Source organism: Pseudomonas capsici, from assembly GCF_017165765.1.
Classification (GTDB): domain Bacteria; phylum Pseudomonadota; class Gammaproteobacteria; order Pseudomonadales; family Pseudomonadaceae; genus Aquipseudomonas; species Aquipseudomonas capsici.
Genome location: NZ_JAFGZD010000014.1, coordinates 55,203 through 109,983, shown reverse-complemented (window position 1 = coordinate 109,983; position 54,781 = coordinate 55,203). Strand labels below are relative to the sequence as shown.

The 54,781-nt window shown below is 58.2% G+C and carries 57 protein-coding genes, 1 pseudogene and 1 riboswitch (2 of these 59 only partly in view); of the genes and pseudogenes, 30 read left to right on the top strand and 28 right to left on the bottom strand.

Annotated elements, in window-relative coordinates; translation table 11 throughout:
• Positions 1–880 carry the 5' portion of a tetratricopeptide repeat protein gene (locus tag JSY17_RS17970; RefSeq protein ID WP_162880418.1) on the bottom strand. Its footprint begins 848 nt before the window's first position, so the window shows 880 of its 1,728 coding nt (coding positions 1–880); the start codon lies at positions 878–880; its stop codon lies beyond the left edge, outside the window.
• A 226-nt stretch (positions 881–1,106) separates the two neighbouring features.
• On the opposite strand from JSY17_RS17970, the gene hemA reads away from it, so the two are divergent.
• From hemA to JSY17_RS17940, 6 genes are all read left to right on the top strand, one after another.
• The gene (gene hemA, locus JSY17_RS17965; protein WP_117166944.1) at positions 1,107–2,384 is read left to right on the top strand and encodes a glutamyl-tRNA reductase; all 1,278 of its coding nucleotides are present in this window, start codon (positions 1,107–1,109) and stop codon (positions 2,382–2,384) included.
• Positions 2,381–3,463 carry a peptide chain release factor 1 gene (prfA, locus tag JSY17_RS17960; protein WP_117182252.1) on the top strand — a complete coding sequence of 361 codons (1,083 nt, stop codon included), beginning with the start codon at positions 2,381–2,383 and terminating at the stop codon, positions 3,461–3,463. Before hemA ends, prfA begins: the two co-directional genes overlap by 4 nt.
• The gene (gene prmC / locus JSY17_RS17955; protein ID WP_117182254.1) at positions 3,464–4,300 is read left to right on the top strand and encodes a peptide chain release factor N(5)-glutamine methyltransferase; all 837 of its coding nucleotides are present in this window, start codon (positions 3,464–3,466) and stop codon (positions 4,298–4,300) included.
• Positions 4,294–5,046, top strand: a complete 753-nt coding sequence (locus tag JSY17_RS17950) for a molybdopterin-synthase adenylyltransferase MoeB (RefSeq protein WP_206402605.1) — start codon at positions 4,294–4,296, stop codon at positions 5,044–5,046. The genes prmC and JSY17_RS17950 overlap by 7 nt, the downstream gene beginning before the upstream one ends.
• On the top strand, positions 5,043–5,858 hold the full coding sequence (murI, locus tag JSY17_RS17945) for a glutamate racemase (RefSeq protein WP_117182255.1): 816 nt from the start codon (positions 5,043–5,045) through the stop codon (positions 5,856–5,858). The genes JSY17_RS17950 and murI overlap by 4 nt, the downstream gene beginning before the upstream one ends.
• Positions 5,859–5,974: 116 nt before the next feature.
• Complete coding sequence (locus tag JSY17_RS17940; RefSeq protein WP_206402580.1) at positions 5,975–6,493, top strand: acyloxyacyl hydrolase; 519 nt, start codon at positions 5,975–5,977, stop codon at positions 6,491–6,493.
• Between the two features lie 112 nt (positions 6,494–6,605).
• On the opposite strand, the gene JSY17_RS17935 is transcribed toward JSY17_RS17940, so the two are convergent.
• From JSY17_RS17935 to JSY17_RS17880, 12 genes are all read right to left on the bottom strand, one after another.
• Entirely contained in the window at positions 6,606–6,905 is a 300-nt protein-coding gene (locus JSY17_RS17935) for a YkgJ family cysteine cluster protein (protein WP_404823378.1), read from the bottom strand.
• Positions 6,906–6,916: 11 nt separating this feature from the next.
• Positions 6,917–7,432 carry a DUF2878 domain-containing protein gene (locus JSY17_RS17930; RefSeq protein ID WP_206402579.1) on the bottom strand — a complete coding sequence of 172 codons (516 nt, stop codon included), beginning with the start codon at positions 7,430–7,432 and terminating at the stop codon, positions 6,917–6,919.
• Positions 7,425–8,696, bottom strand: a complete 1,272-nt coding sequence (locus JSY17_RS17925; protein ID WP_117186886.1) for an SAM-dependent methyltransferase — start codon at positions 8,694–8,696, stop codon at positions 7,425–7,427. Before JSY17_RS17925 ends, JSY17_RS17930 begins: the two co-directional genes overlap by 8 nt.
• The gene (locus JSY17_RS17920) at positions 8,680–9,483 is read right to left on the bottom strand and encodes a DUF1365 domain-containing protein (RefSeq protein ID WP_122372613.1); all 804 of its coding nucleotides are present in this window, start codon (positions 9,481–9,483) and stop codon (positions 8,680–8,682) included. Before JSY17_RS17920 ends, JSY17_RS17925 begins: the two co-directional genes overlap by 17 nt.
• Positions 9,480–10,727: an NAD(P)/FAD-dependent oxidoreductase gene (locus JSY17_RS17915; protein ID WP_206402578.1), complete on the bottom strand. Its 1,248-nt coding sequence runs from the start codon at positions 10,725–10,727 to the stop codon at positions 9,480–9,482. Before JSY17_RS17915 ends, JSY17_RS17920 begins: the two co-directional genes overlap by 4 nt.
• Entirely contained in the window at positions 10,724–11,512 is a 789-nt protein-coding gene (locus tag JSY17_RS17910) for an SDR family NAD(P)-dependent oxidoreductase (protein ID WP_206402577.1), read from the bottom strand. The genes JSY17_RS17915 and JSY17_RS17910 overlap by 4 nt, the downstream gene beginning before the upstream one ends.
• Entirely contained in the window at positions 11,509–11,931 is a 423-nt protein-coding gene (locus JSY17_RS17905; RefSeq protein WP_117166956.1) for a nuclear transport factor 2 family protein, read from the bottom strand. Before JSY17_RS17905 ends, JSY17_RS17910 begins: the two co-directional genes overlap by 4 nt.
• On the bottom strand, positions 11,924–13,372 hold the full coding sequence (phrB, locus tag JSY17_RS17900; RefSeq protein WP_117186890.1) for a deoxyribodipyrimidine photo-lyase: 1,449 nt from the start codon (positions 13,370–13,372) through the stop codon (positions 11,924–11,926). Before phrB ends, JSY17_RS17905 begins: the two co-directional genes overlap by 8 nt.
• Positions 13,373–13,382: 10 nt before the next feature.
• Entirely contained in the window at positions 13,383–14,291 is a 909-nt protein-coding gene (locus tag JSY17_RS17895) for a MerR family transcriptional regulator (RefSeq protein ID WP_117186891.1), read from the bottom strand.
• A 3-nt stretch (positions 14,292–14,294) separates the two neighbouring features.
• The gene (locus JSY17_RS17890) at positions 14,295–15,257 is read right to left on the bottom strand and encodes a YbgA family protein (RefSeq protein ID WP_117182273.1); all 963 of its coding nucleotides are present in this window, start codon (positions 15,255–15,257) and stop codon (positions 14,295–14,297) included.
• Positions 15,258–15,390: 133 nt separating this feature from the next.
• On the bottom strand, positions 15,391–15,606 hold the full coding sequence (locus JSY17_RS17885) for a TIGR02450 family Trp-rich protein (protein ID WP_025258617.1): 216 nt from the start codon (positions 15,604–15,606) through the stop codon (positions 15,391–15,393).
• A complete protein-coding gene (locus JSY17_RS17880; RefSeq protein WP_206402576.1) occupies positions 15,603–16,589 on the bottom strand; it encodes an NAD(P)/FAD-dependent oxidoreductase in 987 nt (328 codons plus the stop codon). The genes JSY17_RS17885 and JSY17_RS17880 overlap by 4 nt, the downstream gene beginning before the upstream one ends.
• 302 nt (positions 16,590–16,891) lie before the next feature.
• Here JSY17_RS17880 and JSY17_RS17875 point away from each other — a divergent pair, with 302 nt between their 5' ends.
• Both JSY17_RS17875 and hemH read left to right on the top strand, forming a co-directional pair.
• Complete coding sequence (locus JSY17_RS17875; RefSeq protein ID WP_117186893.1) at positions 16,892–17,794, top strand: TIGR01777 family oxidoreductase; 903 nt, start codon at positions 16,892–16,894, stop codon at positions 17,792–17,794.
• Between the two features lie 22 nt (positions 17,795–17,816).
• Positions 17,817–18,842 carry a ferrochelatase gene (gene hemH / locus JSY17_RS17870; RefSeq protein ID WP_117166963.1) on the top strand — a complete coding sequence of 342 codons (1,026 nt, stop codon included), beginning with the start codon at positions 17,817–17,819 and terminating at the stop codon, positions 18,840–18,842.
• Positions 18,843–18,902: 60 nt separating this feature from the next.
• On the opposite strand, the gene JSY17_RS17865 is transcribed toward hemH, so the two are convergent.
• Both JSY17_RS17865 and upp read right to left on the bottom strand, forming a co-directional pair.
• On the bottom strand, positions 18,903–20,168 hold the full coding sequence (locus tag JSY17_RS17865; protein WP_122372607.1) for a uracil-xanthine permease family protein: 1,266 nt from the start codon (positions 20,166–20,168) through the stop codon (positions 18,903–18,905).
• Between the two features lie 4 nt (positions 20,169–20,172).
• Positions 20,173–20,811 (bottom strand): uracil phosphoribosyltransferase, encoded by a 639-nt coding sequence (gene upp, locus JSY17_RS17860; RefSeq protein WP_025258622.1) that lies wholly within the window; start codon positions 20,809–20,811, stop codon positions 20,173–20,175.
• A 209-nt stretch (positions 20,812–21,020) separates the two neighbouring features.
• Between upp and JSY17_RS17855 the strand changes: the two genes are divergently transcribed.
• From JSY17_RS17855 to JSY17_RS17845, 3 genes are all read left to right on the top strand, one after another.
• Entirely contained in the window at positions 21,021–21,578 is a 558-nt protein-coding gene (locus tag JSY17_RS17855; protein WP_117167032.1) for a hypoxanthine-guanine phosphoribosyltransferase, read from the top strand.
• 84 nt (positions 21,579–21,662) lie between these two features.
• Complete coding sequence (locus JSY17_RS17850; RefSeq protein WP_206402575.1) at positions 21,663–22,154, top strand: hypothetical protein; 492 nt, start codon at positions 21,663–21,665, stop codon at positions 22,152–22,154.
• 66 nt (positions 22,155–22,220) lie between these two features.
• Positions 22,221–22,508 (top strand): PA4642 family protein, encoded by a 288-nt coding sequence (locus JSY17_RS17845; RefSeq protein WP_117182281.1) that lies wholly within the window; start codon positions 22,221–22,223, stop codon positions 22,506–22,508.
• A gap of 152 nt (positions 22,509–22,660) precedes the next feature.
• Here the strand turns inward: JSY17_RS17845 and JSY17_RS17840 are convergent, their stop codons facing one another.
• Both JSY17_RS17840 and JSY17_RS17835 read right to left on the bottom strand, forming a co-directional pair.
• Positions 22,661–23,491, bottom strand: a complete 831-nt coding sequence (locus tag JSY17_RS17840) for an amino acid ABC transporter permease (protein ID WP_117166967.1) — start codon at positions 23,489–23,491, stop codon at positions 22,661–22,663.
• On the bottom strand, positions 23,488–24,309 hold the full coding sequence (locus JSY17_RS17835) for an ABC transporter substrate-binding protein (RefSeq protein ID WP_206402574.1): 822 nt from the start codon (positions 24,307–24,309) through the stop codon (positions 23,488–23,490). Before JSY17_RS17835 ends, JSY17_RS17840 begins: the two co-directional genes overlap by 4 nt.
• Before the next feature lie 110 nt (positions 24,310–24,419).
• Here JSY17_RS17835 and JSY17_RS17830 point away from each other — a divergent pair, with 110 nt between their 5' ends.
• Entirely contained in the window at positions 24,420–25,316 is an 897-nt protein-coding gene (locus JSY17_RS17830; protein ID WP_206402573.1) for a homocysteine S-methyltransferase family protein, read from the top strand.
• A 72-nt stretch (positions 25,317–25,388) separates the two neighbouring features.
• On the opposite strand, the gene mqo is transcribed toward JSY17_RS17830, so the two are convergent.
• A complete protein-coding gene (mqo, locus tag JSY17_RS17825; RefSeq protein WP_122372603.1) occupies positions 25,389–26,900 on the bottom strand; it encodes a malate dehydrogenase (quinone) in 1,512 nt (503 codons plus the stop codon).
• A 963-nt stretch (positions 26,901–27,863) separates the two neighbouring features.
• Between mqo and JSY17_RS17820 the strand changes: the two genes are divergently transcribed.
• From JSY17_RS17820 to JSY17_RS17800, 5 genes are all read left to right on the top strand, one after another.
• Positions 27,864–29,018: a polymorphic toxin type 44 domain-containing protein gene (locus tag JSY17_RS17820; protein WP_206402571.1), complete on the top strand. Its 1,155-nt coding sequence runs from the start codon at positions 27,864–27,866 to the stop codon at positions 29,016–29,018.
• A complete protein-coding gene (locus tag JSY17_RS17815; protein ID WP_206402569.1) occupies positions 29,008–29,418 on the top strand; it encodes a hypothetical protein in 411 nt (136 codons plus the stop codon). Before JSY17_RS17820 ends, JSY17_RS17815 begins: the two co-directional genes overlap by 11 nt.
• A gap of 69 nt (positions 29,419–29,487) precedes the next feature.
• Entirely contained in the window at positions 29,488–29,904 is a 417-nt protein-coding gene (locus tag JSY17_RS17810) for a hypothetical protein (RefSeq protein ID WP_117182289.1), read from the top strand.
• Between the two features lie 396 nt (positions 29,905–30,300).
• On the top strand, positions 30,301–30,975 hold the full coding sequence (locus tag JSY17_RS17805; protein ID WP_117186897.1) for a hypothetical protein: 675 nt from the start codon (positions 30,301–30,303) through the stop codon (positions 30,973–30,975).
• Entirely contained in the window at positions 30,969–31,361 is a 393-nt protein-coding gene (locus tag JSY17_RS17800) for a hypothetical protein (RefSeq protein ID WP_117182293.1), read from the top strand. Before JSY17_RS17805 ends, JSY17_RS17800 begins: the two co-directional genes overlap by 7 nt.
• Positions 31,362–31,716: 355 nt before the next feature.
• Here the strand turns inward: JSY17_RS17800 and JSY17_RS17795 are convergent, their stop codons facing one another.
• Entirely contained in the window at positions 31,717–31,950 is a 234-nt protein-coding gene (locus JSY17_RS17795; protein WP_117166972.1) for a hypothetical protein, read from the bottom strand.
• A 162-nt stretch (positions 31,951–32,112) separates the two neighbouring features.
• On the opposite strand from JSY17_RS17795, the gene JSY17_RS17790 reads away from it, so the two are divergent.
• Positions 32,113–32,697, top strand: a complete 585-nt coding sequence (locus tag JSY17_RS17790; protein WP_117182297.1) for a YajG family lipoprotein — start codon at positions 32,113–32,115, stop codon at positions 32,695–32,697.
• A gap of 69 nt (positions 32,698–32,766) precedes the next feature.
• Here the strand turns inward: JSY17_RS17790 and JSY17_RS17785 are convergent, their stop codons facing one another.
• Together JSY17_RS17785 and JSY17_RS17780 are read right to left on the bottom strand one after the other, a co-directional pair.
• The gene (locus JSY17_RS17785) at positions 32,767–32,973 is read right to left on the bottom strand and encodes a hypothetical protein (protein WP_200999341.1); all 207 of its coding nucleotides are present in this window, start codon (positions 32,971–32,973) and stop codon (positions 32,767–32,769) included.
• Between the two features lie 124 nt (positions 32,974–33,097).
• Complete coding sequence (locus JSY17_RS17780) at positions 33,098–34,264, bottom strand: 1-acyl-sn-glycerol-3-phosphate acyltransferase (RefSeq protein WP_117182299.1); 1,167 nt, start codon at positions 34,262–34,264, stop codon at positions 33,098–33,100.
• Positions 34,265–34,366: 102 nt separating this feature from the next.
• Here JSY17_RS17780 and JSY17_RS17775 point away from each other — a divergent pair, with 102 nt between their 5' ends.
• From JSY17_RS17775 to JSY17_RS17760, 4 genes are all read left to right on the top strand, one after another.
• The gene (locus JSY17_RS17775) at positions 34,367–34,549 is read left to right on the top strand and encodes a CPXCG motif-containing cysteine-rich protein (RefSeq protein ID WP_117182301.1); all 183 of its coding nucleotides are present in this window, start codon (positions 34,367–34,369) and stop codon (positions 34,547–34,549) included.
• Positions 34,549–34,809: a putative signal transducing protein gene (locus tag JSY17_RS17770; RefSeq protein WP_117167034.1), complete on the top strand. Its 261-nt coding sequence runs from the start codon at positions 34,549–34,551 to the stop codon at positions 34,807–34,809. The genes JSY17_RS17775 and JSY17_RS17770 overlap by 1 nt, the downstream gene beginning before the upstream one ends.
• A 29-nt stretch (positions 34,810–34,838) precedes the next feature.
• The gene (locus JSY17_RS17765; protein WP_206402567.1) at positions 34,839–35,465 is read left to right on the top strand and encodes an SOS response-associated peptidase; all 627 of its coding nucleotides are present in this window, start codon (positions 34,839–34,841) and stop codon (positions 35,463–35,465) included.
• A 206-nt stretch (positions 35,466–35,671) separates the two neighbouring features.
• Complete coding sequence (locus JSY17_RS17760) at positions 35,672–36,490, top strand: M48 family metallopeptidase (RefSeq protein ID WP_117166977.1); 819 nt, start codon at positions 35,672–35,674, stop codon at positions 36,488–36,490.
• A 56-nt stretch (positions 36,491–36,546) separates the two neighbouring features.
• Here JSY17_RS17760 and JSY17_RS17755 read toward each other — a convergent pair whose 3' ends face one another.
• The 3 genes from JSY17_RS17755 to JSY17_RS17745 all read right to left on the bottom strand — a co-directional run bounded on the left by JSY17_RS17755 (position 36,547) and on the right by JSY17_RS17745 (position 39,371).
• Entirely contained in the window at positions 36,547–37,131 is a 585-nt protein-coding gene (locus JSY17_RS17755; protein WP_117182307.1) for a TMEM165/GDT1 family protein, read from the bottom strand.
• A 69-nt stretch (positions 37,132–37,200) separates the two neighbouring features.
• A riboswitch (yybP-ykoY riboswitch) is annotated at positions 37,201–37,339 on the bottom strand.
• 39 nt (positions 37,340–37,378) lie between these two features.
• Positions 37,379–38,377 (bottom strand): class I SAM-dependent methyltransferase, encoded by a 999-nt coding sequence (locus JSY17_RS17750; protein WP_206402565.1) that lies wholly within the window; start codon positions 38,375–38,377, stop codon positions 37,379–37,381.
• Between the two features lie 28 nt (positions 38,378–38,405).
• Positions 38,406–39,371 carry a 2-hydroxyacid dehydrogenase gene (locus JSY17_RS17745; protein ID WP_206402563.1) on the bottom strand — a complete coding sequence of 322 codons (966 nt, stop codon included), beginning with the start codon at positions 39,369–39,371 and terminating at the stop codon, positions 38,406–38,408.
• 83 nt (positions 39,372–39,454) lie between these two features.
• Here JSY17_RS17745 and JSY17_RS17740 point away from each other — a divergent pair, with 83 nt between their 5' ends.
• From JSY17_RS17740 to JSY17_RS17715, 6 genes are all read left to right on the top strand, one after another.
• Positions 39,455–40,084: a LysE family translocator gene (locus JSY17_RS17740; RefSeq protein ID WP_117186901.1), complete on the top strand. Its 630-nt coding sequence runs from the start codon at positions 39,455–39,457 to the stop codon at positions 40,082–40,084.
• Positions 40,085–40,201: 117 nt separating this feature from the next.
• Positions 40,202–41,884 (top strand): fatty acid--CoA ligase, encoded by a 1,683-nt coding sequence (locus JSY17_RS17735; RefSeq protein WP_206402561.1) that lies wholly within the window; start codon positions 40,202–40,204, stop codon positions 41,882–41,884.
• Positions 41,885–42,249: 365 nt separating this feature from the next.
• Complete coding sequence (locus JSY17_RS17730; protein ID WP_117182315.1) at positions 42,250–44,187, top strand: DUF1302 domain-containing protein; 1,938 nt, start codon at positions 42,250–42,252, stop codon at positions 44,185–44,187.
• A gap of 27 nt (positions 44,188–44,214) precedes the next feature.
• Positions 44,215–45,579 (top strand): DUF1329 domain-containing protein, encoded by a 1,365-nt coding sequence (locus JSY17_RS17725; RefSeq protein ID WP_162880420.1) that lies wholly within the window; start codon positions 44,215–44,217, stop codon positions 45,577–45,579.
• A 273-nt stretch (positions 45,580–45,852) separates the two neighbouring features.
• The gene (locus tag JSY17_RS17720; RefSeq protein WP_206402559.1) at positions 45,853–48,585 is read left to right on the top strand and encodes a LuxR C-terminal-related transcriptional regulator; all 2,733 of its coding nucleotides are present in this window, start codon (positions 45,853–45,855) and stop codon (positions 48,583–48,585) included.
• A 171-nt stretch (positions 48,586–48,756) separates the two neighbouring features.
• A complete protein-coding gene (locus JSY17_RS17715) occupies positions 48,757–49,461 on the top strand; it encodes an OmpA family protein (protein WP_117182321.1) in 705 nt (234 codons plus the stop codon).
• A gap of 47 nt (positions 49,462–49,508) precedes the next feature.
• Here JSY17_RS17715 and JSY17_RS17710 read toward each other — a convergent pair whose 3' ends face one another.
• From JSY17_RS17710 to JSY17_RS17700, 3 genes and pseudogenes are all read right to left on the bottom strand, one after another.
• Positions 49,509–50,405: an acyltransferase gene (locus JSY17_RS17710; protein WP_200980633.1), complete on the bottom strand. Its 897-nt coding sequence runs from the start codon at positions 50,403–50,405 to the stop codon at positions 49,509–49,511.
• A gap of 82 nt (positions 50,406–50,487) precedes the next feature.
• Entirely contained in the window at positions 50,488–52,578 is a 2,091-nt protein-coding gene (gene pta, locus JSY17_RS17705; RefSeq protein ID WP_206402557.1) for a phosphate acetyltransferase, read from the bottom strand.
• Positions 52,579–52,643: 65 nt separating this feature from the next.
• Positions 52,644–52,976, bottom strand: a pseudogene (locus tag JSY17_RS17700) (DUF3565 domain-containing protein).
• Between JSY17_RS17700 and JSY17_RS17695 the strand changes: the two are divergent.
• Together JSY17_RS17695 and JSY17_RS17690 are read left to right on the top strand one after the other, a co-directional pair.
• Positions 52,975–53,460, top strand: coding sequence for an FKBP-type peptidyl-prolyl cis-trans isomerase (locus tag JSY17_RS17695; RefSeq protein ID WP_206402555.1), 486 nt, complete (start codon positions 52,975–52,977; stop codon positions 53,458–53,460). The pseudogene JSY17_RS17700 and the gene JSY17_RS17695 sit on opposite strands and share 2 nt — an antisense overlap.
• 125 nt (positions 53,461–53,585) lie before the next feature.
• Positions 53,586–54,068, top strand: coding sequence for a glutathione peroxidase (locus JSY17_RS17690; protein WP_117182327.1), 483 nt, complete (start codon positions 53,586–53,588; stop codon positions 54,066–54,068).
• 138 nt (positions 54,069–54,206) lie between these two features.
• Here the strand turns inward: JSY17_RS17690 and JSY17_RS17685 are convergent, their stop codons facing one another.
• Positions 54,207–54,781, bottom strand: the end of a protein-coding gene (locus JSY17_RS17685; RefSeq protein WP_117186907.1) for a glycosyltransferase family 4 protein. It continues 610 nt past the right edge of the window; only the last 575 of its 1,185 coding nucleotides appear in the window; its start codon lies beyond the right edge, outside the window — the gene reads right to left on this strand; the stop codon is at positions 54,207–54,209.

Here is a 54,781-nt window from a genome sequence, read left to right as displayed (position 1 = left end):
GGGAGAAACGCAGCTCGTCGTCATCCGGATATTGCTGCAGAAGGCTGGAGAACTGCACCTTGGCGTCTTCCATGCGGTTCTGTTCGACCAGCATGCGGGCGTAGGTCAGGCGCAGACGTTTGTCTTCCGGGTATTTCTTGAGGCTTTTTTCCAGGATCGGCAGCGCTTCCTTGCCACGCCCCATGCCTTGCAACAGGCGGGTACGCAGCAGGATCGGCGCGATTTCGCCGTCCTTGGGCGGATTGTCTTCAAGCAGGCGCAGGGAACGCTCGGAGTCGCCGTTCTGCTGAAGCAGCAGCGCCTTGCCGAAAATCAGCTGGCCATTGTTCGGGTATTTGCCCAGCAGCCGGTCGAAACTCTTGAGCAGACCGTTGCGGGTATCGGTGTCGGTCTCCGCGGCGGAGAGCGCGAGGAAGTCGAAATGCGTATCGCCCTGACCCTGCAAGACCTTCTCCATGTACATCATGGAATCGTCATAGCGCCCGGAGCGTGCCAGTTGAATCGCGGCGGCTCTTTGCGCTTCCAGGTTGGTCGGGTCGTTGCGTGCCCAGATCATGGCGGTATCCAGAGCGGCCTGATCGGCCCCCAGATACTCGGCGATGCGATAGGCCCGTTCGGAAACGCCCGGGTCCTGGGTCTTGACCGCCTGGGTGACGTAATTGTCGAGTGCAATGTCGAAACGATTGCGCTGGCCTGCCAGTTCGGCACTGAGCAGGCTGACCAGGGTGTCCTGAGTGAACGAGCCATAGACCAGCGGCTTTGTTTCAGGCGCGGGAGGTGTGTCTTTCTGTGCAGTCACAGGTTGCTGTGAGACGGGGGCCATGGACTGGCAACCGCCGAGAAAGACAAGGGCGAGGAACAACGCGGAGGATCTAGTCATATATGAGAAAGGCGGCTTACCTGCGGTTTGGAGCATCATGACACAAGGCTGTCGGCAAAACCCACCACCGGTGGAAAAACTACTGCAACAGCGATTCTGGCGGCGTCGCCGACCTCGAAAGGGGCCTGCGACGAGCGATTCTAGTGGGACAATAATATGCAGTGGTTGTTCTGAGCTTATCGAAGTAGGACAATTGCTGGCTTCACGTCACCACCAGCGACCCTGAATGGCCTTCCTTGCACTTGGTATTAACCATAAGACTGCCTCGGTAGACGTTCGCGAGCGCGTGGCATTTACGCCAGAACAGCTGGTCGAGGCCTTGCAGCAGCTTTGCCGTCTTACCAGCAGTCGCGAAGCCGCGATTCTCTCGACGTGTAACCGTAGCGAGCTGTATATAGAGCACGACCAGCTCGCAGCTGACAGCATTCTGGCGTGGCTGGCGGACTATCACCACCTGAGCCTCGATGAACTGCGCGCCAGCGCCTATATCCATGAAGACGATGCTGCCGTGCGTCATATGATGCGCGTGGCTTCGGGTCTGGACTCTCTGGTACTCGGAGAGCCGCAGATCCTCGGGCAGATGAAATCCGCCTATGCCGTGGCCCGAGAGGCCGGAACCGTTGGTCCGCTGCTCGGGCGTCTGTTTCAGGCGACCTTCAGTGCCGCCAAGCAGGTGCGCACCGACACGGCCATTGGCGAAAACCCGGTATCGGTGGCGTTTGCCGCCGTCAGCCTGGCGAAACAGATTTTCAGCGATCTGCAGCGCAGCCAGGCGCTGTTGATCGGCGCGGGCGAAACCATCACGCTGGTTGCCCGGCACCTGCGCGACCTGGGCGTCAAGCGTATCGTGGTCGCCAACCGGACCCTGGAGCGTGCCAGTATCCTGGCTGCCGAGTTCGGGGCCCATGCGGTACTGCTTTCGGATATTCCGGCAGAACTGGTGAACAGCGATATCGTGATCAGTTCCACCGCCAGCCAGTTGCCGATTCTGGGCAAGGGCGCGGTGGAAAGCGCCTTGAAGCTGCGCAAGCACAAGCCGATTTTCATGGTGGATATCGCTGTTCCCCGCGATATCGAGCCTGAAGTCGGCGAACTGGACGACGTTTACCTCTATAGCGTCGACGATCTGCATGAAGTGGTCGCCGAAAACCTCAAGAGCCGCCAGGGTGCGGCCCTGGCAGCCGAACAACTGGTCAATATCGGCGCCGAAGATTTCATGTCCCGCTTGCGCGAGCTGGCGGCAGTGGATGTATTGCGTGCCTATCGTCAGCAAAGCGAGCGGCTGCGCGACGAAGAGCTGAGCAAGGCGCAGCGCATGCTGGCCAACGGCAGCAATGCCGAAGAGGTCTTGATTCAACTGGCCCGTGGCCTGACCAACAAACTGCTGCACGCTCCCAGCGTTCAGCTTAAAAAGCTGTCTGCCGAGGGCCGCGTCGATGCGCTGGCCATGGCTCAGGAACTTTTTGCCCTCGGTGAGGGCTCGACGGATAAACCTTCGCAATGAAAGCTTCACTGCTCAATAAGCTGGATGTGCTCAGCGACCGTTTTGAAGAATTGACCGCGCTGCTTGGCGATGCGGAAGTTATCAGCGACCAGACCAGATTTCGCGCCTATTCCCGTGAGTACGCCGAAGTAGAGCCGGTCATCGAGGCTTACAGGCAGCGCATCAAGATTCTGGCCGATCTGGACGGTGCCCAGGCGCTGCTCAAGGACAGCGATCCGGACATGCGGGAAATGGCGGTCGAGGAAGTCCGTGAAGGCAAGCAGCAACTGGCGGATCTGGAGGCGCAACTGCAACGCATGTTGCTGCCCAAGGACCCCAACGATGGCCGTAACGTGTTTCTGGAGATTCGTGCCGGCACCGGTGGTGACGAGGCGGCGATTTTCTCCGGCGACCTGTTCCGCATGTACTCGCGCTATGCCGAGCGTCGTGGCTGGCGTGTGGAAATCCTTTCGGAAAACGAAGGCGAGCATGGCGGCTATAAAGAAGTCATCGCCCGTGTCGAAGGTGAAAACGTCTACGGCAAGCTGAAGTTCGAGTCCGGCGCCCACCGCGTGCAGCGTGTGCCAGAGACCGAGTCGCAAGGTCGTATCCATACCTCGGCCTGCACCGTGGCGGTGCTGCCCGAGCCTGACGAGCAGCAGGCAATCGAAATCAATCCGGCAGACCTGCGCGTCGACACCTATCGTGCGTCTGGTGCCGGTGGTCAGCATGTCAACAAGACCGATTCGGCCATCCGCATTACCCACTTGCCAACGGGTATTGTCGTCGAGTGCCAGGAAGAACGTTCGCAACACAAGAACAGAGCCCGGGCAATGTCCTGGTTGTCTGCCAAACTGAATGATCAGCAGACCAGTGCCGCTGCCAATGCCATCGCCAGCGAGCGCAAGCTGCTGGTGGGGTCCGGTGATCGTTCGGAGCGTATTCGCACCTATAACTTCCCTCAAGGGCGAGTGACGGATCACCGTGTCAATCTGACGTTGTATTCGCTGGACGAAGTTCTGGCCGGTGGCGTCGATGCAGTGATAGAGCCGCTACTCGCTGAATATCAGGCCGATCAACTTGCGGCACTGGGTGAGTAAATGACCATCATCGCCAGCTTGTTAAGAAGCGCTGAACTTCCAGACTCACCAACCGCGCGCCTGGACGCCGAGTTGCTGCTGGCCGCTGCCCTGGGCAAGCCGCGCAGCTTCCTGCATACCTGGCCCGAGCGCATTGTCAGCAGCGAGGCGGCGCTGACATTCGCGGGTTACCTGCAACGCAGGCGTACCGGTGAGCCCGTGGCCTATATCCTGGGCCAGCAGGGTTTCTGGAAGCTCGATCTTGAAGTCGCGCCGCACACACTGATTCCTCGTCCCGAGACCGAGATGCTGGTCGAGGCGGCGCTGGAACTGATACCGGCGTTCGCACCGGCTCAGGTTCTGGATCTGGGCACCGGCAGCGGGGCGATTGCCCTGGCGCTGGCCAACGAGCGTCATCTGTGGAAGGTGACGGCCGTTGATCGTGTGCTCGAAGCCGTGGCCCTGGCCGAACGCAACCGCCAGCGCCTGCAACTGGACAACGCCGTAGTGCTCAACAGCCATTGGTTCAGTGCGCTGGAACAGAACCGGCAGTTCGACCTGATCATCAGCAATCCGCCTTATATCGCCGCTGCCGATCCGCATCTGGCCGCCGGTGATGTCCGGTTCGAGCCGAGCAGCGCACTGGTCGCGGGTGCCGATGGTCTGGATGACTTGCGAGCCATTGTCCAGCAGGCGCCGGCGTATCTGCGCAGTGGCGGCTGGTTGCTGCTTGAGCATGGCTATGATCAGGGATCCGCGGTACGCAACCTGCTCACCGCCAACGGTTTCGACCGGGTGCAGACCCGACGCGATCTGGGCGAGCACGAGCGCATCACCTTTGGATGTCTGCTGTGCTGACCGATCAGGAACTGCTGCGCTACAGTCGGCAGATTCTGCTGCAACATGTCGATATCGAGGGACAGATACGGCTCAAGAGCAGCCGTGCGCTGATCGTCGGTCTGGGCGGCCTGGGTTCTCCGGTGGCGCTGTATCTCGCTGCCGCGGGGGTTGGTGAGCTGCATCTGGCCGATTTCGACAGCGTTGACCTCACCAACCTGCAGCGTCAGGTCATTCATGACAGCCAGAGCATCGGTCAGGCCAAGGTGGACTCCGCCATGGCCCGCCTGACGGCGATCAATCCCGAGGTGACACTGGTCGCCCATCGTACCGTGCTGGATGCCGATTCCCTGAGTGCCGCCGTGCAAGGCGTGGATCTGGTGCTCGATTGTTCGGACAACTTCTCGACCCGTGAGGCTGTGAATGCCGCCTGCGTGGCCGTCGGCAAGCCTCTGGTCAGCGGCGCGGCGATCCGCCTTGAAGGGCAGTTGTCGGTATTCGACCCGCGCCGTGCCGAGAGTCCTTGTTATCACTGCCTGTACGGTCACGGCAGCGAAGCCGAACTGACGTGCAGCGAGGCTGGCGTCATCGGCCCTCTGGTGGGGTTGGTGGGCAGCCTGCAGGCCCTTGAGGCCTTGAAGCTGCTGGCGGGGTTTGGCGAGCCGCTGGTAGGGCGCCTGTTGCTGATCGACGCCTTGAGCACCCGTTTCCGGGAGTTGAAAGTCAAACGCGACCCGGCCTGCAGTGTATGCGGTGCTGCTCAATGATCGACACTCCAGCCTCATACAGCCGTAATGCGCCGGTGGGTGTCTTCGATTCCGGTGTCGGCGGGCTGTCGGTTCTCACCGAAATCCGCCAGTTGCTGCCCAACGAATCTCTGCTGTATGTCGCCGATGGCGGGAATATTCCCTACGGCGAAAAGACCCCGGAATTCATTATTCAGCGCTGTCTTGCGATTGCCGGTTTTCTTCGCGAGCAAGGGGCCAAGGCGCTGGTGCTGGCCTGCAACACCGCGACTGTGGCAGGTGTCGCGCAGATACGTCAGCGTTACCCCGACTGGCCTATTGTCGGCATGGAGCCTGCGGTCAAGCCGGCCGCTGCCGCAACTCGCAGCGGAGTGGTGGGGGTTCTGGCCACAACCGGCACCCTGCAGAGCGCCAAATTCGCCGCTTTGCTCGACCGCTTCGCCAGCGATGTACGAGTGATTACCCAGCCTTGTCCGGGGCTGGTGGAGCTGATCGAAACCGGCGATCTGCTCAGCCCGGCTATCCGTCAGTTGCTCTGGAGCTATGTCGAGCCCTTGCTGCTTGAAGGCTGTGACACCATCATTCTGGGCTGTACTCACTATCCGTTTATCAAGCCGCTGCTGCGTCAGATGATTCCTGATTCCATCAGCCTGATCGATACCGGCGCGGCTGTGGCGCGTCAACTTCAGCGTTTGCTGGCCCAATCCGATCTGTTGTCCACCGGTCCTGTGTGCGAAACTTCCTACTGGACGAGTGGCAATCCAAATGATTTCAAAAAAATTCTTCCCGCCCTATGGCAAAGCGCTGGCAGTGTGCGAAGCTTAGGTTTGTAAAAAAATCGTGAAAAAGCTTTTTGGGGGCTGAACCAACGCCTTGCTGCTGCTTTCTATACTGCGTCTCCCAAGTTTCCAGCACTTTCCAATAACTACCATATGAAATGGATGTTTCTATGAAGCGACTTTTATGTGCGGCCGTTTTTTCGGCTGTTCTCGCAGGGCAAAGCTCAGTGGTACTGGCCGATGGGGTCGAGTTTTCGGTAGGCCATACCAGCCAATCGACCATGACTTATCGTCTGGGCGTACAGTTTGATTGGGATAAAAGCTGGTTGAAAAGCGATGTAGGCCGTCTGACTGGCTACTGGGACGGTGCCTACACCTACTGGGATGGCGATAAACGCTCCAGCAACAACAGCCTGTCGTTCTCGCCAGTGTTTGTTTATGAGTTCGCGGGCCAGAGCGTGAAGCCTTACATCGAGGCGGGGATCGGGGTTTCGGTGTTCTCCAACACCCAGGTCGAAGACAACAAGCTGGGCTCGGCCTTCAACTTTGAAGACCGTATCGGCTTTGGTCTGCGTTTCGCAGGCGGTCATGAAGTCGGCATTCGTGCCACTCACTATTCCAACGCCGGTATCAAACAGCCGAACGACGGGATAGAAAGCTACGCCCTGCATTACAAGATGCCGTTCTGATAGCGAACGACCAGGCGGGAGAGAATTGATTCGCGAAGAGGCCGGTGCATTCGATACCTATCTATCGTTTGTAATGCCGTCTCGCGAATGAATTCGCTCCTACCCGTTGCACTCAAAGATAAGCCGTAGCAATCCCCAGCCGTTCACTCAGGCACTCTTCAGAACCTTCTTCGAATTCGCGGCAAATCAGCGGGCGTTTTTCGTAGATGGTGCACAGCATGGTGTTGCGATCCAGCGCCGCGCACCAGCCGTCATCCAGGCGTAGCATGACTTCGCCGCCCCATTCATCGGTATCGATATAACGCTCGGGCACGCCTGTGTCGGTGATGAGCATCACTTCCAGTTGGCAGCAGCAGGCTGCGCAGGTCGAGCAGGTGACTTTCGGTTCGTCTGGAATATGTGTCAGTTGGATGAGCGAGGCTTTCAGTGGCTGGCTCCGGTGTGTCTGTCAATGAGCGGATGGGCCGCCAGTCCCTGAAGCAAAGGAAAGAAGACGGCCCAGACCGCGCCCAGTATCAGGAGGCTTGGCCACAATCCGATTGGAAATTGGGCTTGCGCCAGTTGTGAGCCCGCGTAGTAAGACATCGGGCCGCCAATGGCGCCGAGCAGGCTGGCACGCCACCAGGGGCTGGCAGTCCAGGCCAGGCAATGATTGAGTGTGGTCGCCAGCACCGCCCAGAGTAATACCAGCCATAAGGGAATCAGTGGGCTATTGGTGCCGAAATCGAATACCCCGAGATTCATCAGGGTGCTGTCGAGCAGCGTCCCCAGCACAGTGACGGCCAGCAGTAATCTGCCCTCACGCGCCCAGGAGCTGGTCCACAGCAGATGTATGGCCAGTACACCGGCTGCAATCAAAAGCCAGTAACTGTTGCCGCCCAGCACGCAGGTGAACCAGCCGATCTGGAACAGCACCGCATTGGCGACGGTTTTAAGCATCGAAGAGTCCCAGCACCGGTGCGCGCAGGGCTTCGGGTTTGGCCAGCAGCAATTGTGCGGTGCCGATGGTTCGCTCCAGGAAACCACCTTCGCAATAGCACAGATAGAACTCCCACAGACGCAGGAAGTATTCGTCGTAGCCCAGATCCAGCAAGGTGCTGTGGGCCTGTTTGAAGTTTTCGTGCCACAGGTGCAGGGTGCGGGCGTAATGCAGGCCGAAGTCTTCCATGTGCAGCAGGTTCATGTCGGTGTCGCCGCCGACGATTTCCAGCATCTTGTGGACCGACGGCAAGGCACCGCCCGGGAAGATATAACGCTGGATGAAGTCCACATTCTTTCTGGCCTGTTCATAACGCTGCTCGCGAATGGTGATGGCCTGCAAGAGCATCAGACCGTTGCTCTTGAGCAGGTGCGAGCATTGTTTGAAATACGTCGGCAGAAACCTGTGGCCCACTGCTTCGATCATCTCGATGGACACCAGCTTGTCGTACTGACCGGTGAGGTCGCGGTAATCCTTGAGCAGCAGGGTCACGCGGTCCTGCAGGCCCAGTTGCAGCAGACGCTGTTCGGTGTAGGCGAACTGCTCTTTCGACAGTGTGGTCGTCGTGACCCGGCAACCGTAATGCTGAGCGGCATAAATCGCCATGCTGCCCCAGCCCGTGCCGATTTCCAGCAGATGATCCTCGGGTTTGAGGGCCAGCTTCTGGCAGATGCGTTCCAGCTTGTTCAACTGGGCCTGTTCGAGGCTGTCGTTCTCGCTCAGGAATTGAGCGGCGGAATACATCATCGTCGGGTCGAGAAACTGCTCGAACAATTTATTGCCCAGGTCGTAATGCGCCGCGATGTTTTTCTGCGAACCTTTGCGGGTGTTGCGGTTGAGCCAGTGCAGGCCCTGGACCATGGGGCGTGTCAGGCGTGCAATGCCGCCTTCCATGGCATCGAGCACATCGAGGTTGCTGACGAACACCCGCACCACTGAGGTCAGATCCGGCGTGGTCCAGTAGCCATGGATAAAGGCTTCGCCCGCGCCGATGGAACCGCCGCTGGCAACCAGTCCCCAGACCGCAGAGTCGCGGACATGAATTTCTGCCTGAATCGGCGACCCGGCCTTGCCGAATACATGGCGTTCCGAGCCTTCATTGACCACCAACTGGCCGTTGCGCAGTTGTGCAAGCTGGCGCAATACGCCACGGCGCAGGAAATTGGTGGTCAGATTATGGGTACCCAGATTGGCAGAAAAACCACTACTACTGATGTTTTTCATTACGTCGATCCTTGGGTTGCGGGATGCCAGTACGGTATTCACCGTCAGCAGTCTGATGATTGAAAATCGGGATGCGCTTGAGCAGCAGGCGTACGGCCTGCCAATAGATCGCAAGACAGGTTTTGGCAGTCATCCATGGATAGGCAAGCAGATAGCGATGCAGCGTCTGGCGGCTGAGAGGCTGGCGATTGAGGTTGAGCGTGGCATCGAACACCTTCAGCTCACCTTGCCAGTCGGCCATGTGCACGCCGATTCTTTCGGCGGGCTGGCTGAAGCTCATGCGGTATTCCAGGTCGCGGGGCAGAAACGGTGAGACATGGAACGCCTTGGCCACGGCGAAGTGCTGATGGCCTTCGCCATTGGCGGGCAGGACGTAGTGATAGCGCTCGCCCCAGGGAGTATTGGTGACCTCACACAGGATGGCGGCCAGTGTTCCGTCGACCTCATGGCAATAGAAAAAGCTCACAGGGTTGAACGACAAACCCCAACTGCGGGCTTGAGTGAGCAGACAGACCCGGCCCAGCGGCATATGGCCCAGCGCTATCCCGACGCGCTCGCGTACCGCTTCGATCAGCGGCACGCCACGCCCGGTCAGTTCCGGCAGATAGTCATGTTCCCTGAATGAAAACGGCGAAAAACGCTTGCCCCCGGCCAGCGGTGACAAGTTGAGCACAGCGTCCTGCTCGTCCAGATCCAGATAGAGCAGGCCGATCCGATAATTGAATTCGTGGGCCCTTGGCGCAAAGCGCCGATGGGTGATCCAGCCGCTGTAAAGGGCGCTGTTCACAGCGATTCACCCAGGGCTTCGGCTACACGCAGGCCGCTGACCACACCGTCTTCGTGGAAACCGTTGGCCCAGTAGGCGCCGCAGTACAGGGTATTTTCGACGCCGTTGATTTCCTGCCAGCGAGCCTGGGCCGCAATGGCATCAAGGCTGTATTGCGGATGGGCGTAGCGGTAGCGGCCAAGAATTTTCGTCGGGTCGATGGCGTCGGTCTGGTTCAGGCTGACGCAGAACGTGGTGTCGCTCTGGATACCTTGCAGAATGTTCATGTCGTAGGTGACCGCCGCCAGTTGCTGTTCGCCACCGCCAAGGCGGTAGTTCCAGCTGGCCCAGGCCAAGGCGCGCTTGGGCAACAGCTTGGTGTCGGTGTGCAGGACCACATCGTTCTCGGCATAACGCAGGGCGCCGAGGATGTCCTGTTCGGTTTGCGAAGGCTGGGCCAGCAGTTGCAGGGCCTGATCGCTGTGACAGGCGAAGATCACCTTGTCGAAGCGTTCGCTGCCCGCCGCGCTGTGCAGCGTGACGCCCTCGCTGTCGCGTTCGACCCGGTGCACAGGGCATGAAAGGCGAATGCGGTCTTTGAACGATGCCGTCAGCGGCTCGACATAACTTCTGGAGCCGCCCTCGATCACGCACCACTGTGGGCGATGAGTGACAGAAAGCAGCCCGTGATTCTTGAAGAAGCGCACGAAGAATTGCAGAGGGAAACCCAGCATGTCCGCCAGTGACATCGACCAGATGGCTGCGCCCATGGGGACGATGTAGTGATCGATGAAGCGCTGGCCGTAACGGCCGTTTTTCAGGTACTCGCCCAGCGTCGTGTCTGCCGCGATGCGCTGGTTTTCCAGGTCGGCCACGGACTGGCGATTGAAACGCAGGATATCGCTCAGCATGCCCCAGAACTTTGGCGACAACAGGTTGCTGCGCTGGGCGAACAGGCTGTTGAGATTATTGCCGTTGTATTCCACCCCGGTGCGCGGGTCATGCACCGAAAAGCTCATTTCAGCTGGCTTGAATGACACGCCCAACTGGCCGAGCAACTTGATGAAATTCGGGTAGGTCCAGTCATTGAAGACAATAAAGCCGGTATCGATGGCGTAGGCACGGCCAGCGACTTGCACATCCACGGTATGGGTGTGGCCGCCGATCCAGTCGGATGCTTCGAACACGGTGATCTCATGGGAGCGGTTGAGTACGTAGGCGCTGGTCAGGCCCGAGATACCGCTGCCGATGATGGCGATCTTCATTGAGCGTCCTTATTCGAGGTTGGGGGGCGTGCCATGCGTTTGCATAGGGCAAACCTTGCACGTGCCGGTAACAGGGCCAGCAGGCGCAGGCTGAGAATGAACGGGCCGGGGAACGATATTTCCAGAGGGCGTCTGGGCTGCTCCATTCTTTTGGCGATGTAACGGGCTGCCTTTTCCACCGGCCAGCGCATGGGCATCGGGAAATCGTTTTTTGCGGTCAGTGGCGTTTCCACAAAACCCGGGCTGATCACGGTGACGTCGATATCTTCACTGGCCAGATCCAGGCGCAGTGACTCCAGCATATAGCGCATGCCGGCTTTCGATGCGCCATAGGCTTCGGCGCGTGGCAGGGCCAGATAGGTCACTGCGCTGGCCACGCCGGCCAGATGGGGTTTTACCCCTTTGCGCAACAAGGGCAGTGCTTCCTGAATGCAGAAGCTGGTGGCCAGAAGATTGGTGCGAATTACCCGCTCCACCAGCGTGGCATCGAAATGTCCGGCTTCAAGGTACTCGCAGGTCCCCGCATTGAGGATGACGCTGTCCAGAGCTCCCCACTCCTGCTCGATACGGTCGCCCATGTTCTTGACTTGCGCGCCATCGGTTATATCGCCGATGAGCAGCAGGACCTGACCGGGATAGCGGTCCGACAAATCCTGCAAGGGCGCTTCGGTTCTGGCAGTCAGGGCCAGTTGGTGCCTCGCGTCGAGCAACTCTTTTGCCAGGGCGAGGCCTATACCGCTGCTGGCCCCGGTCAACCAGATGCGACGAGCATAAGATGTATTCATGCCAACCTCTTCTTCAGCCAGGCAATCAAGCCTCCCATGATGGGGAGGTGTTCATAGAGCAATGCGCCGGCATCGAAGTAATCCCGATGCCGGTAAACCTTTTCGTGCCAATGCAGATGTGAACAGCCTTCGACCTTGATGACCCGACCCCTTTTCAGACGCGGGTGTGAATAACTCATGGTCCAGACCAGATAACCTTCGCCGGGCCTGACTTCATCGAAGCGATGGAAGTCGAAATGCAGGTCACTGACATTGCTGTACAGCTGGGCGAAGTAGTCCTGCATGGCTGGCAGACCCTGGATATGGTGCAGCGGGTCTGTGAACGACACGTTGTCGCTGTACAGGTCAGCCACTCGCTCAAGGTTGTCCTTGTTCAGCGCTGCGAAGTCATGGGCGAAGCGTTGCAGGAATTCACTCATGGAGCGCATCCGCAGCAGGCTGGCGATGGGGCAGGGCCTTGAACGCGGCCAGTGCCCGTTCGCGGCTTTTGCCCAGGTCGACAATCGGGGACGGATAGTTGGCGACACCGAACAGCCCGCCGACAAGCGCCGGGTTATGAACCTCTTTCTTGTTGAGGCTGGCCAGTTCCGGCAACCAGTGCTTGATGAAGCGTCCTTCCGGATCGAATTTTTCCGATTGCGACAATGGATTGAAGATGCGGAAGTAAGGAGCCGAATCGGTGCCTGTGGATGAGCTCCACTGCCAGCCGCCGTTATTGGCTGCAAGATCTCCGTCGATCAGGTGGCGCATGAAAAAGCGCTCGCCCTCGCGCCAGTCGATCAACAGGTTCTTGGTCAGGAACATTGCAACGACCATCCTTAGTCGGTTATGCATCCAGCCTGTTTCCAGCAACTGGCGCATGGCAGCATCGATGATGGGCAAACCGGTGCGGGCTTCCTGCCACGCGGCCAGTTCGGTTGGAGCATTACGCCATTTAACGGCTTCGGTTTCCGGGCGAAACGCGCGATGCCTCGAAACGCGAGGGTAGCCCACCAGAATGTGTTTGTAGAACTCCCGCCACAACAGCTCGTTGATCCAGGTCACGATCCCGATGTTGCCGGTCTCGAACTCCCCGTTATTGCTCGTCAGTGCGGCATGCAGGCATTGACGAGGCGAAATCACACCCGCTGCGAGATACGCCGATAACTGGCTGGTACCGGGCTTTGCAGGAAAGTCCCGCTCGCTCTGGTAATAGCGGATCTGATCGTCACTGAAGGTGGACAGGCGCTGACGTGCTTCATGTTCGCCGGCAGGCCAGAGTTCGCGCAGCGCTTTGGACGGCGTGGCAAAACCTTCGACCTGATCGGGTACCGCATCGCTTTTGATCGACAGCGGCTGCTGAGCCTTTGGCAGACGGACGAGGCGTGGCATCGCTTCGTGCAGACGAGCGTAGCAGACTTTGCGGAACTGGCTGTAGACCTGAAAGTAGCCACCGGTTCTGGTCAGAATGCTGCCGGGTTTGAACAGCAGTTGATCCAGATAGCTGTTGAAATGCACTCCGGATTTTTCCAGCGTCCGGTGCACGGCCTGATCGCGGCGGCTTTCATGGATGCCGTATTCTTCATTGCTGTGCACGCCTTGGATAGCGTGCTCCGCGCAGAGCTTCGCCAGCACTTCGGGGGCTTTGTCCCAGGTGTCGGCCTTGCGGATCAGCAAGGGAACATTCAGCTCACCCAGGGCTTTTTCCAGCTCGACCAGATTGCGCAGCCAGAAATCCACCTTGCAGGCGGCATCGTCATGGTTCTGCCATTGAGTCGGGCTGACCAGATACACCGCAAGCGTCGGACCCCGCTCCATGGCAGCAGCCAGGGCGGTATTGTCGTGAACGCGCAAATCGCTACGCAGCCAAAACAGTTGCATGTGAAATCCTTTAGATGAGTCCGAGCCTGTTCAATTCGATCTGTGCACTGAGCGGATCTTGAGCAAGGGTCAATCCGGCGACCTCGTTCGCACATACGAGCAAATCGGCATTGTGGATCTGTACCGTTGGTCCACTCAGAACGATCGGGCAGGAAATGTTGCTTAGTAACCGGGGTAACTGAGCGGGATTCAGCGATTTGCTGGAATAAAGCAGCACGCCGCGTGGTTGCAGATATTCGGTAGCCAGCGCCAGTTCGCCTGCGGGCAGCGGCCAGTCGAAGACTTCCACCGGGCAGTCGGCGCTGCTGACCAGCCAGGCCACGAGCCACAGATGCGGCTCCAGTGGCAGGTCGGACTGATTCACCAGCAGCAACGGTTTGCCATTGAGCTGCCGGTTGTTGTGATAGATGCGTGCGCCGAGCTTGCTGCGCAGCCACGAATAGAAGAACGCCCGTTCCATCTGCGCGCCGAACTTGCCCTGCCAGCGTTTTTCCAGCTCGGCCAGCAGTGGCAGCAATAATTGCTCACACAAAGTCCGGGGTGGATACAGCGACATGGCCTGATTGAACACATCGTCGACCCGGCGTTCGGCCAGTTCACCGATGGCTTGCAACAGTGTCTGGCGCAGGGCATCCCAGTCGTTGCCGGGGGTGAAGCTTTCCGGTTGTTGCTCATCGATCAGGGCCTTGACCTGGCTGACGGACACTCCACGGTTGAGCCAGGTCAGAATCGTCATTACCCGCTGCACATGTTCGTGGGTGTACAGCCGGTGTCCCTTGGCGGTGCGATGGGGCACGATCAAGCCATAGCGTCGCTCCCAGGCGCGCAGGGTGACGGCGTTGACTCCGGTCTGGCGTGCAACCTCACGGATCGGCAGCCAGTGATCCGGCTGGTGCACTTCCTGGTTTGTATCGTTCATGGTTCAGATCGCATTTCGCAGGCTCAGGTTTTCCGGATGCGGCTGCATGTAAACCTGCAGCGCGATATACGGATCGGGATGTTGGCGAAAGTGGTGCTTGAGCAGGGTCAGCGGCACGATCAGGGGCACGATGCCCTGATGGTATTGAGTGATCAGGCGCTGGATTTCCTGCTTGTCCTCGGTATCGAGGTGGTTTTTGAGGTAGCCGCTCAGGTGCTGCAGCACATTGGTATGAGTGCGGCGGGTGGCGCATTTTTTCAGTGCCGCCATCAGTTGGCTGAAATAGCGTGGGGCAATCTCGTTGGGATCGCTGCGGCCCATGCTGCCCAGCATGTTGCCCAGCACCTTGTATTGCTGAGGGTTGCTGGCCATGAGCTGATATTTGTAGCGCGAATGGAATTCGCTCAAGGCCCGGCGGGTCACGCCCTCCTTGAGCAGCTTTTGCCAGGCGGCGTAGGCGAATACCCGGGTCACGAAGTTTTCCAGCAGCACCGCGTCGTTGAGCCTGCCGTCTTCTTCGACCGGTAGGTCGGGGTTACTGGCACAGAAGGCCTGGGCATAGATACCGCGTCCGCCGCCATCCACCGGGGCACCATTCTCGCGATAGACCTTGACCCGCTCCAGGCCGCAGGACGGTGACTTCTGCATGAAAATGTAGCCACAGATATCATCCATCTCGTTGGCCATGTGCAGCCCGTAGTCGGCCAGGGCCCGGGTAACGTTCAGATCGCTGTTGACGGTACCGACTGCCTGGGGATTTACCGGGTCGCCCACCAGCCTTATCGGCTCGCGTGGAATGCCCATGCCGATGGCGACTTCCGGGCAGGCCGGAACGAAATCGAAATATGTCCCCAGCGCCTGGGTGCACAGGCGGGATTCTTTATGGCCGCCATTGAAGCGTACCTCTGCACCCAGCAGGCAGGCGCTGATTCCCAGTTTTGGTTTATCGATCACAGGCGCTGACATCACAAACCTCTACGCAAGACTTGTACAGATCAGTAAGTCTGTACAACTTGTCTCATCATAGGTTTGTAGCTGTACAAGTCAAATTCTTTGTACAAGAATTCGCGGGCGGCATCGGCTCAGAAAACGGGCCTGCTCACTTCCAGCCCATCCGCCACACCTCGGAATTCTGTAGGACCTGCCACGGCAGACGTTCGCTGCGGTGAGTCATCACGGCCTGCAGTTCAATCTCCAGCACCGTGCCTTCTTCGTCCTTGAACAGTTCGGTCACCAGAAAGTGTTTTTCGCGGTTGAGCGGTACTGCTGCGGTCCATTTCGACAGCAGCAGTTTGCGGGGATTGATGGTATTCACTTGAGGTGTTCGAGCAGACGACGCGCGGCTTCCTGGCCGCTGAGCCATGCGCCTTCGACGCGGCCGGACAGGCACCAGTCGCCACAGACGTAAATGCCCAGATCGGCATCGGATAGTGCGCCCCATTCGTGGGAGCCGGCTGGCCGTGCATACAGCCAGCGGTGCGCCTGGCTGAAGACAGGAGCCGGCATCGGGCAGTTGATCAGCTCGGCAAATGCGCCATGCAGATGCTCGATGACCTGTTCCTTGGGCATGTCCAGATGCTGCCTGCTCCAATTGCTGGAGGCATGCAGAACCCAGGTGTCCAGAGTGTCGTCACGTTGCGGTTTGCTGCGATTGCGGGCCAGCCAGTCCAGCGGGCTGTCCTGAACGAAACAGCCTTGCATCGGGGTTTGCAGCGGGGCGGAGAAGGCCAGGGCAACCGCCCAGGTCGGGTCCATTTTCACACCGGTCACCACGCTGGCCAGTTTCGGTGCCGCCGCCAGCATAGTCGCTGCCTGAGGTGCCGGTATGGCGATGACCACATGGCTGAAAGGGCCGTGGTTATTGCCTTCGGCGTCTTGCAGGTTCCAGTGCTCTTCACCGCGGAAGACTTCGGTGATGCGGCACGAGAATGTCACCGGCAGGTCGCCCAGAAGGGCCCGGGTAATGGCGCTCATGCCCGGGGTGCCGACCCAGCGTACCTGCTCGTCAGGAGACGGGCTGAGTCTGCCGCCATGGAAGTTGTACAGCGAAGGAGTCCATTCGGCCACATGGCCTTTGGCTTGCCACTGATTGACGGCCGCCACGAAACGGCGATCGCGGGCAGTGAAATACTGCGCGCCCATGTCCAGAGAGCCTGCCTCACTTCGCTTGCTGGACATTCTTCCGCCGCTGCCGCGGCTTTTGTCGAAAAGATGTACGTCGTGCCCGGCAGCCTTGAGTGCCTGGGCAGCAGAGAGTCCGGCGATACCGGTACCGATGATTGCGATAGGTACAGTCATAGGGGCCTCGTTACCTTGTCTGCACAGACTACGCCGTAGTTAAAACCTGTACAATCTCCGTTTTTGGTATAACTTGCAGTCGTTCTCGATTTTACTGCTTATAGTCAACTGCAACCCTTGCGCTTCACGACGGTCAGTCTGTTGCCTGTAGACAATGGGCCAACTACCCGGCTGGGTAGTAAAGCTCCGATTCATTCAGGTGTGGCCTATGGTTCAGCAAAGGTTTGTGCTTTTGCGGATAAGCCAGACCCGTAAAAAATAGACTACTCAATTGCCACGAACGCCACGCGAGGTAACCTGCCATGCACATATTGCTGACCGGCGGTACAGGTTTGATCGGACGAGCGCTCTGCCGACTCTGGTCTGCGCAAGGTCATCAATTGACGGTCTGGAGTCGTCGGCCTGCTGAAGTGGCTGAACTCTGTGGCCCGTCGGTGCGTGGCATCGCCCGTCTGGAAGAACTGAACGAGCACTCCATCGATGCCGTCATCAACCTCGCGGGTGCCCCGATAGCCGACCGACCCTGGACGCGCAAGCGCCGGTTACTGCTGTGGAGCAGCCGTATCGGCCTGACCGAGCAGCTGCTGGCCTGGCTGGAGGGGCGGCAGCAAAAGCCCGAAGTGCTGATTTCCGGTTCTGCGGTCGGCTGGTATGGCGATTCGGCTGAGCACGAACTTGATGAAAGCTCACGACCGATCAAGGAAGACTTTGCCAGCCAGCTTTGCAGCGCATGGGAGGAAACCGCTCAGCGTGCCGAAGCCTTGGGCATTCGTGTGGTGCTGATACGTACCGGTCTTGTGGTGTCGAATCAGGGCGGTTTTGTGCAGCGCTTATTGTTGCCTTTCAAACTGGGGCTGGGTGGCCCGATCGGCAATGGTCGGCAATGGATGCCCTGGATTCATATCGACGATCAAATCGCGGCGATTGATTTTCTGTTGAACCGTCGCGATGCCCGAGGTCCTTATAATCTCTGCGCGCCCTCGCCGGTGCGTAATCGTGAGTTTGCCAGGACGCTGGCGGGTGTCCTGCGTCGGCCCGCCTTCATGCCTTTGCCGGGGCTGGTATTGCGTGTGGCGCTGGGTGAGTTGTCCGTGTTGCTGCTGGGTGGCCAGCGTGCCAGACCGGCACGTTTGCTGGAAGCAGGTTTTACCTTCCGATTTACTGATCTGCGCGCTGCCCTGAGTGAATTTTCGGGCCGCCACTGAAGCCATTGAAATAGGATGTTGCATGACCGATCACGCGCTGTTGCTGGTCAATCTGGGTTCGCCTGCTTCCACGGCAGTGCCGGACGTCCGCCGGTATCTCAATCAGTTTCTGATGGACCCTTACGTCATCGATTTGCCGTGGCCGGTTCGCAGGCTGCTGGTCTCGCTGATCCTGATCAAGCGTCCCGAACAGTCGGCGCATGCCTATGCGTCCATCTGGTGGGATGAAGGCTCGCCGCTGGTGGTGCTGAGCAAGCGCTTGCAGGAAGCCATGAAGAAGGAGTGGACGCAGGGGCCGGTTGAACTTGCGATGCGTTATGGCGAGCCCTCCATCGAAACGGTGCTGACGCGTCTGGCAGGGCAGGGCATCAGAAAGGTGACGCTTGCTCCGCTTTATCCACAGTTCGCCGACAGCACCGTGACCACGGTGATAGAGGAGGCCAGGCGTGTGGTGCGGGCCAAAGCGCTGACTATGGAGTTTTCGCTGCTCAAACCTTTCTACGATCAGGACGAGTACCTCGATGCCCTGGTGGAAAACGTTCGCCCGCATTTGCAACAGCCTCACGATCACCTGCTGTTGAGTTTTCATGGCCTGCCGGAAAGGCACCTGACCAAGCTCGACCCGACCGGCAATCACTGTTTCAAGAATGAAAACTGCTGCATGACCGCACCGCCGGAGGTTGTCGCCACCTGCTATCGCGCGCAATGCATACGCTCGGCAGCAGCCTTTGCCCAGCGCATGGGCATTCCTGACGGCAAATGGTCGGTGTCGTTCCAGTCGCGTCTTGGGCGTGCCAAGTGGATCGAACCCTATACGGAAGCGCGTCTTGATGAACTGGCAGCCCAGGGCGTGAAGAAGCTGCTGGTGATGTGCCCGGCCTTCGTGGCCGACTGCATCGAGACGCTGGAAGAGATCGGGGATCGTGGAGCGGAGCAGTTCAAGGAGGCGGGCGGCGAGGAACTGGTGCTGGTGCCTTGCCTGAATGACGACCCGAACTGGGCCAGGGCCTTGAACCGGTTGTGTGAAAAAGCCCAGCCGATGCAGTGAGCCCGTGTGGCAGCGAATTCATTCGCGAAAGTATCGCGAATGAATCCGCCTACCGGCGTTTTATGGCAGTTGCTTGTTCTTCCAGCTGTCATTGCCCGGCAGGATCAGGTTCAGGGCGATGGCGGTAATGGCGCACAGGGCGATGCCCTTGAGGCCGAAGTCATCGGGGCCGTTGCCGGTGCCGATCAGCACGCCGCCGATACCGAACACCAGGGTCACCGAAACAATCACCAGGTTACGGGCTTCGGCCAGATCGACCTTGTGCCGAATCAGGGTGTTCATCCCCACCGCAGCAATCGAGCCGAACAGCAGGCACAGAATCCCGCCCATGACCGGTACGGGAATGCTCTGCAGCAGCGCACCGAACTTGCCGATAAAGGCCAGGACAATGGCGAAGACCGAAGCCCAGGTCATGATGGCCGGGTTGTAGTTCTTGGTCAGCATTACCGCGCCCGTTACTTCGGCGTAGGTGGTGTTGGGCGGGCCACCGAACAGGCCGGCTGCGGTGGTCGCGATACCGTCACCGAACAGGGTGCGATGCAGGCCCGGTTTTTTCAGGTAGTCGCGCCCGGTCACGCTGCCGACTGCGATCACGCCACCGATATGCTCGATGGCCGGAGCCAGTGCCACCGGGACAATGAACAGGATGGCCTGCCAGTTGAACTCCGGTGCCGTGAAGTGCGGCAGGGCCAGCCAGGGTGCTGCGGCAATTTTCGCGGTGTCTACCACGCCAAAGTAGAACGACAGCGCAAAGCCCACCAGCACGCCGGAAATGATCGGCACCAGCCGGAAAATGCCTTTGCCGAACACGGCCACGATCAGGGTGGTCAGCAGGGCTGGCATCGAGATCATCATGGCGGTCTTGTAAGGTATCAGCTCGGCACCGTCACCTGACTTGCCCATCGCCATGTTGGCGGCAATCGGCGCCATGGCCAGACCGATGGAGATGACCACCGGACCGATAACCACCGGCGGCAGCAGGCGGTCGATAAAGCCTGTGCCCTTGATCTTCACGGCCAGGCCCAGGAAGGTGTAGACGAAGCCCGCTGCCATCACGCCGCCCATGGTCGCGGCCAGGCCGAACTGGCCCTTGGCGAGAATGATCGGTGTAATGAAGGCAAAGCTCGATGCCAGGAAGACCGGCACCTGACGACCCGTAACCATCTGGAACAGCAGCGTGCCCAGCCCCGCAGTGAACAGCGCCACGTTGGGATCCAGGCCGGTAATGAGCGGCATCAGCACCAGGGCACCAAAGGCCACGAACAGCATTTGCGCGCCGGAAAGTACCGTGCGCCACAGTGGATCGTTGAATTCGGACTGCTTCATCGAATTACGCGTCCTTTTGCTTGGTGCCGAAAATCTTGTCACCGGCATCACCCAGACCCGGGATGATGTAGCCATGCTCGTTCAGGTGCTGATCGATGGAGGCGGTGTAGATGATCACGTCCGGGTGGGATTTCTCCACGGCAGCGATACCTTCTGGAGCGGCCACCAGCACCATGGCGCGGATTTCCTTGCAGCCGGCTTTCTTGAGCAGGTCGATGGTTGCGATCATCGAGCCGCCGGTGGCCAGCATCGGGTCGATGATCATCGCCAGACGCTCGTCGATTTCCGGGACCAGTTTTTCCAGGTAGGTGTGGGCTTCCAGGGTTTCTTCGTTGCGGGCCAGGCCCACGGCACTGACCTTGGCACCCGGAATCAGGCTCAGCACGCCGTCGAGCATGCCGATGCCGGCGCGCAGGATCGGCACGACGGTGATTTTCTTGCCTGCGATCTTCTCGACCTGTACGGTTCCGCACCAGCCTTCGATGTCGTAGCTTTCCAGCGGCAGGTCCGAGGTGGCTTCATAAGTAAGCAGTGCGCCGACTTCCTGTGCCAGCTCACGGAAATTCTTGGTGCTGATGTCAGCGCGGCGCATCAGACCGAGCTTGTGGCGGATCAGCGGATGACGGATTTCACGAATGGGCATAAGAAAAGGCTCCAGCAGGGGGCAAAAAAACGGCCTAGATTAATCTATTCAGCTGTCACTGTCTTAAGGCGCATGCAGTATCGTCAAACAAGGGTATAAATCCTTGCCTTTGAGCACCACTCGCAACGTTAGTCCATAATCGCTTGCCCTGAATGAACGGGATGCGTACCTTTGCCCGCTTTTCTCAAACTGCCCATCTGGAGAGCTTCATGTCCGCTGATCTCGAGCATATCCGTCAAATCATGCGCGAGGCCGATTGCCTCTACACCGAGGCTGAAGTCGATGCTGCCATCGCTCGCGTCGGAGCGCAGATCAACGCTGAACTGGCCGACCGCAATCCTGTCGTTTTCTGTGTGATGAATGGCGGCCTGATCTTCTCGGGCAAACTGCTGACCCATCTGAAATTCCCGCTGGAAGCGTCTTACCTGCACGCGACCCGCTATCGCAACGAAACCACCGGCGGCGACCTGTTCTGGAAGGCCAAGCCGGAAGTCTCGTTCATCGACCGTGACGTGCTGATCATCGACGACATTCTCGACGAAGGTCATACCCTGGGCGCCATCATCGACTTCTGTCGCCATGCCGGCGCTCGTGCGGTGCACACGGCGGTATTGATCGACAAGGACCACGACCGCAAGGCCCGTCCTGACCTCAAGGCCGATTTCGTTGGCCTGCCATGCGTGGACCGTTATATCTTCGGTTACGGCATGGACTATAAGGGTTACTGGCGTAATGCTGCCGGGATCTATGCGGTCAAGGGCATGTAATTGATCGTCGCGCCGGGAATGCCTCCAGGGGCATTCCTGCGCTGTGGCACAGGAATGATTGCGGGTTTCTCAGGGAAGTTCCGAATGAAATTATCGATTTCCGGCGTCATTGCGTTGATGGCGTTCAGCGGTCTGGTATCGCTTGCACCGGCTTACGCTGAGCCCATGCATGGCCAGTACCTGCCTCCCGACGATCTGAACCTGCGCGCCGGTGCGCCCGAACAGCAGCAGTTGTTGCAGATAACCGAATATTCGGTGGTGATTGGCAACCAGCGCCAGTCCAGCCAGCAGCCGATCCCCATTACCTCGCCGACGCTGCTGCGCCTCAAGGGCAAGCCGCTGAACAAGGGCGCGACCATTTCCAAAGTGATCATTCACTTCGACGCCGAAAGCAAGAGCCTGAAAAAGCCGACCTACGATGAGCCGTCCCGGACCCTGACGCTCTATTACCCGGTCAACCAGTACCGGGCCGTGGTGGACCTGTTGCGCAATGAAAAGGTGTATTGCCAGTTTCTTGTCTATGCCAACGGCCATGTCTGGGCCGACCTGCATACTGCGGTGCTACGCACGCGTTGAGCAGCGCGCACGCACAAGGGTAAACTGCCCGCCCGTGAAAGTGTATGCGACCAGCTGGAGCCCGCAATGCGTAAAGATAAGAAGCAGGTGATTGGGGACGAGATCGGCGACGAGCAGATCAGACTGTTCCTCGACTTCGAGCCGTACGATGCCACCTCGCCGTCGCTGCACAAACTGATCAAGGCCTACCGTGGTCTGCGGATCGATGACTTCGAACGTTTCCTGGTGTTCTTCAAGGAAGCCGGTTACGACCTGGATGGCAAGGATGAGCAAGGCAACGATTTCGTCGCCCTGATCAAGGATCAGCGCAATGCCGAGGATTACATCGAGTTGATCGAGAAGGCCCGCGCCTGACATGAGTTCGCTGTAGGGGGCAGTTCAGACTGTGGAGGCAGCTTGCTGGCGACTTCACCGTTGTCGCCAGCAAGCTGCCTCCCACATGCAACACTTAATGCAGACAGAGCCAATTCATTCGCGAAAAACAATGCCGCCTTCGCGAATAAATCCTACTTTCTGGCCTGATAAGCCTTCCCGTAGTGGCGTTCCAGCCGCGCCTGCAACAATTCCAGCCCGATGGACATGATCCAGTAAAGCACTGCCGCCGTGGTCAGCATCTCGATATAGCGATAGCTGGAGCGGCCATAGGACTGGGCCAGGAACATCACTTCCCAGACCCCCATCACCGAAATCAGCGAAGAATCCTTGAGCATCGAGATGAACTGGTTGGTGGTGGGCGGGATGATGGTGCGCATGGCCTGGGGCAGGGTGACGCGCCAGAAGATCTGTGCGGGACGCAAGGCCAGTGCCAGTGCCGCTTCACGCTGACCGGCTGCGACGCCGATGATGCCTGCCCGGAATATCTCGCTCAGGTAGGCACCGTAGTTCAGGGACAGGGCGATGATGCCGGCCAGGATTGCACCGGGCACGACGCCTATCTGAGGCAGGCCCAGATAAATCAGCATGATCTGGATCAGCAGCGGCGTGCCGCGGAAGAACGAGGCATAGAAGCTCGCAATACCAAAGGCCACCGCACTGCTGGACAGCCGCGCCAGAGCCACGACAAAACCCAGCAGCACCGATACGACAATCGAGCACAGGCACACGAACAGGGTCAGCGCCGCGCCCTGCAGAAAGCCGTTGGGCGACAGGCTCAGGCCGACCAGATTCGGCAGTTTGTCGAGAATGATCGAAAACTTCAGGTCGAAGCTCAGAAAGAATCCGGCAAACAGGACAAACATCGCCGCCCAGGTCAGATAGAGCCTTGTACGGAAACCGAAGACACGCTTGAGCAGGCTCTGTGCCTGCTCGGGTGGACGTTGAGGCTGGAAGGAAGTCATTTGCTGATATCAGCGCCGATCCACTTCTGCGACAGCTTGCTCAGAGTGCCGTCCTGCTTGAGTTCGGCAAAGATCTGACGAATTCTGGCATCCCATTCGGCATCGCCTTTTTCGATGGCGACGAAGTTGGGTTCTTCATACAGCGAGGCGCCAGCGAGCTTGAAGCGCTTGTCCTGATCCAGGCGCGGCTGGGCCGTGACCAGGTTGGTGAGGATGGCATCCAGGCGTACACCGGCACCCAGGCCCAGATCCTGGAACGCAACGTTGTCGTTGTCATAAGGAGCAATCTGAACGTTCTCGAACGGGTATTCCAGAGGCTTGTCTTCAGCGCCTTCGATCACCAGGTTCTTGTTCAGATAGCTTTCGTAGCTGGAAGCGCTGGTCAGGCCGACCTTCTTGTTGCTCAGGTCCTTGGCCGAATGGATACGATCATCTTTGGCGTTGACCACGATCACCGCAGGCGAAGCGTAGTATTCGACGGGGAAATCGAAGACTTCAGCGCGGGATTTGCTTGGGGTCATGGAGCAGACACAGATGTCGTAGCGACCGCTCCAGCGGCCGGCGGCGATCACGTCCCATGAAGGCGTTTCAAGACGCAGCTTCACACCCAGTTTGTCTGCGACCGCTTTGGCGACGTCGACATCGAAGCCGTCCAGCTGGTTTTTATCATTCAGGAAAGAGAAGGGCGGGTAACTTTCCATCAGGACGTTTACCAGTTCCTGGTTCTTCTGTACGCGGTCCAGTGTGGCACCGGCGAAGGTCTGAGTCGATGCAGCCAGAGTGACCAGGCCAATGCCCAGCAGAGCGCTAAGTTTCAAAGCTATCCCCTGAAAAAATGATTGTAGTTTGGATAAGGCGCTGTATTAAATACGTTATACCAAGCTCATTCCTAATGAGTTTTTTTCATAAAGATATAAGTAGATGGCATATGACTCAGCGCTCGACTGTAATTCTTGACGGCGGCATGGGCCGCGAGCTTCAGCGCCGAGGCGCTCCTTTCCGCCAACCCGAATGGTCGGCCCTTGCCCTGAGCGAGGCCCCCGAAGCGGTGCGTGCCGTGCATACCGCCTATATCGACAGCGGCGCTCAGGTAATCACCAGCAACAGCTACGCGGTCGTGCCTTTCCATATTGGCGAGGAGCGTTTCGCTCGCGAAGGTCAGGCTCTGGCCGATCTGGCCGGGCGACTGGCGCGCGAGTCGGCGGATGCCTCGGGCGGACGTGCCCAGGTAGCCGGTTCCCTGCCGCCATTGTTCGGTTCCTATCGCCCGGACCTCTACAAACCGGAGCTGGCGGCTGAAGTCCTGAAACCATTGGTGGCCGGTCTGGCTCCACATGTGGACTTGTGGCTGGCCGAGACTCAAAGCTGCATCATCGAGGCCCGGACCATCCGTGCCGGCCTGCCTGCCGATGGCAAACCCTTCTGGCTGTCGTTCACGCTCCAGGACGAAGACGTTGACGAAGTTGCACGCCTGCGTTCCGGCGAACCGGTTGCCGATGCGGCCCGTGCCGCTGCCGAACTGGGTGCTGCTGCGCTGCTGTTCAACTGCAGTCAGCCTGAAGTGATCGGTGCCGCTATCGACGCTGCTCGCGAAGTGTTCGAGTCATTGAATGTCGAGATCGCCATCGGCGCTTATGCCAATGCCTTCCCGCCGCAACCCAAGGATGCCAAGGCCAACGATGGTCTGGATGAATTGCGCGCAGACCTTGATCCTCAAGGTTATCAGCAGTGGGCGGCGGACTGGGTCAAGCGTGGAGCCACGCATATCGGCGGTTGCTGTGGCATTGGCCCGGAACACATTGCAGTCCTGGCCAAGAGCCTTTAAAGACGAGTCGTTGTTCTGAAAAGAAAAAACCCGTGGCTGCAAGGCTCACGGGTTTTTTTATACCTCAGGCAATCAGGCGATGCTGCTTTGTTCCTGGCTTGTCTGTTCGACCAGCTCCAGGCTCTCGTCGCTCTGGCGGCTGACGCGCTGGTACAACTGCGCATCGCTTTCCAGGGCTTTTTCCCGAGCCGGGAATATTTCGTTGAGCTTGGTTGCCCACTCGTTGCGAGCCTTGTCCGGGAAGCAGCGCTCGATCAGTTCCAGCATGATCGAAACCGTCACCGATGCGCCCGGAGAAGCGCCGAGCAATGCCGCCAGAGAGCCGTCCCGTGCAGATACCAGTTCGGTACCGAACTGCAGAATGCCGCCTTTCTTGGCGTCTTTCTTGATGATCTGCACTCGCTGACCGGCGACTTCCAGACGCCAGTCTTCGGCCTTGGCCTGCGGGTAGAAGCGACGCAGGGACTCCAGGCGTTGCTCCATCGACTGCATCACTTCGCTGACCAGGTACTTGGTCAGGTCCATGTTGTCGCGAGCGACGGCCAGCATCGGCTTGATGTTGGCCAGGCGTACCGACAGCGGCAGGTCAAGGAACGAACCGTGCTTGAGGAACTTGGTGGTGAAGCCGGCGTATGGTCCGAACAGCAGGGATTTCTTGCCATCGACCACGCGGGTATCCAGGTGCGGAACCGACATGGGCGGCGAGCCCACGGCGGCCTGGCTGTAGACCTTGGCCTGATGCTGTCTGACCACTTCCGGATTGTCGCAACGCAGCCACTGGCCACTGACCGGGAAACCACCGAAGCCCTTGCTCTCTTCGATGCCCGACATCTGCAGCAGCGGCAGGGCCGCGCCACCGGCACCGAGGAATACGAATTTTGCGTCGATCTGGCGAGTGCTGCCGCTGTTCACGTCCTTGATGGTGACGGTCCAGCCGTTGCCGTTACGGGTCAGGTCGGTGACGCGCTTGCAGTATTTGACCTGGGCGTCGGGAGCGTTGCCCAGGTGGGTAAGCAACTGGTTGGTCAGCGCGCCGAAGTTGACGTCCGTACCGTTCATTACCCGAGTGGCGGCGATAGGTTCGTCGGCCGGACGGCCAGGCATCATCAGTGGCATCCACTCGGCCAGCTTGGCCTTGTCCTCGGTGTACTCCATCGAAGAGAAGGCGTGATGCTTGTGCATCGCTTCAAAACGGGTCTTGAGGAAGGAAATTCCGCTCTCGCCCTGAACGAAGCTCAGGTGTGGAACCGGGTTGATAAAGGATTTCGATGAGCCGAAGGTGCCTTTGCGAGCCAGATAGGCCCAGAACTGCTTCGATACCTCGAACTGGGCGTTGATGTGCACCGCTTTCTTGATATCGATGGAGCCATCGGCCGCGGGCGGCGTGTAGTTCAGCTCACAGAGGCCGGCATGACCGGTCCCCGCGTTGTTCCAGGGGTTGGAACTCTCCGCAGCGCCGGAATCCATGAGCTCAACGACTTCCAGCTTGAGGCCGGGGTCGAGCTCCTTGAGCAGTACGGCCAGGGTGGCACTCATGATGCCCGCTCCGACCAATACTACGTCGACTGCTTCGTTATGCGCCATTAACGCGTCTCCAAAATCTGCAGCACCAAATTGACGGCATACGTTCCTGAGGCTAGATGCCAGGGGGACGGGGCAAGGATAAAGGTTGGGCCCCATGTGTCCTGGCCAGGATCGCCTGTCCGATTCTTCGCAATTTTTCGCATCTAAAGCGCAGGTCCCGGTCAGGCTGAACAAGAGTCTTCATCAAGGATGCATGAACTCATTTTTCAACCCGTTCGGCCATTCGACCATCGTCAAGGCATCGCATGCCCGGACGACAGGCCTCAGGCTCCGGTGATGGAGGCGCAGTCGCGGTCAGTCCTGTTCAAAGGGGCCGATTCAGACGCTGATGGTGCATTTACAAACGCGTACCTATTCATTTTGCTCGCCACACTCTTGTGAAGTAGTGAAACCCGTTTTTTCACGCTCTTTTGGAAACGTGAACCAAACCTCAAAAAGGGCTGCGATGGCAGCTCTGGCAGATCAGGTGCATACAGAGTGAGGCGTTGTCGGAGGCAAAAGGTTCGATATCAATCGAGCGATTGCGCACCGTTCATCGAGCACGACTGTGTGCAAATGACCTGTGTGGGCGGCTCTCTGTGGGCATTACGGAGGAGCTAACACGAGGATTAGCGATGCTGCGAGGCCCGATCAGGAGACGTCCTTATAATCGGGGGGAGATTATGAGCGGTGGGGCTGGAAGCCGCAACATATAACCATGTGCAGGGCGATGTCCAGCACTTTGTCACACCTTTGAGACAGCCTTGTGACAGCCCGAAAGGCCCTCATCCAGGGGGGCACGATAAAGGCCCACGCAGGTGCGGTAAGGCTTACGTGAGAGCGTAAGAGGCGGTCGCTCAGAATTTTCTGTCAGGCTCTCAAGGGTTTTCCTACAGGCCAATACTTAAGTTTTCGGTAGTCTCCCGAGCGTCAGAATGAGACTGGCTTTATGGCGATGGACGATACACACAAGGATGATGTTCTATGCTTGCTTCCGCTCGACTGGGTGATAAACACGTATGCCCACTGCCCGGTCATGGTATTACCCCTATTACCAGTGCGTCGGCTGATGTGAATATCAGCTTTGCTGGTGCTGCCCGTGTTGGGGACGTCTGCGGGTGTGGTGCTGTCATCACTACGGGGTTCCCTTCTATTCTGGTTAACTACCGTCCCATGGCTCATTTAGGGAGCCCTACCAGTCACGGGGGGACAATCATCACCGGGTCTATTGATACCTTTGGCGGCTTTGTCATGGGGGCGGCTCCCGATGCCGCAATCATTGATTTTGCAGTGCTGGGAGTATTCCGCCCGGATGGCTCTATAGACGACGAGAAGATGGCAACCTTGTTGGCCGATCCGAGATTGGTTGAGAAGGCAACCGCTGCCAATGCTTTGGTTAATTCAGGTGACAACCTGACGGATCCTGACAAAGGCTCTGCCTCAGAAACTGAATCAGTCGTTTGCACACACCCGGATATGATGGAAGCGCTGGCGGGCTATATTGCCGACGAAATGAACCGCAATATCCGACATCCCTCGGTCTTGAGGATGAAAGAGTTGCTCAGTTATGACGTTGTTGAGGAGACCCGCAAGAAAATGGCTTTACCTTGGTACTTACAAGTAGGTACGACCCATCCACAAGCTATAGGGGGCTCAAATCTGGCAGCTGCCATGGCTATATGGACTGAGCGAGTGGGTCAAAATCGTCCGTGGGACCATAAACCGAAGATCCACAGCAAGTTTGGTGGGTATCGCCACAAACAAGGTAAGTATGACTATTTTTATGATATTTGGTCGAACATACACTACGGCTATGTAGGTATGGCAGGGGGACTCACTGAAAGCCTCCTTCTGGATGGCGCGGGGCTTGAACAGATTGTTTCGGACAAATTACGACAATGGGAAGAGATGCTTTTTGTTCCAAAGGACCAGCGAAAGCTCAAAGGGCCTCAGGCTACAGAAGGGGTGGAAGGGTTAAGAGCATGGGATGACGCACCTGATCGTATTTCAGTCAGTATTGGTTTACAGCTTTACAGCGCAAATTCCAATGGAAGCATTACAGCAAAAATGATCATGGAAAAAGTACTTGCGATAACACCAACTGAATGGGGCGATGGCATCCGTGTTCATGAATGCTAAAAATATTAAATCGAGGTATATTGTTGGCGTGCTCGCAATTCTTCCGTTACTGTTCTGGTATGTTGCTACACCAGTGGTGCGTGTCCATTACTCCGAGAAGGGAACAGACGAGCTTCGGCTGATCTGGAGCACACAACATAGTATTCATAAGGAAGGAATGCTTCCGGGGCAAGCTACATTCGATACTGGGCATATTTTTCCTAATAATGATTTTTTCATGATTTTTGATTGGGGGAGCAAAAAAGGCTTTCGGAGGTGTATAGACATTACGCCAAAATGGGGGGGGGCTATAGATATCTATCTTGATGAAAGCGGCAAGATAGACACTGCTCAAACTTCCCCTGAAGTTATTGCTCGTTTGAAACAATGCAAGGGTGAACGTGACCCTTTCCGCCCCTAAACCTGACGGCATTAGGCTGTCAGGGAGTTGAGGGGCGTGCGTGAGGCGATACCCGAGGGGGCCAACCACATGTCTGTAAGTGAGAAAAAGCTCTACTTGGGACGATGGGTTACAGGCTTCGTTTGTGTCCTGATTGCAGGCTGGTATTTAGCTCTGCCAAGAGTCGTTATTTACTACTCAAACGACGGCTCAAAAGGGCTCCATTACGTATTCAATACCCAACATTCAATCTTTCGACGGGACTTGATGCCCGGTGAGGCAGCCGGTGACGCCGGTCATATTTTCCCTGATGAGGATTTCTTTATGATGTTCGATTGGTGGGCCGATAACACGCCACCTCGATGCATCAACATCACACCAAAACGGTGGGGTACGTTGGATATTTACCTTGATGAAAGCGGCAAGATAGACACCGCTCAAACTTCTCCTGAAGTTATTGCTCGTTTGAAACAATGCGAGGGTGAACGTGACCCTTTCCGCCCCTAATGCTCTGTCAGAATATCACAAGGTCACTCGACACAGCCACCAAGTAGAACGCAGACGACATCTCCAAAAAGATCACCTTGGCTAACTCCAGGAGTGACAGATATTGACGGGCTCCGTGCATGGGACGTAAGCGTCTGCTGAAGTTACCTTGCATAAGCTGGACGCTCATCACAAAGGGATTTGCCTGTCTGTAGTTTTACCATCGCTTCGAGAGTCCAACTTGGTTCGACGCATTGAGTCATGCATTGGCGTCAGCGATGGCGTTGCTCGTACCACATGTTTTCCACGCATTGTTCAATAGTGCATATGTGCTATTGATAGTCATCATTAAATAAAATACTGTTTTTTAATTGGACTTACGAAATTAAGTGGCCTAACTCCTTCAGGTTTTAATTAATGATTGCGAACATACTAAAAACTGTAGCGACCGTCGCGGTGTCTGTTTATCTATCCGCATGCGCAGGTGTACCGCCAAAACCCTCGAGTGATGCTGCGCCCTACGCCCCTACGCAGTGCGGAGGGGTTAAAACCGATACCGTCGCGTTTCTGACCAAGGCTTGCGACAGTCAACTGCAATCCGGCGCCCAGCCTCTGGCCTGTGGTTCTTTGCGCGAAGAGATTGCTAAGGTGATTACTCAGGCGCAGCAGGAACCCGCTCGCATAATGGCCGCACAGAGTGGCAATGGTTGCCGCGAAACCGTGATGGAGCAGATCAGCGGCGATATGGACAAAGCCATGCAAACGTTGAGCAGGTACCAGGCTGCGCAACTTGATGAACTTATTCCAAAACAGTGCGCTCGTGTTGACTTCAGAAAGCTCGATGCACTCGGAAAACAGTGCGAAGAGCAACTGGCCGAGCCAGGTAAAATGAGTACGAAGACCGAGTGCGCAAACCTGTCGAAAGAACTGGAATTGATGCGTCCCGTACTTGACAAGGCAGACGTACAAAACAAGCGGGATCCAGACGCGTGCAGTAACTCCGTCAAGATGATAAACGGCCACGTCGGTAAGGCATTGAGGCCTGCAATGGAGTACAACGCCCGCAAATTTGATGAGAACCCGACATGGTGATTGATGTGCTCAAACCTTTATTGCTCGCGAGCATAACGTTAATCAGTGCCTGTGCCTCTGTTCCTGAGCTGATGGCTCGATCAGCTTGGGAGGGCCGTAATGTCAGTGAAGCGTACAAGACGTGGGGCGGGCCACAACAGATCAATCAGAATTCAGACGGCGTATTTACCCTCATATGGTTTAAATCACACTACAAAACCGATACGGTCTACAAAGGCAGCAGTGAGAACGTAAGTGGTGGTGTTCGAAACATCACCAATTATTACGCCGACGAAACGAGAAATGTGGAGTGCAAGATCACGCTCTATGTCGCTCCAGATCAAACCATCCTTAAAGCCGATTCCGAAGGTGGTTGTGGCCCACATATGGAGCCACCCCCCAAGTGAATCGTCGCCGCCCTTGTTTCGCTAGCGTCCGGCCATCAGGCCTTGTGTAGTTCAGGCCGATGGGCTTTCTGAGAGCGTCTTGCTGGACCATCCCTGGCTGTAGATCGGTCAGTCGTTTAAAGAAATAGGGTGAGGCAGTTCCGGGTTTGGCTGCGCGGTTGCATACGCAGCCAATAGTAAAGTGCCATGGTTTAGCGAGGATAGTTTGTAACAGCTTTGTGCCCGGCTTGGCACAGATGGTCATGAGCTGAAACCCTTGAATTCATTGGGGGCCAGCCTCGCCGACTTAAACGGGGGAGGGGCGATGAAACGACAGGAATTGATCGGGTTTTGTGTGACTTTTATCAGGTATTCGTCAGGCCGTGATCAACTGACGAGGTGTTGAATGTACGCTGTGCTGCGCAACCCTTGCGCTGCAGGGCAATGGCTGGTTCAGCCAGCTGGCACGTTGTTCGTTGACTTCGATCCAGTCACTGCTCAGTGGACGCTCGGTGCAATGCTTGAGTGCGCGGCAAATACCGCTCTTGTCCACAAGGGCGTAGTGGCGCAATGGGCGACGCAGATTGAACAAGGATTGGAAAAGACTCATGACCTGTCTCCTGTCGAGTTGATGGGGGCTATCCTGCCTTTGCGGCGTTACACCCCGATTACATTCCTGTGGCTGAACCATTGCGATTGTTCAGCGGTCCCATTTTTCGCCGGCATCGCTATACTGCGGCACATTTAGTGTCTGGCCTCTGGAGAGATGAGCATGTTGCGTCGCCTTTTGTTCGGTTTGCTTGCTGTAAGCAGTTTGACGCTGGTCGGGTGTGCCCACAGCCCGCAGCAACTGAGTCCTCAGCCCAAACTCAACGCGCAGTTCGCGCCGGTGGGGCAGGGGCAGCAGGTTGTCGTGCGTGTCGTGGATGGTCGTTCCAGCCCTACACTGGGAACCCGCGGCGGCCTGTACCCTGAAACCAGCTCAATCAGCGTCAATGGTGCCGATCTGCTGCCAAAGCTGCAGGCACAGGCTGAAGCTGCCGTCCGCCTGCTGGGCTTCACTCCGGTTTCCGGTGGCGGTAATGGCGCGCAGCTGACCCTGACCCTGGCCGACCTGAAATATCAGTCGCCCAAGGAAGGTCTGTACGTGACCGAGGCCACCATCAGTTCCACATTCCGTGCAGACGTGCGCAACAATGGCCGCAATTACGGCGGCCGTTATTCCGCCTCGCTGGATCAGCGTTTCGGTATGGCCCCCAATCAGGAAACCAACACCAAGCTGGTGAGCGACGTGCTGAGCGATGCGCTGACCCGGGTGTTCCAGGACCCGACTATTGGCAGCACCCTGGCGCAATAAACCTTGCTCCAATGAAAAGCCCGGCCCTTTTTGCAAGGGGCCGGGCTTTTTTGTATCGGATGACCGGGTTCAGGCGGCTTGCTGATAGAGATTCAGAAAGCTCAGGCCTGTTTCCAGATCCATGTCCGGAAGATCGTGATGCTGATGCCCGCCCAGGGCGCAGTAGACCAGCCAGTGGCGGTCCTGGACGTTGAAAGCCAGTGCGTCGATCAGCTCTTGTTGTTCATCACTCTGGGCGATGAGGTACAGGCGATCCTGGTTGTTTGCGTGCAGCATGAACAGCTCCAAAAAAGGTCGGTCATTCCTTGAGGAGCCATACAGTGCACGAGCTGTGTGACGTTCAGGTGACACACCATGGAAAACGGCGCTTTGAGAGCGCCGGTTTCTGTGAGGCGTCGTATCAGAGAGGCAGACCGGCCTTGACCCGATACTGATTGCGTACCGGCGTCGCATATTGCTGTATCAGATAAGGACGATGTTCGACAGGAGCCTCGGCCAGCCTGCTTTCCCATTCATCCCTGGCACGCGCCAGTTCATCGGCCGGGAACACGTCTGCAGCCAGCGGCACATCGAGTTCCGGGTCGGCATCGGCCCATTGTGCATAAGCCAGGTAATGCACGGGGAACAGCCGGTAACCGCCGAGAATCTGCCGGTCCATTTCGGCAGCCAGCAGTTTGGTGTCCTCGAACGAGTCGGTGATCGGTGGTGCGAAGTTCACATGCACACGGCCTTTATAGCCCGTGATACCCAGCGCAATGCTGACATCGTCCTCGCCCGGCGTTTTGGTATAGCTGCCGGTGGTGGCGCGGATGTACAACTCCCGCGCCTTGGCGTGGTCACAAGGATCGTATTCGTAGCTGATCGATACCGGAATGAGGTTCAGCGAGCGGATCACTTCGCTGAAAGGCTCGTCCTTGCGGCTCATGTGGAACATCTTGAGGATGGCCGACTCGGTACGGTCATCACCGTCCTTGGCGCGACCTTCGGCCTGGGCGATCCAGATCGACTGGCCATCGTGGGTGATCGAATGATTGATGTACGCCGAAAGCAGTTGATAAGCCGCCATCTTCTCGCGCCGCCCGATAATCGAGCGATGCACGATGAAGCTCTTGTTCAGGCGCATCAGGTCGCTGACGAAAGGCTTTTGCAGCAGGTTGTCGCCAATCGCAATGCGCGGCGTGGGAAGCCCTGCGTGATAAACGGCGTAGTTGACGAAGGCCGGGTCCATCACGATATCGCGGTGGTTGGCCAGGAACAGATAAGCCGTGCCGGACTTGAGCAATTCCACGCCGGTGTAGGTCACACCGTCAGTAGCCCGCTCGATGGTGTGGTCGACGTAGTACTCGACCTTGTCCTGCAGGGTCGCGACCGAGTCGATCCCGGCGAATTCACGGCGCAGCTTGCGAGCGAGGGTCGGTTGCAGGAACCACCCGAACGCCCCCGCCAGACGCGGAAAGCGGAATTTGGTCAGGATCGCGAGAAATGCTTTATCGCTCAGCAGACGTGCCAGTACGGCCGGGACTTCTGCATCGTTGTAAGGTCGGATGGCATCGAATTCGCCCATCATGCTCTCTTGTTGGAAACGGATAGGGTAAAAAGAAGGCAGGTTGATCTGGCAGCCTTCAAAAGAATGGGGCAATTATACGCATAACTGACACCGGAGGCCGCGATGCAGGAATTACAGAGTTATGACTGTCCCTACTGTGGGGAGCCTGTTGAAGCCGTTCTGGACCTGTCCGGCGGCGATCAGCAGTACATCGAGGACTGCCCGGTCTGTTGTCGGCCGATCATATTCGACCTGAGGACCGACGGTGAAGACTGGAGTCTGGACGTTCGCAGTGAGAACGAATGATGCAGAGAATCTACGAGCCTGAAAACCTGATGGAAGGCGAGTTGCTGCAAGGCATGCTTGCCAGTGAAGGGGTCGAAGCGCATCTGGTCGGGCGCGACTTGCTCGGCGGTATGGGCGATCTGCCGGGGCTCGGTCTGCTGGGTATCTCGGTGGATGATGATCAGGTCGAGCGCGCACGGGCGTTGATCACTGCGTACAATGCTGCCCTGCCGTTGTCCGGTGACGAGCCGGACAGCTTCCCCGATGTGCTGGTGTGTTGAACGCCTTCAAATAGAGTTGCCTTAGCCTGATGTGTGGACGTTATGCCCTGTTTCGCTGGAACCCTGCCTTTGCGGCCCTGCCCGGTTTTCCGGCAGACCAGCAGCCGCAATGGAATATTTCTCCGGCCGACACCGTACTGATCATGCGTGCTGCCCAGACTGAAGGCGAACTGGAACTGGCACGTGCCCGCTGGGGGCTGACGCCCGCCTGGCTGACCGATCTTTCGCGCACGCCCGCCCATGCGCGTGCCGAAACCCTGGCCGAGCAGCCGATGTTCCGTGAAGCCTTTCGCCAGCGTCGCTGCCTGCTGCCGGCCAACGGTTTTTACGAGTGGCGCGGCACTGCCCGTAAACGCCCGTTCTGGCTGACACCGGGCGAAGGCTCGGCCTTGTTCTTTGCCGCCGTCTGGGAGGCCTATCCGGTGCAAGGGCATACCTACCTGAGCGTGGCGGTGGTTACCCAGGCGGCGGCCAGTCAGCGCCGCCCGCTGATTCTCGATGCCCAGGGCCAGAAAGACTGGCTGGCAGCCGACACACCGCTGTATACCTTGCAGGCGCTGCTCGCCTCCGTGCAGATGCCACTGCGCGAAAGACCGCTGGCCAATCTGGTCAACGATCCCAAACTCAACGCCCCGGAATGCCTGACGCCCCTGTAGGAGCCCATTCATTGGCGAAGAGATCAGTGAGTCCGCAAGGCATGTGTCGTCTGGAGCAGCGTCTTTGCGGATGAATCCGCTCCTGCCGGATTTTTCCGTTTAGGAACCAAGCTGTTACAAAGCAGCCAAATATGGCTGTTTGCTGGTATCTGGCGCTGAACTCATTGTCCGCCTAGGATGACCACCTCGCTATAAGGAGAAACATCATGCGTCAGTCATTGGCCCTGTGTGTGTTAGGGGGCGGTTTATTGCTTGGCGGCTGTCAGGCTGTAAACACAACCACCGGTGATTCGGTGGGTGTCGAGCGTAAGCAGTACATGTTCAGCATGCTCTCGACAGATGAAGTCAACAAAATGTATGCCCAGTCCTACAAGGAAACCGTAGGCGAGGCCAGCAGCAAAGGTGTATTGGATACCACCAGCACCAATGCCAAGCGAGTGAATGCGATTGCCGATCGCTTGATTGCCCAGGCACCGAAGCTGCGTCCCGATGCGGCCCAGTGGCAGTGGGAAGTTAATCTGATCAAGAGCGATGAGCTCAATGCCAACTGCGGGCCTGGCGGCAAGATCATTTTCTATACCGGCCTGATCGACAAGCTGAAGCTGAGCGACGATGAAATCGCTGCGGTCATGGGGCATGAAATCGCCCATGCCCTGCGCGAGCACGGGCGCGAAGCAATGTCCAAGGCCTACGGTGTAGCCATTGCCAAACAGGGCGCGGGTGCCTTGCTGGGCATGGGGGAAACCGGTATGGCGCTGACCGATACAGTTGTGAATTACAGCCTTACGCTGCCCAACAGCCGCAGCAATGAAAACGAGGCCGATCTGCTTGGGTTGGAGCTGGCGGCGCGAGCGGGTTACAACCCCAATGCCGCCGTGACGCTGTGGCAGAAGATGACTCAGAACGCCGGTGGTTCGCAGCCAGAGTTCATGAGTACGCACCCCGCCTCGGCAAATCGCATTGCTTCCCTGCAGGCTGCGATTCCCAAGGTGATGCCGTTGTACCAGCAAGCCAGCAAGTCCTGAGCGGCTGATGGCGGCAGAGCGCTGTGGCTTTCGTTGCAGCGCTCCTTTCATTTTTCTCAGACCCAGCCACTGACTTGCATGGCCTTGTAGACCGCGACCAGAGCCAGCACGAAAAAGGCGCTGGCGGCCAAGCGGCGGATCAGGGTCAGAGGCAGCTTCTCGGCAGCAAAGTTGCCTGCCAGCACCACCGGAACGTTGGCGATCAGCATGCCCAGGGTAGTACCGATGATGACCAGCCACAGGTAGGAATACTGCGCAGCCAGCATCACGGTCGCGATCTGCGTCTTGTCGCCGATTTCCGCGATGAAGAAGGTGATCAGGGTCGTCATGAACGGGCCGAACTTGCGTGCCGTGCTGGCTTCGTCGTCGTCCATCTTGTCGGGAACCAGTGTCCACAGGGCCGTGGCCGTGAAGCTGGCGGCGAGAATCCAGTGCAGCACTGCATCGGAGAAGAAGCTGCTGAACCATGCGCCGACTGCGCCCGCTGCCGCGTGGTTGGCCAGGGTCGCGGCAACGATGCCGGCGATGATGGGCCAGGGCTTGCGAAAGCGGGCAGCAAGAATGAGTGCGAGCAATTGCGTTTTATCGCCGATCTCGGCAAGCGCAACGACTGCGGTAGGGATTAACAGGGATTCCAGCATCAGGGTTCCTAAGGGGCGGGTCGACACGGCTATGACACGTACAGCCTTCCCGCCCCGGGTAAGGTGTTCGTGTCATAGGTCTTGTCAAACCACCGATCCGTCTGAGCGGATTCCGGGTCGCACGCACCATGGTCTGAGGACCAAGTATGTTGATGCATGCCGGACGAGCATGTTGCTCGTGGGAGACTACTCCCCTAGGACGGAGCGGATTCTGCCTACGCAAAATCCATTCGGCAAGCTCTTATTTTCAAGAACGTTTCGCGCTGTAGATCCGGAAACCATCTCCCTGGGCGCGGATTTCACAGGTTCCGACATGCTCCTCGATCAGCGGCTGATAGCGTAGGAAGCTGTTGGCAACCAGGCGCAGTTCGCCACCTGATTGAAGATGTTGGCGTGCTTTTCTCAGCAGGGTTTCTGTAGCCAGATAATTGGTATGCACCCCGACATGGAAGGGCGGATTGCTCAGAATCGTGTTCAATCCCATGGGGGCGGCATCAATGCCATCGCCGGTCAGAATCTGTGCTTCAAGGCCGTTGGCAGCCAGTGTCAGCGCTGCGCTGGCCGTGGCGAATGCATCCACATCCAGCATCACGACATCGTTGTGCGGATAGCGACGTTTTACCGCAGCCCCCAGCACGCCCGCGCCGCATCCGAAGTCCAGCAAATGGCCGCCGGGGAGTTTGTCGAGGTTTTCCAGCAGCAGGGCCGAACCGCGATCCAGACGACCGTGGCTGAATACGCCCGGCAGGCTGACAACTGTGAGCGGGCCGTCTTCGAGTTCGATCCGGTAAGGCTTGGCCAGGCTTTGCAGCTCGACCGCCTGTGGCGCATTTTCCACCGTGACTTGCCAGAGCTGGCAGTGACGGGCGCTGTCGAGCTTGCGTGCGCGGCCCAGTGGGCTCAACTGCTTGGCGGCGGCTTCGATACCGCCGCGTTTTTCACCGACCAGAAACACTTCGCGTCCGGCCAGACGGGAAGAAAGGGCATTGAGCAGGTATTCGGTCAGGTCGCGTGCCTTGGGCAGAAACAGCACCGCAGCTTCGAAAGAATCCTGTGGCGCGTTCACGCCGAAATGCGTACGTCCTGCGAAACGGGCGTCCAGTGCAGCCTGGTCGCCCGCATGCCAGCACCACCCGCGAGCGTTCGGCAACTTACCCAGCAAGTCGTCGGCTGGCAGCCCGGCCAGCAGCAACGAGCCTTGAAAGAGTTCAGCCTGCCGAAGTAACACTTCACTGCGCGGGTCCATGTTTTCGCTCCTGAAAAAGGGGTGGATTCTAGCTGACTACCCGCTTCGGCGCCCCTGCAAAAAATGCCTGGGCGTTCTCGACAAGCTGGCTGACGATGCGCTGACGAGCTTCCCGAGCACCCCAGGCGCTGTGCGGAGTGATGATCAGGCGTGGAATATCGTCGGCCAGCAGCGGATTGCCCGAGACAGGCGGCTCCACGCTCAGCACGTCCGATGCGGCACCGCCCAGATGCCCGTTGCGCAAGGCATCGGCCAGCGCCTGTTCGTCGATCAGGCCGCCGCGAGCGGTATTGACCACCAGAGCCTGGGGTTTGAGCAACTGGAGTTCCCGGGCACCGATCATGTTGCGGGTGTGTTCGTTGAGCGGGCAATGCAGCGTCAGGGCGTCGATCTGCGGCAGCAGTTGTTCAAGAGGCAAGCGATCCGCACGGGCAGGGCGACCGGGAATCTGTCCCAGCAAGACACGCATGCCGAAGGCTTCTGCCAGTCTGGCCACCGCACTGCCCAGTTCGCCATGGCCCAGCAGACCGAGGGTCTTGCCTTCGAGCTCGACAATAGGGAAATCCAGAAGGCAGAACTGCGAAGATTTCTGCCACAGCCCTTGTTGCACGGCCTTCTGATAATCGGGCAGACGGGTGGCGAGTGCCAGCAGCAACAGCAAGGTGTGCTGCGCCACCGACGGGGTTCCGTAACCCTGGCAGTTGCAGACCGTGACGCCTTGTTCGCGGGCAGCCGCCAGATCCACATTGTTGGTGCCGGTTGCCGTGACCAGTACCAGTTTCAATTCGGGGCATGCAGCGAATGTGTCGGCATCGATCATGATCTTGTTGCTGATTGCCACCTGGGCCCCTTTCAGTCGCTCGATGACCTGATCCGGTGAAGTGCTGTCGTGCAGCACCAGTTCGCCGAAACTGTCACGCAACTCGCCGAGATCCAGATCCCCCAGGTCCAGGGATGTGTGATCGAGGAAAACTGCTCTGCCCGGATTGCTCATTGGCTGTACCTTTTTTGTAATAAATTGAAAGAGTAATGTTGTGAGCCTATCAGCAAACGCTCACCAATATTTCTGGAGGCCCCATGTACTGGGCAGAATTTCTCACTGTTGCATTGATTCATCTGCTGGCTGTCGCCAGTCCCGGCCCCGATTTTGCGGTAGTGGTCCGCGAAAGCGTCACTCACGGGCGCAAGGCGGGGATCTGGTCCGCGCTGGGTGTAGGGTCTGCGATTTTCGTCCATGTGGGTTATTCGCTGCTGGGTATCGGTATCATCGTTTCCCAGTCCATCGTCTTGTTCAATGCCCTCAAATGGGCAGCCGCCGCTTACCTCCTGTACATCGGTATCAAGGCCTTGCGCGCCAGGCCAGCGGCTATGGGGGACGATCCGCTCAAGGCAACGGTGGGGGAAAGAACGGCCCGTGGCGCCTATGCCAGCGGTTTTGTGACCAATGGCCTGAACCCCAAGGCGACGCTGTTTTTCCTGTCGCTGTTCACCGTGGTCATCAACCCTCACACACCGCTGCTGGTGCAGGGCGGCTATGGCGTTTATCTGGCGGTCGCGACTGCCGCCTGGTTTTGTATGGTTGCCTGCCTGTTCAGCCAGGCCCGGGTACGTGCAGGCTTTGCCCGCATGGGGCATTGGTTCGATCGGGTCATGGGTGGCGTGCTGGTGGCGCTGGGTCTGAAGCTGGCATTGACCGAGGTTCGTTGAGTCCCTGCGACACGCAAACTTGTCGGCAAATCGTCCCTTCGGCTGATTTGGCTGGCGGACCAGAGCGCTAGAGTCCATATTTCAAGCTTCGCCTGTGAACTTTGAAAAGGGACTCATATGTTACAGACTCGCGTTCTTCCGCCAGCCGATGGCGCTTACCAGTACCCTCTGTTGATCAAGGGGCTGCTGTTGTCCGGCAGCCGCTACGAAAAAACGCGTGAAATCGTTTATCGCGATACTGTCCGTCATACCTATCCTGTCTTCAACGAACGCATTCGCCGCCTGGCCAATGTGCTGACGGCGGCTGGTGTAAAGGCAGGCGATACCGTTGCTGTCATGGATTGGGACAGTCATCGTTATCTGGAATGCATGTTCGCGATCCCCATGATCGGTGCGGTGGTGCATACCATCAACGTGCGGCTCTCGCCCGAGCAGATCGTCTACACCATGAACCATGCCGAAGACCGGCTGGTGCTGGTCAACAGTGAGTTCGTCGGCCTGTACAAGGGCATTGCCGGGCACCTGACCACTGTGGACAAGACGCTGCTGCTCACGGACCAGCCGGACAAGACCGCCGACTTGCCGGATCTGGTCGGGGAGTACGAAGAGCTGCTGGCGGCGGCGAGTCCTCATTACGATTTCGAGGATTTCGACGAAAACTCGGTCGCCACGACTTTCTACACCACCGGCACCACGGGCAATCCCAAGGGCGTGTATTTCACCCATCGCCAACTGGTTCTGCATACCATGAGCGTGGCAACGATCATGGGCAGTGTCGAGCATGAGCGCCTGTTGGGTTCCAGCGATGTTTACATGCCGATTACTCCGATGTTTCACGTGCATGCCTGGGGTATGCCTTATGCGGCAACCATGCTGGGCTTGAAGCAGGTTTATCCCGGCCGTTATGACCCGGAGTTTCTGGTGGAACTGTGGCGCAAGGAGAAAGTGACGTTCTCCCATTGCGTACCGACCATCATGCAGATGTTGCTGCACTCCAAGGCCGCCAGGGACGTGGATTTCGGTGGCTGGAAAATCATTATCGGTGGCAGCTCGCTGACTCGCAGCCTGTATCTGGCGGCCAAGGCCAAGGGCATCCAGCTCACTGCTGCCTATGGCATGTCCGAAACCGGGCCGTTGATTTCCGTTGCTCACATGAACGAAGAGCTGAGAGCGGGTCCTGAAGACGATCGCATCACTTACCGCATCAAGGCTGGCGTGCCGGGCATGCTGGTGGACGCAGCCATCGTCGACGAACATGGAAACTTCCTGCCGGCCGATGGCGAAACACAGGGCGAACTGGTACTGCGCGCACCCTGGCTGACCGAAAGCTATTTCCGCGAGCCGCAAAAAGGGGCCGAACTGTGGGCAGGTGGCTGGCTGCATACTGGCGATGTGGCGACCCTGGACGACATGGGCTTCATCGATATTCGTGACCGCATCAAGGACGTGATCAAGACTGGCGGTGAGTGGATATCGTCTCTGGAGCTCGAAGACCTGTGCAGTCGTCACACCGCCGTGCGCGAAGTCGCGGTGGTAGGGGTTGCCGATCCACAATGGGGTGAGCGGCCTTTCGCATTGCTGGTGGTTCACGAAGGGCAGAGCATCGATGCGCGGATATTGAAGGAACACCTCAGTCCGTTTGTCGAACAGGGCCATATCAACAAATGGGCGATACCCAGCCAGATCGCGGTTGTTACTGAAATTCCCAAGACCAGTGTCGGCAAACTCGACAAAAAACGCATGCGTCTCGATATCGTCGAATGGCAAAGCAGTAACAGTGCTCTTCTGTCGACGCTCTGAACCCGCCGGACAACTTCCATTGCACCTGATTGCATGCTGTGCTCATCGAGCACGGCATGCGTCTGCGTCGGCCATGACACGAAAGTTGCCAAATGATCGAATTGCTCCATCCTGCGCCTGTCTGTTACTCAACCTTGTCGTAACAGGCATTCCAGAGGCTTTGATACGTGCAAATCACACTTTAGAGGGATCAAGCAGCAGGGCGCGCTGGATATAGTCGGGACAGGGGACTTGGCAAGAGCGTAAAGATGCATTTTGTATGGCGGCCCTCAGGGGGGCCGGTGAGTGTTGACAGCCAATCCATGGCTGAGTCGTTTCTGGAAGTTCCCACTGCCATAAAAATAAAAGCACATGGAGTCGCATCGATGACAACAGCAATCCCTTTCTGGCGCCGGGCGAAACTTCCTCTGGCAGTCAGTCTTGCTTCCTCACTCGCTGGTCCCGCATTCGGCGTTACCTTCAATGTCGGTGAAATCGAAGGCAGCTTCGACTCATCCCTCTCGGTGGGTGCCAGCTGGTCTACCGCAAGCCCGAACAAGAACCTCATCGGCGCCAACAACGGTGGGCGCGGTCTTTCCCAGACCTCCGATGACGGCCACTTGAACTTCAAGAAGGGCGAAACCTTCTCCAAGATCTTCAAGGGTATTCATGACCTTGAACTGAAGTACGGCGATACCGGTGTATTCGTGCGTGGCAAGTACTGGTATGACTTCGAGCTCAAGGACGAAAGCCGCCAGTTCAAGGACATCAGCGACTCCAACCGCAAGGAAGGCGCCAAGTCTTCCGGCGCGCAATTGCTCGACGCATTCGTCTATCACAATTACGCCATTGGCGATCAGCCAGGCACCGTGCGTCTTGGCAAGCAGGTCATCAGCTGGGGTGAAAGTACCTTCATCCAGGGCGGGATCAACAGCGTCAACCCGGTCGATGTCTCGGCGTTTCGTCGTCCCGGGGCCGAGATCAAGGAAGGCCTGATTCCGGTCAACATGTTCTATCTGTCGCAAAGCCTGACCGACAACCTGTCCGCGCAAGGTTTCTACCAGCTCGAGTGGGACCAGACGGTTGTGGATAACTGCGGCACCTTCTTCTCGCAGCCCGACGTGATCGCCGATGGCTGCGACAGCAACCTGGCCGTATTGCGCAGTCGCAGCGGGCTCAACACGTCCTTGACCAATGCAGGCCTGCCGGCCGGAGCACGGGGGGCGATTTTCAACTCCCTGGCGCAGCAGGGCGTCAACTTCGGATCGCCCGATGAGGGCGCGATCGTGCGTCGCGGTCCGGACCGTGATGCCCGTGACGGTGGCCAGTTCGGCTTTGCCGTGCATTACAACTTCGAGCCGCTGGACACCGAATTCGGTGCGTACATGATGAACTACCACAGTCGTCTGCCGATCTTCAGCGGTCGCGGCGGGTCAGCGGCTTCGTTCAGCGGTACCGGGCTGGTCGGTTCGCTTGTGGGCAACGGCATTCCGCTTGCTACGGCGACTGCGCTGGCACCGACCTTGTTGCCATTGGTGGTGGCGGGCAACTCCAGCTACTACGTCGAATACCCTGAAGACATTCGCCTGTACGGGTTGAGCTTCTCCACCACGTTGCCTACCGGCACGGCTTGGAGTGGTGAAATCAGCTACCGTCCGAATGCCCCGGTGCAGATCAACACTACCGACATTCTCTATTCGGGCATTTCGCCGCTTAACCCGAACGTGTCGCTGCTCAGTGGTCGACCCAATACCGATCAGCCGGGTTATCGCCGCAAGGAAATCACCCAGTTGCAAACCTCCCTGGTCCAGTTCTTCGACCAGGTGATGGGGGCCGAGCGTCTGACCCTGGTGGGTGAAGTGGGCTGGACCCACGTGGGCGGTCTGGAAAGCACCTCGAAAATCCGTTATGGCCGCGATCCGGTCTACGGACCAGGTCCGTTGCCGGGTGGCCAGTGTGCGACTTTGAACGCCGGCACCCTGACCGGAGCCGAGCAGAACAACCTCACCCGTTATTGCGAAGACGACGGTTTCACCACCGCCAACTCCTGGGGTTATCGCGCACGTGCCATCTGGGACTACAACAACGTATTCGCCGGTGTGAACCTCAAGCCAAGCGTGGCCTGGTCGCATGACGTCAAGGGTTACTCCCCGGGCCCGGGCGCCAACTTCGAGGAAGGTCGCAAGGCCGTCAGCCTCGGACTGGATGCCGAATACCAGAACACCTACACCGCCAGTCTTTCCTACACCAACTTCTTCGACGGGAAGTACACCACGGTCGATGACCGGGATTTCGTGGCACTCAGCTTTGGCATGAACTTCTAAGAACAAGGTTTCGGGATGACTATGAAAATGAAAATAACAAAGGGTCTGTTGCAAGCGGGTGCGCTGGGATTGTCCTTGATGGCGTCCGGTGTCATGGCTGCGGTGTCTGAATCCGAAGCGGCGAAACTGGGTACCAGCCTGACGCCAATGGGGGCAGAGAAGGCCGGTAACGCGGCTAATACCATTCCTGCCTGGAGCCCCATGCCCAAGAATGCAGGGGCTGTGGACAGCAAGGGGTTCCTGGCCAACCCGTATGCCAATGAAAAACCGCTGTTCACCATCACGGCGCAGAACGTCGAGCAGTACAAGGACAAGCTGGCACCGGGCCAATACGCGATGTTCAAGCGTTACCCGGAAAGCTACAAGATCCCGGTTTATCCGACCCATCGCGGCGCCACCGTGCCTGACGACGTGTTTGCCGCCATCAAGAGAAACGCGACCAATACCAAACTGGTAGGTGGCGGTAATGGTCTGGAAAACTTCGAAACCGCCATTCCCTTCCCGATTCCGTCCAGCGGTGTCGAGGTGATCTGGAACCATATCACCCGTTATCGCGGCGGCAGTGTGAAGCGCTTCGTGACCCAGGCCACGCCGCAGCCCAATGGCTCCTACAGCCTGGTGTACTTCTCCGACCAGTTCGTGTTCCGCGACAAGATGAAGGATTTCGATCCGAAGAACCCGGGCAACATCCTGTTCTACTTCAAGCAGGAAGTGACCGCACCGGCGCGTCTGGCCGGTGGTGTGCTGCTGGTCCATGAAACCCTCGATCAGGTCAAGGAGCCTCGTTCGGCCTGGCTCTATAACGCCGGTCAGCGTCGTGTGCGCCGTGCTCCGCAAGTGTCCTATGACGGCCCGGGTACTGCGTCGGATGGTCTGCGGACTTCCGATAACCTGGACATGTACAACGGTGCGCCGGATCGCTATGACTGGAAACTGATCGGCAAGCAGGAGATGTACATTGCGGCCAACAGCCACAAGCTCGACGACACATCCCTCAAATATGCCGACATCATCAAGGCTGGCCATATCAATCAGGACCTGACCCGTTACGAATTGCGCCGTGTCTGGCATGTAACGGCAACCCTGAAGGAAGGTCAGCGTCACATTTACGCCAAACGTGACTTCTTCATCGACGAAGACACCTGGCAGGCTGCAGTCATCGACCACTATGACGGTCGTGGCCAGTTGTGGCGCGTTGCCGAGGCCCATGCCGAGAACTACTACGACAAGCAGGTTCCGTGGTACGCCATTGAAACCCTGTACGACTTGCAGTCGGGTCGTTACGTGGCACTGGGCATGAAAAACGAAGAGAAGAGTGCGTATGTCTTCGGTTTCACAGCCGGGACCAGCGACTTCACGCCCAACGCCTTGCGTCAGGAAGGAGTACGTTGATCACACAAACCGGATGAACTGTCGCAACGTGCGGGCAGCGTGTTTTCAAGGCTGCCTGCACGTAAACGGATCGGTAAAAGTGTAAAAAAACAGATTTTTCAATTGGTTACAGAATAAGCCCCTTTATAGGGGCTTTTTTATGCACAGGTATTCGTCTCACAAATTGTAGGAATTTTGTTACGGACTTTTCGTTGGTTGCCTTCAAAAGGGCGTTTTTACCCGCTAGTCTCCGGACAGCTGCTATGGCTAAACAATACTCCCGAAGAGCTGGCCATGACTGATCTGTCCCGTATGCAAGGCATCTCAGGTAGCGCAACCACCGCTCTGGAAGGGCGATTCTTTCGGCCCCCATTGCCCGATGGTTACCTGCCTCGTTCCCGCTTGTGCGAGCGTCTGGCCGAAGGCCTGTCCGGGCGTTTGTTGCTGATCTGTGCGCCTGCCGGGTTCGGCAAGAGCTCGCTGGCCGTGGAGTTTTGCCAGAACCTGCCTGCCCAATGGCAAAGCATATGGCTGGGCCTGAACCCTCGCGAAAGCGATCCGGGGCGTTTTCTCGAGCGGTTATTGGCTGGCTTGCAGCAGTTCTTTCCGCAGTTGGGTGCCCAGGCCATGGGCTTGCTGAAGATGCGTCAGCGCAATCAGCCCTTTGCCTTCGAGGAATGGCTCGATGGTCTGCTGGATGAGCTGGCCATGCACCTCATGCTGAGCAAGCCCTTGCTGCTGGTGCTGGACGACTATCATCTGGTGCAGGGTTCGGTGCTGGATCGTTGTGTACAGTTCTTTCTCAAACACTTGCCGACTGGCCTGGTGGTCATGGTCACCAGCCGACAGCGTCCCAACTGGCATCTGGCGCGTCTGCGCCTGTCCCGGCAATTGCTTGAGCTCAATGAGAGTGACTTGCGGCTGACCGACGCCGAATCCCTGGCAGTGCTCGATCGACACAGTTGCTCACTGGACAGCGATGCACAGCGAAACCTGATCCGGCGCAGCGAAGGCTGGGTGGCAGGCTTGCGTTTCTGGCTGCTGGCCGCTTCCGAAGCCGGCGATGGTCCTGCCTTGTCGCAAGCCTTGCGCGATGGTGAGGTCTTGATCGGTGAGTATCTGCTCGAAGAAGTCATCGACTGTCTGCCGGCCAATGTTCAGGCCTTTCTTTATGAAACGGCCTGCCTTGAACGCTTTTGCAGCGAATTGTGCGATGCCTCCCGGGAAGCCCATGACAGCGCCGAAATGCTGCGCTATCTGCAGGCACATCAGGTATTTCTGGTGCCGCTGGACGAGCACGGGCGCTGGTTTCGTTATCACCATCTGTTCTCCGATCTCTTGCGAGCCCGCCAGGGTACAGGTCCACAACAGAACCGCCTGCATTTGAATGCCTGTCGCTGGTTCAACGAACAGGGCCTGCTGGACGAGGCTATCGAGCAGGCATTACGCGCCGGGCATCTGGATGTCGCCGCCAACCTGGTGCAGAACCTCTCCGAAGAGCAACTGCTGGCCGAGCAGAATGTCGGCATGCTGCTGCGCTGGAGAATGGACTTGCCCGATAGTTTGCTGACCAGTACGCCGCGCCTGATCGTGCTTTATGCCTGGGCGCTGGGGCTGGCCTGTCAACTGGATGCAGCCGAAGAACTGGCCGAAAACCTCAGCCGTTTTCTGCCCGCTCCGTCGGCTACGGCGCAGAAATCCATGCTCGCCCAGTGGCTGGCGCTTAGCGGGATCATTGCCCGTGGTCGCGGTGACAGCGAAAAGACCGAGCGTTATTGCAGTGAAGCACTGCATAGCCTGCCGGAAAAACGCTATGGCCAGCGGCTGGTATGCCTGTCCACCCTGGCCAATCTGGGAATAGCCAACAGCGACCTGTTGCGCGCCCGCGCCTTGAACCGCGATGCCCTCGAACTGGCGCAGCGGGTGGCCAATCCTTTATTCGAAGCGCTGGCGCATTATGACCGTGCCAGGGTACTGCAAGCCCGTGGCGAGATACTTCGTGCTCTGGACGAAGTCCGCCAGGGGCAGCAACGTCTCAAAGGCTTATCCACATTGCGCCTGTATGCCGTGCGGGCGCGTCTGACGATTTACGAAGGTTATTTGCTGACCCTGCGCATGCAGGCCGATGCCGGGCGTGAGAAATTGCTCGCCGGTCTGATCGAGGCACGAGCCTGCCGGGATATCAGCGTGCTGATCGGGCATTGCGTGATTGCCGGTCTGGAAGGGCGTGAAGGGCGCTTTGCCGAAGCGTTCGCCGAGCTGGGTGAAGCCGAGCGCCTGATGCACATCTGGGATGTGCCGCCGATCTACTATCTGGCGATGATCACCCTGGTCAAATGCGAGCTGTGGCTGGTGCAGGGCCGTATCGATCTGGCCGAAGCCTGGTTGTTGCGCCTGACCCAGACTTACAGCGGCGGGCTGGCGACGGCAGCCCCGGAGTGTTATCCACAATTGCCGCAACAGGTCGAATTGCTCCGCGCAGCTCTGGAGCGGATTCGCGGTGACGCCGATGCTTCTGCGCAACGCCTGCAGGAGCTGGAGCTGCATGCGCAGTCCATGGGCGCGCAATTGCTGAGCCTTAATGCCCTCAACCAGCACATCCGTCTGTTGCTGGACAATGCCCGGCAGCATGAGGCATCCGAACTGTTGAGTCGCAGCCTGCACGCGGCACAAGGCGGTGCGTTGCTGCCTTTCAATGACCTGCTCGACGGCCACCCGCTGTGGTTGCGCGAGCAACTGCTGCAACAACCTGCCTGCACCGTGCGCAATGCACTGCTGGAAAAATTGCCGTCCTGTCTCGCGCCGCCCGCCGTCGAGCCGTCCCATGGCAACGACTGCCTGAGCGTGCGAGAACTGGGCGTGTTGCAACTCATAGCCCAAGGCTGCTCGAATCAGGAAATCAGCGAGCAGTTATTCATTTCCCTGCACACCGTCAAAACCCACGCCAGCCATATCAACAGCAAGCTTGGCGTCGAGCGACGAACTCAGGCGGTGGCAAGGGCGAAAGTCCTGGGGCTGTTGGGGTAATCAGTATTCAAGTGCCGGTGTCCTGCATTATTTGTGCGCTCCGGAGCAGCGCCGGGAGGGCCTGGATCAGGGCTCTCTGGCTGTAAACGGTTCAGGCGGCGTTAAGGAATTTTTGACGCATGTCATGCTCTAATCCGCTCATTAGCGTTCGTTAAATCAGGAGTTTCATCAATGTCTAGCTCGCGCCATTTGACTCTTGCGGTTATCGCTGTGGCCATGCTTTCGGGCTGTGCATCGCCCAACCCTTATGACAATCAGGGACAGGCACAAAACTCGGGTGGCATGAACAAGACTGCCAAGTACGGTGGTCTGGGCGCACTGGCCGGTGCCCTGGCGGGGGCGGCAATCGATCATAACAACCGTGGCAAAGGCGCATTGATCGGCGCTGCGGTAGTCGGTGCCGCTTCGGCAGGCTATGGCTACTATGCCGACAAGCAGGAAGCCGCACTGCGGGCGAGCATGGCCAATACCGGTGTGGAAGTGCAGCGTCAGGGTGACCAGATCAAGCTGATCATGCCGGGCAACATCACCTTCGCCACCGACTCTTCTTCCATTGCCAGCAGTTTCTACTCACCGTTGAACAATCTGGCCAACTCGCTCAAGCAGTTCAACCAGAACAACATCGAGATCGTCGGTTACACCGACAGCACCGGCAGTCGCCAGCACAACATGGACCTGTCCCAGCAGCGTGCCCAGAGCGTCAGCACCTACCTGACATCCCAGGGCGTGGACCCGGCCCGCCTGTCCGTGCGCGGCGCAGGTCCGGATCAGCCGATTGCCAGCAACGCCGATGTCAACGGCCGTGCCCAGAACCGTCGGGTCGAAGTCAACCTCAAGCCGATTCCGGGGCAGCAGTACGAGCAGTATCAGCAGTAACAGGTTCGCGAATGAATTCGCTCCTGCGCGACTCTGCAGGAGCGAATTTATTCGCGATGACCCTTGAGCCGGTCCAGCAAGCGATCCTTCTCCTCCCACAAGCCGTTGATCCACTGCTGGAACTCCTGGCGGTAGGCCTGATCCTGGTCGTAGTTCCTGCCGATGAACTGCGGCGGGATTTCTATCTCTTCAAAGTGCGCCACAACTTCTTTCACGTTGCCACACAGCAGGTCCCAGTAACCCGGTTGCCCGCCAGGATAGTGAATGGTGACGTTGACGATCGACTCAAGCTGCTCGCCCATGGCATCCAGCACGAACGCCAGCCCGCCGGCCTTGGGCTTGAGCAGGTTGCGAAACGGTGAATTCTGTTCGGCATGCTTGGCTTTGGTAAAGCGCGTGCCTTCGGCAAAGTTGAAAATGCCCACCGGGTTATGACGGAATCTGGCGCAGGTGCGGCGTGTGGTTTCCAGATCCTTGCCTTTCTTCTCGGGGTGTCTGGCCAGATACGCCTTGGAGTAGCGCTTCATGAACGGAAAACCCAGTGCCCACCAGGCCAGGCCAATCAGCGGTACCCAGATCAGCTCCTGCTTGAGAAAGAACTTCAGCGGGCGGATACGTCGATTGAGTACGTACTGCAGGACCATGATGTCGACCCAGCTCTGATGGTTGCTGGTGATCAGGTACGAGTGTTCGTAATCCAGCCCTTCAAGACCGCTCAACTGCCAGCGCGTGTGGCCCAGCAGCCTGATCCAGGCATTGTTGCAACTGATCCAGGTTTCCTGGATATGAATCATCAGCCAGTCGGTCAGGCGCTGGGCGGGCTTGAAGGGCAGGCAGATCTTGAAGAAGGTGACCACGAACAGCACTGCACAGCAGGCAATGGTGTTGAGCGCCAACAACAGCGAGGCAATGACGCCGCGCAATGGGGCAGGCAAGGTATCCATGACGGATAGTGACTCCAGAGTGTAATGGGATGCGGTGCAGACTGCACAACGGCAGTCTGCACAGATGGCATCGTGATGTGTATCAGGAAAGTGTGTCTGCCTGAATCGCGGTCAGGGCGATGGTGTAGACGATGTCGTCGACTTGCGCACCGCGTGGCAGGTCGTTCACCGGTTTGCGCAGACCTTGCAGCATCGGACCGAGGCTTACGCAGTCGGCGCTGCGCTGTACTGCCTTGTACGTGGTGTTGCCGGTATTCAGGTCCGGGAACACGAATACCGTCGCGCGTCCAGCCACCGGGCTGTCCGGTGCCAGTTGGCGAGCGACGTCTTCGTTGGCCGCGGCATCATACTGCAGCGGACCGTCGATCAACAGACTGCGCTGGGTTTCACGAGCCAGTTGGGTCGCTTCGCGAACCTTTTCCACTTCCTCGCCACTGGCGGAATTGCCGCTGGAATAACTGATCATCGCCACCCGTGGTGCAATACCGAATGCCACGGCGGAGTCGGCACTCTGCAAGGCGATTTCTGCCAGTTCAGCAGCACTCGGATGCGGGTTCATGATGCAGTCGCCGTAGACCAGCACCTGCTCGGGGAACAGCATGAAGAATACCGACGAAACCAGGGTGCAGCCGGATGCAGTCTTGATCAGTTGCAGGGCCGGGCGAATGGTATTGGCGGTGGAGTGAATGACGCCCGATACCAGACCGTCCACCTCATCCAGCGCCAGCATCACGGTGCCGATCACTACCGGATCCTCCAGTTGCTGCTCGGCCATCGGGGCATTGAGGCTTTTGTTCTTGCGCAGTTCGACCATCGGCGCGACATAACGCTCGCGAATCAGGTCCGGGTCGAGAATCTCCAGCCCCGGCGGCAATTCAATGTCATGGGCCTGGGCGACCGCCTGGACTTCCTCGGGCTTGGCCAGCAGGACGCAACGGGCAATACCGCGTGCCTGGCAGATGGCGGCGGCCTGGATTGTCAGCGGCTCGTTGCCCTCAGGCAGCACGATGCGCTTGTTGGCAGCCTGGGCACGCTGGATCAACTGATAGCGGAACACCGCAGGCGAAAGACGCAACTCCCTCGGTGTACCGCAGCGTTGATGCAACCAGGTGGCATCCAGATGGCCGGCAACGAAATCGGTGATGATTTCCGCGCGCTCGCGGTCATCGATGGGGATTTCCTTGTTCAACTGATTCAGGCGCGTTGCCGTGTCGTAGGAGCCGCTGCTCACCGACAGCACCGGCAGACCGGCCTGCAATGCGCCTCGACACAGCTCCATGATGCGCGGGTCGGGTACGGTGTCGCTGGTCAGCAACAGGCCTGCCAGCGGCACGCCATTCATGGCCGCCAGACTGACCGCCAGGATGATGTCGTCGCGGTCGCCCGGTGTGACCACCAGAACGCCGGGCTTGAGCAATGGCACGGTATTGAGCACAGTCCGGGCGCATATGATGATTTTCGACATGCGCCGTTGTTCGTAGTCCCCGGCGTTGAGCACCTGGGCACCCAGCAACTCCGCCACGTCACGGGTGCGCGGGGCATTGAGTTCGGCCTGGAACGGAATGCAACCCAGCAGACGGAAGTCTCCGCTGCGCAGCAGAGGAGAGTGCTCTTTCAGGCGTGCCGCGAAGACTTCCATGCTTTCTTCGGTACGCACCTTGTTGAGGATCACACCCAGCACTTTCGGGTCTTTCGGCCCGCCGAACAGTTGAGCCTGCAATTCGACCCGGCCCGAAAGCTCGGTGAGCACTTCGTTTTCCGGCGCGGACACCAGAATCACTTCGGCATCCAGGCTCTTGGCCAGGTGCAGGTTGACCCGTGCGGCATAACTGGCGCTGCGCGTCGGGACCATGCCTTCGACAATCAGCACGTCCTTGCCGACGGCTGCCTGCTGATAAAGACTGATGATTTCTTCCAGCAACTCATCCAGTTGGCCATCGCCGAGCATGCGCTCCACATGCGCCAGCCCCAGAGGTTTGGGCGGCTTGAGGCCGTGGGTGCGGGCCACCAGTTCGGTGGAGCGTTCAGGGCCCAGATCGCCCGGATGAGGTTGTGCGATCGGCTTGAAAAAACCGACTTTCAGGCCTGCACGCTCAAGGGTGCGAACCAGGCCAAGGCTGATGGATGTCAAACCCACGCCAAAATCCGTGGGGGAGATGAAAAAAGTCTGCATACCGGCTTCTCGATTGAGCAGTGCAATGGTCGCGGCGAAATGGACAGCCCTTCGACCAGAAAAAATCAGGAAGTCGTCTGGCGCGACTCCTCGGCGCCAAGACTATCGTTATCTGACGACTTCGCACACCAGCCACAGTGAAAGCCCTGACCTATTTTTTGCTGACGCTGCTCAGGGTCCAGCACCCAGGCACGGGATTGCCATGGGGGCTGATGGCGAAGATGTTGTGTGTGCCCGCAGGACAGCACCACGATCCAGTGACCGTCTTCATCCTGCCTGAAATCAATAACCGTCGAGTTTTCCAATCGGGGCCGTCTGTCAGAGTTGCGTTCGCTTTCGAGCGATTGCTTGGTTAAACTTGCTCGTTCTCAAATCTTAAGCAAAAGGTCCTGCCCCATGCCGATCGCCGCCAACAAGGCTGTCTCTATTGACTATACCCTGACCAACGACGCTGGTGAGGTCATCGACAGTTCTGCCGGCGGTGCTCCGCTGGTCTACCTGCATGGCGCCGGCAACATCATCCCGGGCCTGGAAAAGGCTCTGGTCGGCAAAGACGTCGGTGACGAACTGAAAGTCGCCATCGAGCCGGAAGATGCCTACGGCGAATACTCCGCCGAGCTGGTCAGCACCCTGAACCGCAGCATGTTCGAAGGTGTCGACGAACTGGAAGTCGGCATGCAGTTCCACGCCTCCGGCCCGGACGGCAGCATGCAGATCGTGACAATTCGCGACCTGGACGGCGACGATGTCACCGTTGATGGCAACCACCCGCTGGCGGGTCAGCGCCTGAACTTCGAAGTCAAGATCGTCAAGATCCGCGATGCCAGCCAAGAAGAACTGGCTCATGGCCATATTCATGGTGAAGGTGGTCATCACCACTGATTTGTGCTGCTAAGCTCAGGTAACTGACAAAGGCGCTCTGGCTGTTCTGCGATGACGACTTTCGTTACGCGGGTCTGCCATGGCGCCTTTTTGGTTCGCTCGGGCTTCATGGGGGAGAGGATTTCATGAGTGCTTTTCACGACATCACACTGAAGGCGCTGAACGGGCAGGAACTGCCTCTGGCGCCTTTGAAGAACACAGTGGTCCTGGTCGTCAACGTGGCCTCCAAATGCGGGCTCACGCCACAATATGCAGCGCTTGAAAGCCTTTACCAGCAATACAAGGACAAGGGCTTCAGTATCCTGGGTCTGCCGTGCAATCAGTTTGCCGGACAGGAGCCTGGTTCCGAGCAGGAAATCCAGGAGTTCTGCAAACTCAATTATGGCGTGACCTTCGCGCTGGGCGAAAAGCTCGAGGTCAATGGAGCGCAACGTCATCCGTTGTATCGCCTGCTGGCTGGCGAGGGGGCCGAGTTTCCTGGCGATATCACCTGGAACTTCGAGAAGTTTCTGGTCGGTCGCAACGGTGCCGTGATCGCCCGCTTCTCGCCCCGTATGGCACCGGACGATCCTGTGGTTATCCAGGCCATCGAAAAGGCCCTGGCCTGATCTGCCCCGTTCTGTTGTGACAAGTGTTGCCAGGTCATTTCGGTGACTGTTGGAGGCAGCTTGCTGGCGACAAGCCCGTTGAAGCCTGCCTTTGTCGCAAGCAAGCCACCCTCAGACCATCAACGACCTGCCCGGTTTTCAGCCCGAAACGGATTTGATGGTCTGGCCTTTGGTCTGCGCATCGTTGGCCGGGCAGGCGCTGAACAACTGCTGTTCGAACTGATCGATAATCGCCGTCCAGCCCTGACGACTGGCATGCTTGCGGGCATTGAGTCTTACCCTGCGCAGGGCTTCGCTGTCTTCCACCAGCCAGTGTGCGGCATCGATGAAAGCCTCTTCGTCACCGGGCATGGCCAGCGCGCCATTGTGGCCGTGACGAATATGCTGCCCGGCAGCCGCTTCATCATAGGCCACCACGCCAAGCCCTGAGGCCAGCGCCTCAAGCACGACATTGCCGAAGGTTTCGGTCAGGCTCGGGAAGAGAAACAGATCGCCGGACGCGTAATGGGCTGCCAGCGTCTCGCCGCGTTGCGTACCGCAGAAAATCGCATCGGGTATCTGCTGCTCCAGAGCCGCCCGTTGCGGCCCGTCTCCTACCACAATCAGTTTCAGATTGCGCCGTGGATAACTTTCTTTCAAAGCCTCGAAGCAGGTTTTGAGCAGGCCCAGATTCTTTTCCGGTGCCAGCCTGCCTACATGCAGGATGGCGGTAT

What these genes read in the sequence shown, in the direction of transcription:
- hemA (WP_117166944.1), top strand. Translation starts at nt 1,107, where the DNA reads ATGGCCTTCCTTGCACTTGGTATTAACCATAAGACTGCCTCGGTAGAC.
- prfA (WP_117182252.1), top strand. Translation starts at nt 2,381, where the DNA reads ATGAAAGCTTCACTGCTCAATAAGCTGGATGTGCTCAGCGACCGTTTT.
- prmC (WP_117182254.1), top strand. Translation starts at nt 3,464, where the DNA reads ATGACCATCATCGCCAGCTTGTTAAGAAGCGCTGAACTTCCAGACTCA.
- murI (WP_117182255.1), top strand. Translation starts at nt 5,043, where the DNA reads ATGATCGACACTCCAGCCTCATACAGCCGTAATGCGCCGGTGGGTGTC.
- JSY17_RS17940 (WP_206402580.1), top strand. Translation starts at nt 5,975, where the DNA reads ATGAAGCGACTTTTATGTGCGGCCGTTTTTTCGGCTGTTCTCGCAGGG.
- JSY17_RS17930 (WP_206402579.1), bottom strand. Translation starts at nt 7,432, where the DNA reads ATGCTTAAAACCGTCGCCAATGCGGTGCTGTTCCAGATCGGCTGGTTC.
- JSY17_RS17925 (WP_117186886.1), bottom strand. Translation starts at nt 8,696, where the DNA reads ATGAAAAACATCAGTAGTAGTGGTTTTTCTGCCAATCTGGGTACCCAT.
- JSY17_RS17915 (WP_206402578.1), bottom strand. Translation starts at nt 10,727, where the DNA reads ATGAAGATCGCCATCATCGGCAGCGGTATCTCGGGCCTGACCAGCGCC.
- JSY17_RS17910 (WP_206402577.1), bottom strand. Translation starts at nt 11,512, where the DNA reads ATGAATACATCTTATGCTCGTCGCATCTGGTTGACCGGGGCCAGCAGC.
- JSY17_RS17905 (WP_117166956.1), bottom strand. Translation starts at nt 11,931, where the DNA reads ATGAGTGAATTCCTGCAACGCTTCGCCCATGACTTCGCAGCGCTGAAC.
- phrB (WP_117186890.1), bottom strand. Translation starts at nt 13,372, where the DNA reads ATGCAACTGTTTTGGCTGCGTAGCGATTTGCGCGTTCACGACAATACC.
- JSY17_RS17895 (WP_117186891.1), bottom strand. Translation starts at nt 14,291, where the DNA reads ATGAACGATACAAACCAGGAAGTGCACCAGCCGGATCACTGGCTGCCG.
- JSY17_RS17890 (WP_117182273.1), bottom strand. Translation starts at nt 15,257, where the DNA reads ATGTCAGCGCCTGTGATCGATAAACCAAAACTGGGAATCAGCGCCTGC.
- JSY17_RS17880 (WP_206402576.1), bottom strand. Translation starts at nt 16,589, where the DNA reads ATGACTGTACCTATCGCAATCATCGGTACCGGTATCGCCGGACTCTCT.
- JSY17_RS17875 (WP_117186893.1), top strand. Translation starts at nt 16,892, where the DNA reads ATGCACATATTGCTGACCGGCGGTACAGGTTTGATCGGACGAGCGCTC.
- hemH (WP_117166963.1), top strand. Translation starts at nt 17,817, where the DNA reads ATGACCGATCACGCGCTGTTGCTGGTCAATCTGGGTTCGCCTGCTTCC.
- JSY17_RS17865 (WP_122372607.1), bottom strand. Translation starts at nt 20,168, where the DNA reads ATGAAGCAGTCCGAATTCAACGATCCACTGTGGCGCACGGTACTTTCC.
- upp (WP_025258622.1), bottom strand. Translation starts at nt 20,811, where the DNA reads ATGCCCATTCGTGAAATCCGTCATCCGCTGATCCGCCACAAGCTCGGT.
- JSY17_RS17855 (WP_117167032.1), top strand. Translation starts at nt 21,021, where the DNA reads ATGTCCGCTGATCTCGAGCATATCCGTCAAATCATGCGCGAGGCCGAT.
- JSY17_RS17850 (WP_206402575.1), top strand. Translation starts at nt 21,663, where the DNA reads ATGAAATTATCGATTTCCGGCGTCATTGCGTTGATGGCGTTCAGCGGT.
- JSY17_RS17845 (WP_117182281.1), top strand. Translation starts at nt 22,221, where the DNA reads ATGCGTAAAGATAAGAAGCAGGTGATTGGGGACGAGATCGGCGACGAG.
- JSY17_RS17840 (WP_117166967.1), bottom strand. Translation starts at nt 23,491, where the DNA reads ATGACTTCCTTCCAGCCTCAACGTCCACCCGAGCAGGCACAGAGCCTG.
- JSY17_RS17830 (WP_206402573.1), top strand. Translation starts at nt 24,420, where the DNA reads ATGACTCAGCGCTCGACTGTAATTCTTGACGGCGGCATGGGCCGCGAG.
- mqo (WP_122372603.1), bottom strand. Translation starts at nt 26,900, where the DNA reads ATGGCGCATAACGAAGCAGTCGACGTAGTATTGGTCGGAGCGGGCATC.
- JSY17_RS17820 (WP_206402571.1), top strand. Translation starts at nt 27,864, where the DNA reads ATGCTTGCTTCCGCTCGACTGGGTGATAAACACGTATGCCCACTGCCC.
- JSY17_RS17815 (WP_206402569.1), top strand. Translation starts at nt 29,008, where the DNA reads ATGAATGCTAAAAATATTAAATCGAGGTATATTGTTGGCGTGCTCGCA.
- JSY17_RS17810 (WP_117182289.1), top strand. Translation starts at nt 29,488, where the DNA reads ATGTCTGTAAGTGAGAAAAAGCTCTACTTGGGACGATGGGTTACAGGC.
- JSY17_RS17805 (WP_117186897.1), top strand. Translation starts at nt 30,301, where the DNA reads ATGATTGCGAACATACTAAAAACTGTAGCGACCGTCGCGGTGTCTGTT.
- JSY17_RS17800 (WP_117182293.1), top strand. Translation starts at nt 30,969, where the DNA reads ATGGTGATTGATGTGCTCAAACCTTTATTGCTCGCGAGCATAACGTTA.
- JSY17_RS17795 (WP_117166972.1), bottom strand. Translation starts at nt 31,950, where the DNA reads ATGAGTCTTTTCCAATCCTTGTTCAATCTGCGTCGCCCATTGCGCCAC.
- JSY17_RS17790 (WP_117182297.1), top strand. Translation starts at nt 32,113, where the DNA reads ATGTTGCGTCGCCTTTTGTTCGGTTTGCTTGCTGTAAGCAGTTTGACG.
- JSY17_RS17785 (WP_200999341.1), bottom strand. Translation starts at nt 32,973, where the DNA reads ATGCTGCACGCAAACAACCAGGATCGCCTGTACCTCATCGCCCAGAGT.
- JSY17_RS17780 (WP_117182299.1), bottom strand. Translation starts at nt 34,264, where the DNA reads ATGATGGGCGAATTCGATGCCATCCGACCTTACAACGATGCAGAAGTC.
- JSY17_RS17775 (WP_117182301.1), top strand. Translation starts at nt 34,367, where the DNA reads ATGCAGGAATTACAGAGTTATGACTGTCCCTACTGTGGGGAGCCTGTT.
- JSY17_RS17770 (WP_117167034.1), top strand. Translation starts at nt 34,549, where the DNA reads ATGCAGAGAATCTACGAGCCTGAAAACCTGATGGAAGGCGAGTTGCTG.
- JSY17_RS17765 (WP_206402567.1), top strand. Translation starts at nt 34,839, where the DNA reads ATGTGTGGACGTTATGCCCTGTTTCGCTGGAACCCTGCCTTTGCGGCC.
- JSY17_RS17760 (WP_117166977.1), top strand. Translation starts at nt 35,672, where the DNA reads ATGCGTCAGTCATTGGCCCTGTGTGTGTTAGGGGGCGGTTTATTGCTT.
- JSY17_RS17755 (WP_117182307.1), bottom strand. Translation starts at nt 37,131, where the DNA reads ATGCTGGAATCCCTGTTAATCCCTACCGCAGTCGTTGCGCTTGCCGAG.
- JSY17_RS17750 (WP_206402565.1), bottom strand. Translation starts at nt 38,377, where the DNA reads ATGGACCCGCGCAGTGAAGTGTTACTTCGGCAGGCTGAACTCTTTCAA.
- JSY17_RS17745 (WP_206402563.1), bottom strand. Translation starts at nt 39,371, where the DNA reads ATGAGCAATCCGGGCAGAGCAGTTTTCCTCGATCACACATCCCTGGAC.
- JSY17_RS17740 (WP_117186901.1), top strand. Translation starts at nt 39,455, where the DNA reads ATGTACTGGGCAGAATTTCTCACTGTTGCATTGATTCATCTGCTGGCT.
- JSY17_RS17735 (WP_206402561.1), top strand. Translation starts at nt 40,202, where the DNA reads ATGTTACAGACTCGCGTTCTTCCGCCAGCCGATGGCGCTTACCAGTAC.
- JSY17_RS17730 (WP_117182315.1), top strand. Translation starts at nt 42,250, where the DNA reads ATGACAACAGCAATCCCTTTCTGGCGCCGGGCGAAACTTCCTCTGGCA.
- JSY17_RS17725 (WP_162880420.1), top strand. Translation starts at nt 44,215, where the DNA reads ATGAAAATAACAAAGGGTCTGTTGCAAGCGGGTGCGCTGGGATTGTCC.
- JSY17_RS17720 (WP_206402559.1), top strand. Translation starts at nt 45,853, where the DNA reads ATGACTGATCTGTCCCGTATGCAAGGCATCTCAGGTAGCGCAACCACC.
- JSY17_RS17715 (WP_117182321.1), top strand. Translation starts at nt 48,757, where the DNA reads ATGTCTAGCTCGCGCCATTTGACTCTTGCGGTTATCGCTGTGGCCATG.
- JSY17_RS17710 (WP_200980633.1), bottom strand. Translation starts at nt 50,405, where the DNA reads ATGGATACCTTGCCTGCCCCATTGCGCGGCGTCATTGCCTCGCTGTTG.
- pta (WP_206402557.1), bottom strand. Translation starts at nt 52,578, where the DNA reads ATGCAGACTTTTTTCATCTCCCCCACGGATTTTGGCGTGGGTTTGACA.
- JSY17_RS17695 (WP_206402555.1), top strand. Translation starts at nt 52,975, where the DNA reads ATGCCGATCGCCGCCAACAAGGCTGTCTCTATTGACTATACCCTGACC.
- JSY17_RS17690 (WP_117182327.1), top strand. Translation starts at nt 53,586, where the DNA reads ATGAGTGCTTTTCACGACATCACACTGAAGGCGCTGAACGGGCAGGAA.